We start from the raw sequence: 56,647 nt of genomic DNA on the forward strand, positions 1-56,647 counted from the left end.
AACGGTAGGAGTGCCGACTGTCGCCGATACCGTGCGCCAGGACCACGAGCGGGCCCTGCCCGGACACCTCGTAGGCGAGGGTGTTGCCGGCGATGCTTAAGTATTCGGGCATAACAACCTCCACAGGGTTGGTTAACGGCGCTTGCTTGAGGTTAATAGTGTTAACCTGATGCGTCAAGTGATCTTCCTCGACGGCTCGTGGCGTCGGTACGGATTCCGCGAGCTGAGACCCAGATCCCGCTGGCGAACCTCTGAGGAGGGCTTCCTGAACGGTGACCTCTTCGGTGAACCTGGAGGTGTCAGCCTTGACGTTCCCCGATTGCCAGTCGGGCAGTGTCCGCTCATGCCGATGAGCGCGTATGCGACCTCTGCCCTCGACCGGCCAGAGCACATTCCCCTTCGTGCCCAGCGACACTCGCTTCCGCCGTCGACCGCGTGCTGAGAGCGACGTGATTTCCGCGCAGCCACCGATGGCAGCCCTCCGAACGGGAAAGGCGGAGTGCCGGTCGCCGGGCGGCTGCGAGCACCGCGCCCATGACGACTACGAACGACGCCGAGTTGGCCGCGGCTCCGACCAGCCGGCCGAGCTTGCTCCGTATACGTCGGCGTTTACCACCAAAGAGGGGCTTCGATGGTGGACGTGGACGTGGACGTGGACGTGGACGTGGCGTCAGGCGACGACGATGACTGTTTTGCCGAGCAGTTTGCCGTTGCTTGCATCCTGGTGGATGGTCGGCAGCTCCTCCAGCGGTCGGCGGTCGGCGATGTGCAGCTTGAGTACTCCGTTGTCGATGCGGGAGACGAGGTCGGCTAGGTGGGAGGCGTCGGGGCCGACCCACACGCCGGCGGTGCGTACCGAGCGTGCCTCGTCGGCCGGCACCGGCCCGGCGGAGCTGACGACGATGCCGCCGTCGGCCACGTAGGGGGTCAGCTTCGCGAGGTCCTCGGGAGTCAGGCGTACGTGGTTCACCAGCACGTCGAAGGGGCCGCCGACAGGGGCCGGGCCTGCGTCGAGGTCCAGCGGGGCGACGACCTTCTCCGCACCGTAGCCGTTGAGGCGGTCGGCATGCTGGGGGCCGTCGACGGCGGTCACCTTCGCGCCGGCTTCGACGGCGAGCTGGACCACGATGCTTCCCACCGCACCGCCGGCCCCGTTGACGAGAACGGTCTGGCCGGTCGTGATCCCGGCGAGCTCGACGGCTGCTTGGCGTGCGGCCAGCCCGGTCAGGGGTAGTGCGGCGGCGTCCGTCAGAGGGATGCTGCGGGGCGCGGCGGTCACCAGGTCGGCGGCCACGACCGCGTACTCGGCGGCTCCGCCGTGCTCGTGCAGCGGGAACATGGCGATGATCGGGTCGCCGACCTGCAGTCCGTTGACTTGGTCGCCGAGCTCGGCAACGGTGCCCGCGACGTCGAGGCCGGGGATGATCGGCAGCGGGGTGGGGATCATCTCAGCGAGGACACCCAGCCGGATGTGGTCGTCGACGGGGTTGAACGAGGTGGCCACCACCTTCACCAGCACTTGGCCGGCCCCGGGGACCGGACGCTCCACCTGCTCCTGGCGCAGGACCTCGGTGCTGCCGAACTCGTGGTAGCGAATGGCTTTCACTGCACTCTCCTGATGGTTTCGGGGTGTCGGATCCGTGGCGAACGGGGGAATCTCCGGACGCCGCGACGCCGCCGCACTTGCCTGGGCAACTGTGAACGAGTGTGCTTGACTTGCCTAGGCAAGTCAAGGTGCGCGGCATCACAGAGACCGGCCGGCTCAGTTCCTGCCTCTGAGCAGCGAAAGGCATCTGGGTGCCAGGTTGCCCAGTCAAGTAAGCTGCGCCTATGACCGGCACCCCCCAATGGCTCGACGACGAGCAGCAGAAGCTGTGGCAGGACTTGCGCACCGTGGTCATCGCGCTGCCCACGCTGCTAGACCGCCAGTTGCAGCGGGACGAGGGCATCTCGAATTTCGAGTACAGCGTGATGGCCCGGCTGTCCATGACCGAGGCGCACACGATGCGGCTCAGCGACCTGGCCGCGCAGTGCGACAGCACGCAACCACGGCTGTCCAAGCTGATGGTCCGTTTCGAGCAGCAGGGCTGGGTCACCCGGTGCCCTGACCCAGACAACGGCCGGTACACCCTCGCGACCCTGACTGACGCCGGACTGCATAAAGTCGAGGACAGTGCCCCGGCTCACGTCGAGCGGGTCAGGCAACTGGTGTTCGACCCACTCAGCGCTGCACAGCAACGCCACCTCGGCGCCGCGCTCTCCCGCATCGCCGCTCTGGTACGCGAGCAACTCGACGGCCGGTGAACGACGCCCACCGAACTGACCTCGATACCTCAGCCGGGTCCCCAGGGTTCCGTCTCAGCAACGGCGATATAAGCGGTCGGCATGGCGGAACGGTACGACGACCCTCGGCCATCCTCATCTGTCGCTGACAGGGCGCGGCGACCGTGGGCGTGCTCCCCGCTCGACCGATGCGACTACGGGAGTCAGCGCTGGTGCCAACGAAGGCACCTGCAGGCATGTCCAGGAGGTCGCTGCCATTCGTGGCGACGGCAACGACGCCGAGTGCCCTGGAAGCCTCCCCGGAGTAGATGCAGTGCAGGCAAAGAGTCCCGGGTTGCCTGCCGTAGATCGGTCCGCGGTAGCGAACTTGCCGAAGTTGACCGCAGACAGTGCATTCGTGCTCAATCTGCATCGCCGAGCCCGTGGCTAAAGGGTCAGGGTGGTATCGAAACACCGGCTCGGTCACGAGCCCACCATGCCAACTGTTGGTCACAGCCCCGACGGGGCTGCTGATCCCCACCACCTCGCACACGCCTTCAAGCCCGGTCAGAGGACCGTTGATCTGGCGGGTTCGATGCCCCGTCGCCGCCCTTCTGGGCCGCCGACCGCGCGCGCTCGGCGCCGTCCGGTCGTGCCGATGGGCGGACGCTCGGCTCCCTGGCCGGTGGGCGAAGGTGCCCCTGGCATCATCGGAGCGATGAGCGACTGGGAGCACTTCGTCCACGAGGTTCCGTGGTTCCTCCGTCGCGGCGAGAGTGCCATTGTGGGTGAGGCGCAGCTGTGGACCCGCGGATCAGTCGAAGGCTTGCCTGAACTCTCTGCGCTGCTCGCCTCAACGACCCTCACTGCCGTCTCCGTCGGAGGCGACACCTACGAGTTACTGGCATGGGGATCATCGGACGATCGACGGGGATGGCTCTGCCGCCCGCCCCACGACGTGGGCAGCGACTCCGTCGCCTGGACCCATAAGAATTTCTGGAAGCTCTGCGGCGGGATCGTCGAACGGTTCCGCGAACCCGACACCTGGTGGAACAACCAGAACGAGGTGCTCACGGTTAACGCGACGCACGTCCGAGTCGCCGATGTGCTCACCGACTACGCATGGCTATGGGAAGACGACGACCTCAAACTCTCCATCGACCCCGACGAGTACTACGCCGTCGCTGCGGAGGCCAACGGGAATCTGACGCTGGCGCATCGCGACGACGGCCGGCTCCTTCTCTTCGCACCAGACCACGCTTTCGCGAATGTCGCACCGTTGGCCGGTTCCCCGCCGTACTCGCTGCTCACGATCGATCATGTGCCCAACCTCGCGGCCTGGATAGAGGTATGTGCTTCGGCCTGGCGTTAACAGTTGGCCGCCGCGCACATCCGGATCTGCCGCTGACGAGGCGCGGCGATCGTGGACGTCTTCCCAATCGACCCATGCGGCTGTGGGAGCCAGCGCTGGGGCCAAGCAGGGGTACTGGGCCGGCACTTCAAGGTGGCCCGGCGGTCGGTGGCCCGGCGCGGGCCCGGTCTAGGGGAGCAGGTTGGGAGCATCGGGGGCCCTGAACGGCCTTGAACTGCGCCCAACGGCGTCGAACGGCCTTCAACTGCACCCACCCCTGCCTGCGGCTGCACGTTGCCGCAGCTCAGAGGGGGGCACAGCGTCCTGTTTCACACCGAAGAGGTCGCTGGTTCGATACCAACATCGCCCACTCTCAGTTCCGCAGGTCAGAGGCCGCTTCCCGAGTTCGGGAGGTGGCCCTTCTGCTGTCTTGCCGCAGCTAAGTACTTGACCTGACCGCCTGGACAACCGCGTCGTGCAGGTGGGATGGTCTGGATCATGGATGACAGCAGAAAGGTCCATGGGGCGTAAGCGTCCGGGCGCCATGCGCGCCCTTTGTGGAGCGCCTGAGCAGGACCTCGCCGACCGCATCCGGCTACCAGAGATGCCGGCCAGGGTGGCCACGGAGCTTAGACGTCGCAGGTTGGATCGGTCGTTCGCCTCCGCATATCGATCGTGGCGATCGTTCGTCTACAAGCCCGGCGCATACAGTTCGGACAATCCGTACTATGCCTGCCCTTGTTGTGGGCCCAACGAAGCGCGCGACCAACTGGAGTGGGTCTTGGAGACGATGCCTACCTGGTCCTGCGGTGCGCTAGTCCGGGTCATTGCTCCCCTGGACCGTCAGTATCGAGCGATCACCTGGCCAGACCCGACCGCACCGTCGAACTGGCCGTGGTGGTGGCGACGTGTGCGCTGAAAATCGGCGCTTCAGATGGGGGCGACCAACCGGGTGACGACAGGCAGGGGCAAGGCCAGACTTGAGCCGTGCGGAGGTCTCTGGGCGACGGCTGGTGGATCGACCTGTCGCCTGCGTGGGTGCGGGAGCGCGCCAAGGACGGCGTCCTAACGTGGCGCGTACCTGGTCGCACGTTGCGGGTGGTGTCAGGAAGCCCTTGGCGCTGCGCCGATGGGGCCGACATCATCGCCTCGCTTGATGGCGAGCTACCGCCAGACCCGACAGGCATGGTCGGCGAGGGCGGCCGAGACGGGATCGGTCACCGTGCCGCGTGGCTCTACCGTCATGAGGGCGATGTCAAGTTCAGCCTCTACGGCTACAACTTCGTCGACGCGACGTACCTAGAGACGGTTTTCACCAGCGCCGACACGGCCGACCTCAGTTAGGCCTTCGAAGCGTGGCGCTCGGTGACTCGCTCCATAGTCAACGATCAGACGATGGATCCGGCGGGTGACTATTTTAGTGACGATCGGTGCCGACGTCAGCACACGAGCGCGGACGATGGCGGACCGCGTTCCCAGGGCAGGCACCACGGAACAGCAGGCCGCGTGGCGGTGCTGGTTGCCTGGCGGTCAAGGAGTCGGGGCTCCTCCGCCTGGTCATGTATTGCGCCCCATCCGGCGTACAGCCTTAGGAAGGCGATCGCCTTCCGCTCGCAGGTCCGGCCGCTCGGAGTAGCACGCCTGCCGGGGTGAGCAGCCGTCGTGGATCGTCTCGGACGAATTCTGGATCGAGATGGTGCCGCTGCTGTCGGCCTGGTGGATCCGATTGCATAAAGGATTCATATAAACCTGCTATGCTTCAGGCGTGAGTCGCCGAGATGCCGCGCAGGGCGCTTCCGATGCCATCGGGTCGGCCCTCTACGGCCTGGCCACCAGGGCCGTGCGACGCCTCCCCCGCGACATGAGCCTGACGTCCGCCGCCACCTTGGCCACCCTGGACAAGACCGGCCCGCGACGGATCACCGATCTGGCGGTGGCCGAGGGCGTCACCCAGCCCGCGATGACCGTCCTGGTACGGGTCATGGAGGCGTCCGGGCTGGTCGAGCGGAAGGGCGATCCGTCTGACAAGCGGGTCACGCTGGTGTGCCTGACCGAGGCCGGCGCGTCGTACGTCCGGACGCGACGCCAGGCGGGCGTTGACGCGTACGCGCGGTTGATCGACGAACTCACCGGTGACGAGGTCGAGGCCCTGGCCGCAGCCCTTCCGGCGCTGCTGCATCTGGCGGAGCTCGAAAGCCACCCCCGGAAGGAGTCGGGCCGGTGACCGCGGCCCAGGCTCATGACCAGCCCGGGAGCACTGTCCTGATCCGTTCCGAGGCACGCCTTCTGGTCCCCGCCCTGGTGTTCGTCGCCCTGGTCGTGGCGGCGGTCGCCAGCCTCGGGACGCCGCTCATCACCAGCGTGGCGACCACGTTCCACGTCTCCCTCGACAGCGCCCAGTGGACGCTGACCATCGCGCTGCTCAGCGGTGCCGTCGCCACACCCGTCCTCGGCCGGCTCGGAGCCGGTCCGCGGCGGCGGGCCACGATTCTCGCCACGCTGGCGATCGTTGTCGTCGGCAGCGCGCTCACCGTGCTGCCGCTGCCGTTCGCCTGGCTGCTCGCGGGCAGAGCGGCCCAAGGAGTCGGACTCGGTCTCACGGCGCTGATGATGGGCGTGGCCCGCGACCATCTTCCCGAGCAGCGCAGCGCGGCAACGATCGCTCTGATCTCAGTGGTCTCCGTCATCGGAGCCGGCGTCGGCTACCCGCTGGCCGCCCTGCTCGCCGAGTTCGGCGGTCTGCGAGCCGCGTACGGCTTCGGCCTGCTCGTCACCGCCGTCGCCTTCGTGACCGCGTGGCGCTCCATGCCGGCGGCTCCCGAAGGCCGCTCCGCCCACGTGGACGTGGCCGCCGCGCTCGCCCTGGCGGGTGGGCTGCTCCTCGTCCTGTTCCTGGCCGGGGGGAGGAGCCTGTGGAGCCGACACCTCGCCGTGGCGGTGACGCTCGCCGTCGCCGCCGTACTCCTGCTCTGCGTCTGGACCGTTCGCGAACTGCGCACCAAGACGCCCCTGGTCGACGTCCGGGCGGTGCGGCACCCGGCGGTCGCCGGGGCGAACATCGCCATGTTCGTCGGCGGCAGCGGCATGTACCTCCTGCTCACGCTCATCACCCGCTACGCGCAGACGCCGCACAGCGCCGGCTACGGCTTCGGACTGACCACCTTCGTGGCCGGGCTGGTCCTCATCCCGTTCTCCGTGCTGGGGTTCGTCGCCGGCAAGCTCACGCCGCGGGTCCGCGAGCGGATCGACGGACCCCTGCTCCTGGCGGGCAGCGCCGCGATCGTCGGCGGTGGGTTCGTTCTGTTCGCCACCGCCCGGTCCAACCTGGCCGAATTGCTCGTGGCCATGGGTGTGTTGGGCTTCGGCGTCGGCAGTTTCTCGGCCGCCATGCCCGGCGTCATCCTGGCCGTCACCCCCAAGAGCGAGACGTCGAGCGCCATGAGCCTCAACTACGTCGTCCGCAGCGTCGGGTACTCCCTGGGCAGCGCCATTGGTGGTCTGGTCCTGGCCGCCGGCACCGCCACCGGCCGCCTCTTCCCGAACGACGACGCCTACACGACCGCGGCGCTGGTCGGCGTCGCCGCGATGGCGATCACGACGATGGTGAGCCTCGCCCTCGCCCGCCGACGCCCACCCGCGACCAATCCGATCACCGCCGTGCGTCGACCAGGGATCTGAGCACACTTTCGAGCATGCCGAACACAGGAGACAACGTGGCAAAGGGTTACTGGGTCAGCGCCTATCGCGCCATTTTCGACCCCGAGAGGCTGGCCGCCTACAACATGCTGGCCCCTTCGGCCGTCCGGGCCGGGGGCGGGCGGGTGCTCGCCCGCGACGGTCGGGTCGTCGCACACGACGCCGGAATCGCCGGGCGCACCATCCTGATCGAGTTCGACAGCTTCGAGCAGGCGGTCGCCGCACATGAGAGCGCGGCCTACCAGGAGGCGCTGAACGCGCTTGCTGACGGCGTCGAGCGCGACTTCCGCATCATCGAAGGCCTCGACTGACGACATGACGACCTGGCGGGACCTGCGAAGGGCGCGATGACGGTACGCCCCGCCGAGAAGAAGCAGACCGAATGACCGCGTCGCGGAGTGCGACCCACACACAGGGGACCCCATGACCTTCCAGTTGGGCCTCGATATCACGGCCCCGGCAGCGCAGGTGTTCGACTTCGTCGCCGACTTCACCACAATGCCGAACTGGTATTCCGCTGTGCGCCGCGTGGAGCGCGTCGGGGGCAACGGCGGCCTCGGAACCCGATACCACGTGTACAGAGACCTCCCCGGAGGGCCGGCCCGCAACGACGTGTCGATCACCACGTACTCGCACGGCGAGGAGGTCATCTTCACGTCGTTGAGCGGGCCGACCCCCTTCACCTACCGCTACCTCGTCCGGCCAGAACAGGCCACCACGAAACTCATCCTCGAGGGCACGATCAGCGCCTCCGGGCTCACCGGCCCAGCCGCACTCCTCGGACCGCTCGCCGAGAGACTCTTCAAGAGCGGAATGCGCGACAACCTGGGTACGCTCAAACAGCTACTGGAGAAGCCGACAGCCCCTCGTCACGACTCACCTGAGGGCCGTCGTCGACGTTGAGCGTCCCTCCTTCTGACCGATGCGGTTGATGCGCCGTCAGGCCGGCACGTGACCTGCCGCCCAGCACGCCGAGTGGCTGTGGCAGGCGACGTACGCCGTCAGCGCGTCGTGTAGCGCCGCCAGTCGCGTTGCCGAGAGCCCGGCGGCGATGTTGTTGAGCTGGTGGGGGTCGACCGTCCGGTTGTAGTACTCCCGTTCGCCGTTGGAGTACTCGACGTAGGTGTAGGTCGCTGTCCGTAGGGCCTCGTAGGTGACCGGGCTGCCGTTGCGCCGGTCCTGGGCGTCGGGGTCGTCGGCCGTCTGGTTGGGGCCGTGGTGCTCGATCAGCGCCCCGGTGCGCCAGTTCGGTGCGGGCTCGCCCTGGGCGAGGGGGAGCAGGTTGCGCCCGTCGACGTGGGTGCCGACGTCGGCGGCGCCGATTCGTTGGAAGGTTGGTGCCAGGTCGATGTTCTGCACGATCTCGGCACGCTGCGATCCGGGAACGACGCCGGGCCCGGCGACGACGAGCGGGACCCGTACATCGGTGTCGAAGGCGGTCTGTTTTCCGCCGGTCAGCCGGTACTCGCCCATGTGGAAGCCGTTGTCGGAGCTGAACACCACGTAGGTGTTGTCGGCGACGCCGCTGGTGCTGAGCTGGTGGAGACCTCCAGCAGGAACGGCGTGTTGGCCGCCGCCGAACGTTGGATGAAGTCCTTGCCCTTGCGGGACAGCACGTTGGTCAGATAGTCGGCCGGTTGGCTGCCGTAGTGGACGACGGTGTGGTTCTCATTCAGGTCGTAGTTGTACTCGGAGTACCCGTTGCCGGCCACGTACCACTCCGACCAGCCGGGTGGGACGTAGGGCAGTGACCCTCCCTGCGTGTCCGCCGGCAGGTAGCCGTTGAGGTACTTGCCGAGAAAGCCGGTTCGGTAGCCCCTGCCCTGTAGGGCGGTCGCGAAGGTGCGGTTCTCGTTGCCCCGGTCCTTGAAGACCGCGAACCCACCGTCGGCTCCACCATTGGTGAACACGCCGGTGTCGTGGGGGAACTGACCGGTCAGGATCGACGAGCGGGACGGGCAGCACAGCGAGTCGGTCACCGTGTAGTTGGTGAAGGTGGCCCCCTCGGCCTGCAGTTGCCGCACCTGCGGCAGGTACGGCACGAGGTTCCACGCGAGATCGTCGACGAGCACGAAAATGATGTTCGGGGCGGTGGCGGCGGGCGCCGGAGCCGGCTCCGCGCCGCGCGCCGGCGTCCACGCTGCGAGCAACGCGAGGCCGGCCACGAGGGTGGTGGCGAGAAGGCGTCGATGGGTGACAGTCATGCCGTCGAGTCTCGGCGAAATTTGTCAGCGTCTATTCAACAAGTGGTGATGATCCGATCAACACGCGGCATGCAGGCGGACGGTTGGCAGTATCAACTCGGGCATGGGGTCACGGTATGGAAGGCCGCAGAGGCGCGGGCTGCACGTGCCTGCCGGTCGACCACGACGCGCCGATAGCCTGGCCGGCGGCCATGTGGCGAGGGCGACTGCGTCGGCCGAGGTCATCGGGCACGATCGTCGCATGGTGAGTATCAGTCAGGAGTCCGGTGACGAGACCGCGCAGCGGCTGCGGCGGGTCGTCGCGGCCGCGGAACTGGTCGTGTTCGATGGCGAGTGGTCGTTTCGCGAGGCGCCAATCACTCAGCCACCGGCCTTGACGGCGGACCTGCTGGCCGTGGTGCGGGACGAGGATCGGTGGTCCTGGCTGGCGCCGGGCAGTGCAACCGACGCCGAGCGCTTCGCGGTGTTCTCGATTCACTTCCCGCCCGAGGTGGACAACAGCGGGTTCGTCGGATGGCTGGCCACCGAGTTCAAACGCCGGCTGGGCACCGGGGTGTTCGTCATCTGTGGTTACAACAGCGAGCGCGGTGGCATCTACGACTACTGGGGCTGCCCGGCGCAGGTCCGCGCCGAGGTTGTACAGGTCCTTGATGAGCTGCGCGCTGGTCGGTAGACATCCGCACAAGAACGTGATCAAGGCCATGGCGGTCCGCGCACAGTCGTAAGGCGACATGGTCGACTCATGGTCGAAGACCCCGATGAACGCTCCGTCGGCGGTGAACACGACGGACCACTCGTCACCGCTGCCGTTGCTCATCGGCGCCGCCTCGTCCGACTCCGACGTTGATGTCTGTGAGTCATCGTGATGACTCACAGACATCACGCTCTTTAGTGTGTATAGACGTAGTACGGTGCTTCCCTTCATCGAGGCGGTTCGGGCCGGTCTCCCCACCCCCGGCGTCGCATAATGGCGATCCGGCTTCTGCCGTGCTCGGCTGGCAGATGAGGGTCAGCCGGATGCCGCTCTTGGGAATGAGAGGGCGTCGCGGTAGCGCGGTCTACAGGTTGTTGATTCGGGCCAGCAGGTCTGCCTCGGTCAGGTTCTCCAGGGCCGCGTCCTGCTTGCGACCCAGGGCCGCCAGCAGCCTCTCCTTCTCGAGCTTCTTGGCCGCCGCAGCCTTCGCCGCCTTGTCCTCGGTGAGGCGGATGGCGATGACGTGTTTGACGATTTCCAGCTTGGTCTCCAAGGTTGCCTTGGCCGGATTGGCGTCGGTGGCCACGAACGACTCGGTGTCGACGGCCTTGAGCTCGGCGTTGACCGCCTTCGCCACATCATCGAGGCTGAAGCCGGACTTGGCGGTCAGCGGAAGCTCCCACAGCTGTTCCGTGGTCAGCAGTCCCTTGGCCGACGGATAGCGGAACTTCTCCCGTGTGGCCTTCTCGAATATAGTCACGGTTGCCTTTCTGAAATATCAGAACTGGATGCTGATGAGGCGGCGTCGGCCGCCGGTCATGGCCACCTTGGCGACCACAGAGTTGCGTACCGTAGAGCTGAAGCCGAGGCCGGAGAGCTGTTCCGGAGACGGTTCGCACTTGGTGCGGTCGCCGAGAACCTCGAACACCTTGCGGTGCGCTTGCAGGTCGCTGCGGAGGAACTCGTTGTAGATTCCGCGCGTCGGCTGGTCGTTCACGCACCCATTCAGCATGAAGAAGTAGTGCCGGTTGCCGATCTCGTTGTCGTCAAAGTAGTTCGGCGAGTACATGATGGTGGACACCGGCACGAACTGTTCGGTGGTGATGCCCCACATTTCCTTGCCCGCACTGCCCGACTGCACGTCCTTACCCGGCCGAAAGGCGGTGATCACCCCGCCGGCGACCGTCATCCGGCCCACCTCGACGGTCTCCTTGTGGCCGACCGCGCGCTCATGGCTGTAATGCTCGATCTTCCCGTTGCTCTCGGTCTCGATCACGAAGCCGACCTGGTCGCTGTCCCGCTTGCGGTACTGGTTCACCTCGATCCGGTACTCACCGTCGGGAACACTGTCGGTCCAGGTGACGTTCTCCACCGGCTCGCGGGAGAGTGGCCCGCTGGCGTTCATGTCGACGTCCAGCTTGTTGCGCTTCTCCTGGTACCAGATGTGCTCGCCGTTGGGCTCGTACACATGCAGGTCAAGGTCGTCGTGGTTGAACCAGGACAGGCTCACCCGCAGCTTGCCGCTGACGTTGCCGCCGGCCCGCTTGACCTTCTCCCTGATCGAGTCGGTGACGTTGCCGCCGTACGCCCAACCGAAATCGTTGTTCCACTTGAACAACCGCGGGGCGGCCGGGTGCCGGCCTGTGGTGAGGCTGACGAGGTGCGGCTCGTAGGTGTTGGCGACCCACAGGTCGATGGTGGTGGCGACGGGCAGGATCTCCTTCATGAAGGAGACCACAGGAACCTCTTCCGGCTTGGTGCGGCCAGGGAGCGCACCCGAAGACCGGGTGGTCGCCGCCTGCATGAGCAGCCCCTCGATGCCGTCCTTCATCAGTGGCTGGGTGTCATTGTCGACCCACAGCACGTTGGTGACCGACACGTCGGACAACCGGGCGAACCGTCGCTGCAACGACTCCTCGATGCCCAGCTCGGCAATGGTCTTCATGGCGGCCTTGACCATGCCCGGCGTGATCAACGCCGTGGGGCGTTGGTAGTTCTGCGGTGCAACCTTCGCCTCGAACGAGCGGACCGCCTGCTCCAGATCGACGCCCGCGGAGAGATCCTGGACGAGGGTGCCGATCACCGTGTTGCGAAGACGGGCGGCCGGGTTCATGGCGTTGGCGAAGACGAAGGCACGCCGGTCGGTCGCCTGGGTCCACCGGTTCTGCAGCGAGCGGAAATCGGTCACCGCCTGGCGATGCTCCGCGCCCCGGTAGAGGGCGTTGTTGTCGACGAGGTCGACGACGGTGTCCAGAGCCTGCCGGGTCAGCTCGGCCAGGCCACGCTGGAAGACCTGCACCGCTGCGTCGAAATTGCCCTGTGCCGCGCCGACGTCCTCGGTGCGATGCCGCTCTTCCACGGTGCCGTGCAGGTGCTGCCACACCTCGACCTGGCCGTCGCGCAGCGTTCGGGTGGTCTTCGTTCCGTACTGCGCCTGACCGGACCGGAAGATGGTGGACATCGGCAGCGAGAGAACGAAGTCGTCCAGAGCGGCGGCGACGACGGAAAAGACCGGGTCGGATGCCGACACCCCGGACCAGACGGTACGGACCCGTCCGTCGTGGACCTCGACGACGTTGCCGAAGTGCTTGATGAATCGGCGGCAGGTCGAGCAGTCGTACTCGGATCGCTCACGGAACCGCGGATTGGTGCCGGCGGGGAACGATTCGAGGAAGGTGAGCCAGAGTGAGTCCCGGTCGAGACCGTCGCCGACGACGTACAGCTCACCCTTGGACATCGTCGACAGACGCGAGGTCACATCCGTCACGAACTCATGGAAATCGCTCACCGATTCATCCCCCTTGATCGCCGGAGATCCTACGCAGCGAACGCCGGTCGGAGAAACGCGTTTCCGGCTGGCCGCGGTCGCCACGGTGGCCAGAGATGGTGGTCCTGCCCGCTGGGGCAGTCGAATCCCGACTGGGGGCCGGTAGGGTACCGGCCGTCGCCGACATGTTGTCCGTCCTCGGCATCACCTGAGTGACATCCACCGATCAGAAGGATGCCCGGCATGAGTAGTCCACGCGATACTTTCCTCCGACTGGTGAACGGTGTCTGCGAGGGGCCGTACGAAGACTTGGCCGACCTGTACGGCGAGCAGACCCACGTGACGCATCCGTTCCACCCGCTCAACCCGCCGCCGCTGCTCAGCCGCAGCGAACTGCACGAGCACTTCACCGGTACGCCTCCGGTCGGCCGGACGCTGAATCGTAAGCCGGTCGACGTGCGCATTCACGAGACCGCTGATCCGGAGGTGATTGTCGCCGAGTTTGCCTATCAGGGGCGGGTCGCCGAGACGGGTGAGGAGTTCACGGTGCCGTGTGTCTTCGTGATGCGTATCCGCGATGGGCTCATCATCGAATCCCGGGACTATATTGACCACGTCTCCAGTGCGCGGGCGTGGGGTCAACTCGACAGCCTCTTGAGCGCACTCCGTCCGCAGAGAAGCGCCACCACCGACGGCGAAACCCGACAGTGACTCCCGCCCGATGCGGCTGCACGAGCCAGCACTGGCGCCAACCTCATCCGCGGTCGCGAGCAGGCTGCCACTATCCAGCCCAGACAGGGGGTCACCGGCGCAGCCGGTGACCCCCTGCTTCTGTTCGCGCGCTACCAGGTCAGGTCACCAGTTGCCGAGGACGAGTCGTCCGTTGACGGGGGTGATGTTGTAGGGGCCGGAGGTGTACCAGCGGCCGAGGCTGGTGAGGCCTTGGTTGAAGGTGTAGTAGCCGAAGGTGCTGTTGCCGAGGTCGTAGGCCATGACGATGTCGGCTTTGCCGTCGCCGGTGACGTCGCCGGCGGCGACGCGGTTGCCGACGTTGGCGAGGTCGAAGCTGCCGGTGCCGATGTAGTCGGTGGTGCGGTTGAAGGTGGTGCCGGTGCTGGTCCAGCGGTGGATGGTGGTGGTGCTGTCGCCGTCGTCGTGGATGAGGGCGGGTTCGGCTTTGCCGTCGCCGGTGAAGTCGGCGACGACGAGGCGTCCGGCGATGGGGTCGAGGTTGTATTGGCTGGAGGTGTAGAAGCGGCCGAGGCTGGTGAGGCCTTGGTTGTAGACGTAGTAGCCGAAGGTGCCGTCGGCGAGTTGGTAGGCCATGACGATGTCGGCTTTGCCGTCGCCGGTGACGTCGCCGGCGGCGACGCGGTCGCCGACGTTGGCGAGGTCGAAGCTGCCGGTGCCGATGTAGTCGGTGGTGCGGTTGAAGGTGGTGCCGGTGCTGGTCCAGCGGTGGATGGTGGTGGTGCCGTCGCCGTCGTCGTGGATGAGGGCGGGTTCGGCTTTGCCGTCGCCGGTGAAGTCGGCGACGACGAGGCGTCCGGCGACGGGGTCGAGGTTGTATTGGCTGGAGGTGTAGAAGCGGCCGCGGCTGGTGACGCCGGCGTCGAAGACGTAGAAGCCGAAGGTGCCGTCGCTGATCTGGTAGGCCATGACCACGTCGTCGGTGCCGTCACCGTCGACGTCACCTGAGGCCATCCGATCACCCACGTTCGCGAGATCGAACGAACTCTCACCCTTGTAGTCGGTCGTGTGGTCGAACGCCGAACCGGTCGAGTTCCAGCGGTGGATGGTCAGGGTGCCGTCGCCGTCGTCATGGCCCAGCGCCGGCCCCTTGCGGGCCGTCGCCCCGGCGATCAGGCCGGTGCGCCGGATCGGCTTGTACGTCCTCAGGTCGCTGGCGCTGTTGAACCCACGACTGCCGACGTTGTTGTCCTTGTACGGGTTCTGGACCGTCTGGCCGTTGTCGTTGAAGGAGTAGACGTAGGCGCCCTTGCTGTGGTCACCTCGGTCGGCCCAGTGCGAGAAGAGTTCGATGTGGCCGCTGCGGACCATCGCGTCGCCGGCCTGGTAGCTGTCGATGCTGCCGAGGGTGTCCCAGCGGGAATTGTTCTCCTGGAAGTCGTCGGTGACGTAGCTGGTGTTCAGGTGCCAGGCCATCGACACGAGACCGGAGCAGTCGCGCCGGTAGGTCTTGTCGCCGTCCATGTCGCTCGCCCAGGAGCCGGTCTGGGTGTAGGTGAGATCCCGGTCCACCCAGTTCTGGGCGCGGGACATGATCTCGCTGCGGCTGATCGGGCCCTCGATGGTGGAGGCCTGGGCGGGCGCTGACGACACGCCGACCAGGCCTCCGGCGATCATCGTGATGGTGCCGAGGATCGCGGCCGGTCTGCGGGCGCGGAAGCGACGCATGGGTGTTCCCTTCGTGGTGGGGTTGAACAGGAGTGGTCGCGAACGTTGATCGAGGTGCACGACAGCCATTGGCTGGACCCGATGTGACAGGTACAGTCGCAGCGCACAAACCGCCGTGGGGCCTGCCCCCGATGGCTGGTCCCACGTGGTCCTGCTGTGCGGTTGTGTGTTCGCGACCCTTTCGTCGGAGGTGGGATGGGGGCATGCCGCTCCGGCGAGTGGTCCGCGAGCTGCCGGTGCGGTGGCTGGCAGAACCCTCGCAGCCACATCAGGTAGCGAACCTGGACGGATCCTTGACAACTTCGGACGCCCTGCTCGCGGGCCGTCCAGCGGCGCTACGGACGCGGGGGCGAAGCCGTGGAACTATGCATACTGGGTGATCTTCGTGTGGTCGCGGCCGGCCGGCTGCTCGAGTTGGGGCCACCGAAGCAGCGGCTGGTGTTCGCGGCGCTCGCCGTGGACGTGGGCCGCAGCGTGCCGATCGCGGCACTTGTCGACCGGGTCTGGGACGACGCCCCGCCGGCCGACGCCCGGGGCGTCCTGTACACGTACCTCACCCGAATTCGGCGGATCCTGGTCGCGGCCCAGTCCGCCGGGACGGTCCCGATCACGGTCGCCCGCAGCCAGACCGGCTACCTGCTCGACGTCGACCCGGACCGCGTCGACGTACACCGCCTGCGGCGCCTCGCCGAGCAGGCGCAGGGCCTCGCGGCGGACCACCCGGACCGGGCGGCGCTGTTGCGGGAGGCGGTCGAGCTGTGGCGGGGCGACCCGCTCGACGGGCTGCCCGGCGCCTGGGCGGCCCGGGTTCGGGAGGGTCTGTACCAGCAGCTCGTCCGGATCCTGCTCGACTGGGCCGACAGCGAGATCGGCCAGGGCCGGCCGGGGCAGGTCGTCGACCGACTCACAGTGGCCCTGGAGCGCAGCCCGCTCATCGAGCCACTGGCCGTGAGCCTGATGCGCGCCCTGTACTTCAACGGTCGGCGAGCCGAGGCGCTCGACCTGTTCGCCCGGACCCGCGTCAAGCTCGCCGACGAGCTGGGCATCGACCCGGGCACCGACCTTCAGGATCTGCACCGGGAGGTGCTGCGGGGCACGCTGCGTGCGCCGAGGGTGGCCGCCACCGGGGTCGAGGCGCCCCGAGCGGTGCAGCCCGCGGTCGCCGTGCCGGCGCGGGTCGAGGCCCAACCGGAGCCGGCGCACCAAACTCCGACGGGGCCCGGCTGCCAGCTCCCGGCCGACCTGCCCGACCACGTCGGCTGCGAACCGGAGATCTGCTGCGCGTTGAGTGTGCTGCAACCAGGCGATGGGCGCCTCACCGGCAACGCCGCGCCCGTGGTGATCCTCTCCGGGCCCGGTGGCGTGGGTAAGACGGCGCTCAGCATCCGGCTCGCGTACCTGCTCCGCCAGTCGTACCCCGACGGGCAGATCTTCGTCACCCTCGCCGGTCGGGGCGGCGACTCCGGGGAGGCCCTGGACCGGGTGCTGCGGGCCCTGGGCGCCACCAACATCCAGCAGTTGCCCACGCTGGAGGACAAGCTCGGACAGTACCGCGCCATGCTGAGCGGACGCCGGATCCTCATCGTGCTCGACTCGGCGGTCAGCGCCGAGGAGGTTCGCCCGCTCGCGCCCGGTGGGCCGGGCAGCGCCCTCATCGTGTCCAGCCGGGCGCTGCTGACCACCATCCCGGGCGCCGAGCAGATCGAGGTGCCGCTGCTCGACCGGGCCGACTCGGTCGTCCTGCTGGAGCGCATCGTCGGGCCCGGCCGGGTGGCGGCCGAGCCGGAGGCGACCGCCGCGCTGGTCGAGATGTGCGCGGGGCTGCCGCTCGCCCTGCGGATCGTCGGTGCCCGGATCGCGGCCCGACCGCACCGCCGGATCGCCCGCTTGGCCGAGCGGATGCGCGACGAGCGCGCGAGGCTCGACGAGATGACAGCGGACGGGCTGGCCGTTCGCGTCAGCGTCGCGGTCGGCTACCAGGCGCTCGACCCAGCGGCCCGCCGTGCTTTCCGGTTGCTCGGCTTCCTCGGGGTGTCGAGCTTCGCGGACTGGCTGGTGGCGGCCCTCGTCGGTGGTTCCATGGACGATGCCGAGGAGCTGCTGGAACAGCTCGCCGACGCCCGCCTGGTGACCGCTCTTCCAGACCCGACGCATCGGCTGCTCCGCTACCACATGCACGACCTGGTCCGGCTGTTCGCCCGGGAACGCGCCGTCGAGGAGGACAGCGACGGCGCTCTGCGCGCCGCGGTGGCCAGAGTGCTGGTGACGGCCACCGAGCTGGGTGAGCGGCTCAACCAACCGCAGCCGTACGCCGTCCCGCCGCTCTACCGGCAGGCGCCGCTGCCGGTGGACGTGCCGACCATCCCGCTCCCGGCGGACCACCAGCTACCCGGTTGGCTGGAGGTCGAGGCGCCGGCGCTGATCGTCGCTGTGGAACGGGCGGCGGAACTCGGTATGGACGTTGCGGCGTGCGCGCTGGCGGACGCACTGGTCTACGCGTCCTTCGCGGTCCGCAACGACTTCGTCAGCTGGGGGCGCACCCACGCGGCGGCGTCGGCCGCGGCCCGGGCGGCCGGTAACGCGGTCGGCGAGGCGGTGATCGAGTGCGGCATCGCGCTGCTGCGTTACAAGGAGGACCGGTTCGCCGAGGCCGAACACAACTTCCGGACCGCCATCGACCTGTTCGAAGCCGCCGGCCACGAGCGCGGGTCGGCCGCGGCGCGCAACGGTCTGGGCACCGTACTGCGTGAGGTGGGCCGGCATCGGGAGGCCGTCCCGCTGCTCACCACGGCCGCCGAGGTGCTGGACCGCCTGGGGAGCGAGAACGCCGCCGCGCACGCGACCTACGGCATCGGCTACTGCCTGCGGGAGCTCGGCGACGACGAGGGGGCACTGAGCTGGATCGGTCGTGCCGTGCACACGTACCGGTCGCTGGGTCACGCTCGCGGCGAGGCCATCGCCGCCCGGGGGATCGGCCTGGTGTATCGGGCCCGGGGTGAGCTGGCCGACGCGGAGCGCTGGTGCGCCCGCGGCCACGACCTGATCGTGGCGAGCGGTGACGAGCTGCTCGCCTGCTACACGGAGCAGGCGCTGGCGAAGGTGTGGCTCCGGCAGGGCAAGTTGAGCCGGGCGCAGGAGCCGTTGGAGCGCGCCCTCGCGGCCTGCCGGGGGCTGCACGACCGGTTCGGGGTGGCGCTGGTCCAGCGGACCATCGGCGAACTGCATCTGGCGGCCGGCCGGCCGGACACCGCCCTGGAGAACCTTCGGCTCGCGTACGGCGGCTGGACCGAGCTGCACCACGATCTCGGTGTCGCACGGACGCTGCGCGACCTGGGAGCGGCTCATGCCGCGCTGGGCGACGTCGCGTCCGCCCATCAGGCATGGGAGACCGCCGCGGCGACGTTCCGCCGGCTCGGTACCCGGGAGGCCGACGAGGCACCCGGCTGGCACGAGCGGTGGGGATGCGGATGCGACGCGACCGCACCGGTGGGCGTGGCGGTGTCGCTCGCGCACCCGGGCTGAACGCACCCTGGCCTGCGCTTCCAGGTTTCGTCCAGATCGCCGGCAGACCGCCTACCTAGCGTCTGAGCAGCACCGGGCACCCACCTGGGCAGCAGCTTCGACGAGATGGGGAGACGTTCATGACGATCCGACGCAGCAGCGCGTACCTGGTGGTGGTGGTGGCCCTGGCCCTTCCGACGGCCGGTTGCGCGCACGCCGAGCGGACCGGTGCCACTGCCGGTCGCCCGGCGCCGGCCTCGTCCGGGCCCGCCACCGCGCCGGACCCGGCGGGCATCACCGTCGGACCGCAGGCGACGCCCACCACCTCCGGCGTCCCCGCGCCATCGGCGCCCGCCCCCGAAGCGGCCCCACCCGGTACGGGAGCCGGCCCGGCGGCCGACTCCGCTGCCGCCGCTGGCGGGCCCACCCGGCTCGCCGCGCTGCCAACCACCGACACCGACCCGTCCTGCCGGCCGCCGGTCCTGCTCGAGGCCACCGGCGCCACGCTCGACGGGCAGGCCGTCGAGGACGTGCAGGTGCTCGGCTGCCGCAACGGCTTCGCCCGGCTGATGGCGACCGCCGCCCAGTCGGCCCCGATCCCCGGCGGTGACCAGGTGTTCCTGCGCAAGGACACCAAGGGCTGGCGGGTCGTCGGACGTACCTCGGCGTCCACCGACTGCGGCGACCCGGGCCTGACCACCGCGGTCCGGGCGGTCTGCGCCGGCCTGGCCTGACGGACCGGGCCGGCCGGGTCAGCCGCCGGTGCTGCTTGTTCGGTAGCGGATCGGAAGCGGCGCACTGTTCCCGAGCGTCGATGCTAGGTTCGCCGGCATGACGGTGGAGATCACGGCCGGGCAGTTCCACGCGGCCGACGGAGTGGAGGACTGGCGCTGCCTCTACCACGTGGTCTCGGCGTACTTCCGCACCGGCTCGCTGGCCAGGGGCATAGCTTTCGTCGATGAGGTCGGCCGGCTCGCCGACGGCGTGGAGCAGCACGTCACCATCGATCTGCGTCATGTCGGCGTCACGGTGTCCCTGTCGTCGCGCGACGTCGCGCTGGCCCGGCGGATCTCCGCTGCCGCGAGGGACCTGGACATCCCCGCCGACCCGAGCGCCGTGCAGCTCATCAACGTCACCCTCGACGCCCTCGTCGGCGCGGACGTGCTGCCGTTCTGGCGGGCGCTGCTGAATTACCGCCAGATCGATGACGACTATCTGGCCGACCCGGCGCGCCGAGGCCCGGGTTTCGGGGTGCAGCCAATGGATGCCCCGCGTCCACAACGCAACCGTATGCACCTTGATATCGCCGTTCCGCACGATCAGGCCGAGGCCCGCATCGCCGCCGCATTGGCCGCGGGTGGCCGGTTGGTCGCCGACGCGCACGCACCGAAGTGGTGGGTCCTGGCCGACGCCGAGGGCAACGAGGCGTGCGTCGCCACGTGGGTCGGCCGAGAATAGCGGCCGAGGCCGATATCGTCGCCGGTCGCGTCGACAGCCGTCCCGGCCATCGGACACAAGCGCACGAAATAAGGTCCCATCGGCTTGACTCGATGAACCATCGGGCTTCACTGACCTTGGCGCGACCCCGCATCTATCGAAATCGGTAAAGATGCTTGTCGTCGTCTAGAGAACTGGAGCATGCGTGTCTTCGATGAACAGAAGGAAGCTGATCGCGCTCGGCGCTGGCGCGGTCGCCGCAGTGGCGACCGGCACCGCGGCAGAGGCCACACCGTCCAGCGACGGTGCGCTCGCCGCCGCCCCGTCCGCCGCCGACCTCGCAGCCACCCTTCCTGGGGGGTTCACGAGCAGGTACGCGAACGTCAACGGAATACGGCTGCACTACGTAGCCGGCGGGCGCGGGGAGCCCCTGATCCTGCTGCACGGCTGGCCGCAGACCTGGTGGGAATACCACAAGGTGATGCCCGCGCTGGCCACCCGATACCGCGTGATCGCCGTGGACCTGCGCGGTGCCGGCGGTTCGAGCAAGCCCGCGTCCGGGTACGACAAGAAGACCATGGCGGCGGACATCGCGGCGCTGGCCGGGGCGCTGGGCTACAGCAGAGTGAACGTCGTGGGTCACGACATGGGGTCGATGGTCGCCTACAGCATGGCGGCGAACCACCCCACTGTCGTCAACAAGATCGCCATGCTGGACGTGGAACACCCGAACAGCAACTACTACGAGTTCCGGATGCTTCCGGCGCCGGGTGCTCCGTTCCACCCCTGGTGGTTCGCCTTCAATCAGGTGGCGCAGCTGCCGGAGCAGCTCCTCACCGGCCGGTCCCGCTTCCTCATCGACTGGATGTTCGACAACCTCCTGGTCAACAAGGCAGCCATCAGCGATTTCGACCGGGCCGTCTACGCCCAGGCCTACTCGACCCCGGACGCCATCCGGGGCGGAAACGGCTGGTACAAGGCGCTGGGCCAGGACATCATCGACAACGGGACGTACGCGCCGGTGACCGTGCCGGTCCTGGGCATCGCCCACAACATCTTCTACCCGAGTTTTGCGGCGACGCTCAGCCAGCAGGCCACCAACGTGCAGCTGGTACAGATCGCCAACACCGGGCACTACTTCGTGGACGAGCAGCCCCAGGTGCTCACCCAACACCTGAAGTCGTTCTTCGGCTGAGCGGGCTGAGCTGAGGTTGCGGGCGGGCGGGCGACGGTCGACAGCACCGTCGCCCACCCGACCCGCACGTATCGCCGGCGCGTCCAGGTCAGCGTCACCGCCGATTGCATTGTCGAACTGGTCAGGCGGCCAAGCAGGCGGTGTCCAACTCCTTGAGGGCGGCGTCCAGGGCCTTCTTGCTGGGCTTGGCGTCGGCGGACTTGTTGTACGCGTCACTCAGGCCCATCATCTCGTTCTGGATCTTCTCAGAGGCGGCGGTGACTGCCTCGCCGGCGCCTATCGAGTGCGCCAGGATCGCGACCGAGCCGGCGGCCCACTGGGCACTGACCGCGAAGTGCCCGGCCGGCGGGCCGATCTTCTCGGCTTTGGCGATCTTAGTCGCGTTGTCCTTGATGTCCTTCTTGATATCGGCGCAGGCCTTCACTGTTGCCGCGTCGATGGCCGCGGTGCTGGCCGCGGCGGTGCTCGGACTGCCGGTCGGGGCGGCACTCGAGGCCGCCGGAGACGACGAGGTCGCGGTGCCGTCAGAATCGGGCTGCGGATCGCAGCCGGACATCGCGATCGCGGCCGTAGCGGCCACGCTCATCAGGACGAGTCGAGTTCGGTTCATCGATGTTTCCCCCATGATCTTCATATCCGGCGCACGCTACCAGCCCGGGTCGAAGTGGTGGGATCAGTTATGTGCCGACGAGCGCCGAGCCGTGGGTCTGAGCCGCGCACGCGGTGTGTTGCCACTGTGGACGGCGCTCGATTGGTGCCACCAGTCGGCCCCGCCGTCGGTTCAGCTATGAGTCCGAATCACGACGTCGTAGCGTTCGCGGCATGCACAGCACTCTGACGGAGCGCGCCAGGTGCCTCTATGGCGACGAGTATCGAGCCACCACGCCGCGATGCAGCAATGACAACGACGAGCACTTATTCATCGAGGAACTGACCTTCGCGGACGCGGACTCGATTCTTGCCATGCTGCGCGAGCTGTGCCCACAGGTGGTCGACGGGCTGTTGCCGGTCTGGGTACGGAACCTGGCCTATCGGCTGGTCCTTCTGCAGCGTCCCGATGAGCCGGCGCTGTTGCGAGAAGCTGCGTACAACCTCTTGGCGCACGGCCCCGACTGGGATGACATCGCGGCGGACCTCACCCGCCGCGCGGAACTCCTGGAACCGAGCCCGCAGGCAGAGCATCCATGACAACAGGTGCCTTGGAGCCTACCGTGCACTCGATGATCCGACCTGCCTTCCTCGACACCGCCGAGACCGCCGCAGCCCTGTTGCGCGAACCGCTACTGGCCGAGCGGTGGTCCACACCCAGCGCGTTGGACGACTTCTCGACGGGCGGCCTGGCTCGTCATCTCGCCTATCAGGTGACCCACACGGTGACCTTCCTGGGCGCCGCCCCAGGACAGTGGGCGATCTCGGTGCTGGACCATTTCACGCGCAACACCTGGATGACGTCGGGCGTGGACAGCGCTGACAACGTGGGCATCCGGCGTCGCAGCGAGCAGGCAGCCGCGTCGACGACCGCCGCGGGCCTGGCGGACTCCGTCGATGCCGCGTTGACCGAGCTGCGGGCCGTGGTGCCAGCACAACCCATCGACCGCATCGTGGACCTCGGCGACTGGGGTCTGCGGGTGGATGATTTCCTCCTGACCCGAGTCACGGAGTTGGTCGTGCACGTCGACGACCTGGCCGTCAGTCTCAACGTGCCGACACCGTCGATTCCGGCGGCAGCGGCTGAGGCGACGATCCAACTGCTGAGTGGTCTCGCCGCCTGGCGACACGGATCCCTGGACGTGATACGCGCCCTGGCCCGGCAGGAGCGGGCGCCCACGTCAATCGCCGCTCTCTGAGTGCTTGACGCCCGCAGGCGTTGCCGAGACAGCGCACCGTCCACCGCCGCTGACAGACGCGGCGATCGTGGGCGAAGTCCGGAGGTGGTGAGACGCCCTCGCCCGGCGCTGAGCGAGCGGGGGCGCCACCGTTTGTCGCCGATGAAGGCTACTGCTCGGCGCCGACCAGGCTGGGCGAGTCGCCCTCTCCCGACACCTTCGCGCTCACCAGCGAGGTGAGCACCGAGAGCACCGCGGCACCGGACGCGATGCCACCGGCCGCCGCCCAGTCCGCCTGCCATGCGTTGAACACGACGTCGGCACCCCAGTAGAGCAACAGACCCTGCGCGGCGCTCTTCACCGCCCGCTCGGCGGTGGCCTTCCAGAACTTCGTGGTGAACATCGTGGTACCTCCAGGGGTAGGTTCATCGGACGACCCATACACCAAGAGTGCCTGGTCAGAGGCGGTTTATGCTTGCCGCGCTGTCGGGGATGGTCGGCGGGAACGGAACGCGATTCAGGCTCGCGGCGGACGTCCGGTCAAGGGGCGGCGCATGGAAGGCGCAGCCGAACGTGAAGGTGCACGGCTGCCCAAACGAGGTCCGCCGGTTACCGAGCGCGGCCACCGCCTCTTAACTGCAAAGCCAGGGGTTCAGGGATCGGGGTGTCGGCGTGTATGACGCTTTCTCGGCTGGACCAGAGAGCCGCCAGACCCAGACCGGCGACGTTCCTGGCCGCGTGGTTGCTTGTCCGCGCCGACCTGGCCTGTGGTTTGTCACAAACCAGAAGCGCGGATCGACGATCCTTCCGAAGCCACCTCGGAAGGGAGCACACCGGATGCTTATCGTCGTTCTCGGTGCGAACGGAGGAACGGGCCGTCGCCTTGTTGAGCAGGCCCTCGACGCCGGTCATGACGTACGGGCGGTCACCCGGCGGCCGCAGTCATTCCCGATCAAAGACCCTGGCCTGGAGGTGGTGGCCTCCGATGCCACAGTGGAGGTCCCGCTGGGTGGCGCGGCCGTCGTGCTGTCGACGCTCGGCACGCCGTTCACTCGACGACCGGTGACGCTCTACAGCCACAGCACCGCGACTGTCCTGAAGGCGATGCGCCGCGAGGGTGTGCGGCGGCTCGTCGTCGTCAGTTCCAGCGCCACCGAGCCGCATCACCATGCCGAGGGCGGGCTTCTGCTCAACCGCGTCATCCAGCCGCTCGTCACCGCCACGATCGGCAGGTCCACCTACGAGGACATGCGGCGGATGGAGAAGTTGGTGCGGGACAGCGACCTCGACTGGACGATCGTGCGTCCGTCGGGGCTGTTCGACAGCGACAGCGTCACCCGTTACCGCCTGACCGAGAGTCGCTCCGACGGTATCTTCACCAGCCGTGCGGATCTGGCGGCCTGTCTCCTGGACCAGGCCACCGACACCGCCTGGGTCAGGCGAGCCGTGGCCGTCACCACCAACGAGAACACTCCGACGCTGTGGGCGATGCTGCGGCGGGAAGCGTTCGGGAAGTAGCGACATGGACCACCAGCAGTGGTTCGCCGAGCAGTTGGCGCAGCACCGCCCGCATCTGCGGGCCGTCGCCTATCGACTGCTGGGCTCGCAGGCCGAGGTCGACGACGCGCTGCAGGAGGCATGGCTGCGAACGACGCGCGCGGAATCGACTGCTATCACCAACCCCGCGGCGTGGCTGACCACGCTCGTAGGGCGGGTGTGCATCGACATGCTCCGGGCCCGGCATGCGCGCCGCGAGCAGTTGAGCGCAACCTGGGAGCCGCTGGTCAGTGAGTACGGGGATCCGGAGCAAGCCAGCCTGCACACCGACGCGGTCGGCATCGCGCTGCTCGTGGTGCTCGACAGCCTCGAGCCCGCCGAACGGCTCGCGGTAGTGCTGCACGACATGTTCGGCATGCCGTTCGACGAGGTGGCCGCCGTCGTGGGACGTACACCGGCCGCCACCAGGCAGCTTGCCAGCCGAGCCCGGCGGCGACTGCGCGAGAACGCTCCGCAACCCCGGGCTGGCCTGCCTGCCCAGCGACGAGTCGTCGACGCGTTTCTGGCCGCCGCACGCGCCGGCGACTTCGACGCCCTGCTCACCCTGCTGGACCCCGACGTGGTGTTCCGCGCCGATCACGGACGCCGTGCACGGCTAGCACCGGCCCTGCTCACCGGCGCCCGTGCCGTGGCCGCCCGCGCGGCCGACGCCGGGCCACGGTTCGCGCGTCTCTGCGCCCCCGCGTTGGTACGTGGAGTCGCCGGGGTCGTCGCCCGCGACCGGCGGGGCCGGCCCGTCGCGGTCGTCGGCTTCACCATCTACGACGAACGCATCGTCGCCATCGACATGATCCTCGACCCCGACAAGCTCCGGTGATCGCCGACGGCCCTGGACGGCCATCCATTCGTGGGGCGTCACCGCGACCGGGGGCGTACGCATTGTCGCCGGTCGGGCTTGTGGGCACACCATCGCAGTGTCGTGCACCGATTGAGACTGCCACAATGTGCCGACAGAGCCGATGCGCGGGGAGAATTCATGAGCGACTGGAACGACAAGATCATCGCGGAGTTTCGCGCCAACGGGGGGCAGGTCGGTGGTCAGTTCGCCGGCGCTCCACTGCTGCTGTTGCACACGGTCGGTGCCAAGACCGGCCAGCCTCGCGTGAACCCGATGATGTACCAGTCGGTGGACGGCGGCTATGCCGTGTTCGCCTCCAAGGCTGGTGCGCCGAGCAACCCCGACTGGTACTACAACCTGCTCGCTGACCCGAAGGTCCAGGCCGAGATCGGCACGGAAAAGATCGAGTTGGTCGCTCGGGTTGCCGCAGGTGACGAACGTGAAGAGATCTGGGGCGCGCAGAAGGTCGCGTATCCGGGCTTCGCCGACTACGAGCGGAAGACCTCCCGCCAGATTCCGGTCGTCGTCCTGGAGCCAGCGCCCTAGGCAGAGACGGTACAACCCAGTTCAGATCCCACGCGGGTGTCCGTCGGCGGGGTGTGTCCCCGCCGACGGACCTCGTCGGTAGACGGCGCCTACGGTTTGTGGGCGAGGAGCCCCACGAACGTGTGATAGGTGTCGGTCTGCACCGTGGCCGGCGCGTCCGGCTCTGGGCGCCACTCGGCCAGCGGCACCAGCCCTGGCTCCAGCACCGTCAGCCCGTCGGCGAACGAGAGGATCTCCTCGTCGGTACGCCAGCGGCCGGTGCCCAGCGACTCGTTGAAGATCCGTTCGACCTCGCGGGCCTTGCGGGAGCCTTCCGGGTCCCGCTCGCCGGGGTCACGGAAGTGCGAGATCGCCACGTAGCTGCCGGAGGGCAGCGCGTCGACCAGCGCCGCCGCCACGGCCTTCGGGTCCTCGTCGTCGCCGATGTGGTGCAGGATCGCGAAGAGCAGCAGACCGATCGGCCGGTCGAAGTCGAGGAACCGGCGTACGTCCGGGTGGTTGAGGATGTCCTGCGGTTCCCGGATGTCCGCCTGGATGACCGTCGCGGTGCCCTCCGCGGCGAGCAGCGCCCGCCCGTGCGTCAGCACGATCGGGTCGTTGTCCACATAGACGACCTGAGCTTTCGGATTCTGCTCGGTGGCGACCTCGTGCACGTTGCCCTGGGTGGGTAGCCCTGATCCGATGTCGAGGAACTGGTCGATGCCCGCCTCGCTGACGAGGAAGCGAATCACCCGTCTCAGGAAGGCCCGGTTCGCCTGGCCGGCTGCCGGTCCGTCAGGTGTGATCCGCAGGGCGTGCTCGGCGACCTGTCGGTCCACCTCGAAGTTGTCCTTGCCGCCCAGGAAGAAGTCATAGACCCGGGCCACGCTGGGGACGGTGGGGTCGATGCCGGGGGGTGCCGCCTTGTCGCGGGTCACAGGCGCCTCCTATCGATGGGCATGGGCGCAGGTCGAGGTCTGCGGCCGTGCCGGCGTTTCGGCGAGTGTAACGATCGGAGGAGCTGAATTTTGCCCCGCTGGTATCGCTCCCAGTGAATCGTCGCCGCACCGGCGTATCCGTCGAGCGGCGTGGTGCCATGGGGCGGGCTGTTCACGGCCGAGGCGTGAGACATGTTGGCGATCATCGATGGGTTGCTGCATGGTCGAGGTATGACAGGTGTCCCCTCGTCCTCGCTGCTCCGCCGTCTACGGTCGGGTCTGCTGGCCGCCGTCGCGCTCTGCACGGCGGTGCTCGGCACCGCCCTGAGCGCCGTCCCGGCGGCCGAAGCGAGCACCGCTGCGCCCGGCGTGCGTCCGGGGGTCGCCCCGGCGCCCCGTGCGGCCGCGGTATCCGTGGCAGCGCCGGCGAGAACCGCGCCGCCAACGCCGACCGGGCCGTCCAGTACGCCGAGCACCTCGGCCATCCTGCCGAGTGCGCCCACGAACCTGACCGCCAGCGAGGTCCGCAGCGCGTCGGTCACCCTCACCTGGACGGCCGCCACGCCCGGCTGCTGCGCTATCGCCGGGTACGACATCACGTACTACCAGGAGTTCGGCGACATCGTCTTCAGCGCCAGCGTCGGGGCCGTCACCAGCACCACGATCACCGGCCACCTTGGGTCGGGCCAGCAGTACACGTTCCGATTGATCGCCCGGGACAGCCTCGGGCAACGCTCGAACTGGTCGGACGCGCTGACAGTGGTCACGCCGGTGACGGACACCGGCCCAGACACCACCCCGCCGAGCGCACCGCAGAACCTGACCCTCGGCGAGGTGACCGCCTCGACCGGCACGCTGTCCTGGTCGCCGTCGGCGGACAACATCGGCGTGCTCGGGTACAACGTCTACCAATTCGACGGCTGGTTCACCTCTGTCCTGGTCGCCACCGTGCCGGGAACGACGTACACGACGCCGCTACCCGCGTCGACGCCGCTGCGGAACCTGTACTACGTGCGGGCCCGGGACGCGGTGGGCAACGTGTCGATCGCGTCCAACACGGTCACGCTGCCCACGACGTCCACTCCGACGCCCCCGCCGCCCTCGACCTGCCGGGTGACGTACCGGAACCAGTCCGAGTGGCAGGGCGGGTTCGTGGCCACCGCGACAGTCCTCAACGCCGGGGCGGCGCCTGTCGACGGCTGGGTGGTCACCTTCAGCTTCCCCGGTGACCAGCAGGTCACCTCGGGTTGGAACGCCACGATCGGCCAGACCGGGTCCACCGTGACCGCTCGTAACGTCGACTGGAACCGCGTTCTCGCACCGAACGGCTCCGCGACCTTCGGCGTCCAGGGGCGGTGGGGTGTCAGCGATGCGCCGCCGACCGGCTTCGCGCTGAACGGCGCCCCCTGCACGGTGGGCTGAGGGAGTCTCGTGAGCACAGCTGCGGTCACATCCCGCCGCCGCGCCAGGGCCCTGATCGGGGCTGTCGCGGCCGGCGTCCTCACCGTCGCCACCACGCTGGGCAGCGCGCCAGCGCCGGTCTCCGCCGCGAACACGCTCACCATGCGGGGTGCTGACGTCTCCTCGTTGCAGCGCAGCCTGGATCTGGGCGCCAGGTACTACGACGCCAGCGGGGTGGCCCGCGACCCGCTGGACATCCTGAAGTCCGCCGGGGTCAACTACGTCCGACTGCGGGTCTGGAACAACCCGCTCAGCGGCTACAACAACAAGAGCGCGGTGTTGGCCCAGGCGAGGGTGGCCAGGGCCAAGGGCCTCAAGGTGCTCGTCGACTTCCACTACTCCGACACCTGGGCCGACCCCGGCAAGCAGTACAAGCCGGCCGCCTGGGCGGGCCACAGCCTGAGTCAACTGCGCACCGACGTCTACACCTTCACCTACGACATCTGTTCCAGCCTGCGGGGGCAGGGCACGCCGCCGGACAGTGTGCAGATCGGCAACGAGATCAACGTCGGGATGCTGTGGAACGAGGGAAAGGTCGTCAACAACGACTTCGCCCCGCTGGCCAGCCTGCTGAAGGAGGGCTACAACGCGACGAAGGCGTGCGGCGGCGGCATCCCGGTGATGATCCATACCGCGAACGCCGACAGCAACGCCAACGCCCGATGGTTCTACGACGGCATCCGCGCGCAGGGGGTGCAGTGGGACATCACCGCCCAGTCGTACTACTGCGTGTGGCACGGCAGCCTGGCGAACCTCTACAACACCATCGTCGACCTGCGCGGTCGCTACGGCAAGCCGGTGGTGATCGTGGAGACCGCGTACCCCTTCACCCGGAACAACGCGGACGGCGAGCCGAACGCCATCGGTGACGCGACCTGCGACGGCATCGGCGCGACCTGGTCCGGGCAGGCCCAGGAGTTCGACTGGGTCCAGAACACCGCCCGTAACGCGGGGGCCATCGGTGTCTTCTACTGGGAGCCGACCTGGTACGCCGTGCGCGGCAACGGCTGGGACCCGGCCAACATCAACGGCACCGGAAACCAGTGGGACAACATGGCCGTCTTCGACTGGTCGGGGCGGGTGAACCCGGGCGTACGGTGGATGCCCTGACCCGCGCCGGCCGTGCGGCGACGGGTCCTGGCCTCTGCCTGGACCGCTCGGGCAGCGGCCACGATCCGCCGCCGAACACCACCGGGCGGCGGGCGAGGATCAGCAGGTGCGCGGCTGCCAGCTCACCTTCGTCAGCGGTTGAGGTAGGCCGCCAGGCCACCGAGCTCCTCGCTGGCGATGAACACCGACCGTACGTTGAGGATGGCCTCCTCGACGTGGGCCGGGCAGCCCCACGCCGCGTCGCCCCACGAATCGGCGATCTTGATCTCGGCCCGCGCGGTGCACGCGTCGGCGCCGCCGAGCTGGCAGTGCTCGGGGTGCGGCGTGGCGGCCTGCGCGGTCGCCGCGGCACGCATCTGGGCGGCGAGTTCCGCGGCGACAGCGGCGCGCTGCTCGGCCTCGGCGCGCAGCTCCCGCTCCACGCGCAGCACCTTGGCCAGCTCCTCATTCGCTGACGTGGCGCGCGCCTCGGCGGCGAGTTTCGCCTGCTCGATGTGGTGCCGTTCGATGGCCAGGGCCGCGGTGCCGGCGAAGAGCCGGGTCAGGGCGAGGTCGGTGTCCTGCGGTACGCGCGGGGTGCGGTGGTACATCGCGAAGGTGCCCAACAGGCCGCCGTCACGGGCCAGGATCGGCGTCGACCAGCAGGCCGCCAACCCGGCCTGGTCGGCCAGGCCCCGGAAGTCGTCCCAGAACGGATCGGTGGCGATGTCGGTGACGATGACTGGTTCCCGCCGGTGGGCGGCGGTGCCACACGAACCCACGCCTTCGCCGGTCGCGATGCCGTCGATCGCCCGATTGTAGAAGTCGGGCAGGCTAGGGGCGGCGCCGTGGCGCAGGTGACGGGCGTCGGGATCGGCGAGCAGGACGGAGACGAGCACCTCCTGCGGTGCGAGGTTCTCGATACAGCGGGCCATCCCGTCGAGCACCTCGCTCAGGGGCGCCTGGCGGGCGATCTGCTCCAGCAGGGCTCGATGCTCGGCCATCAGTCGTTGGGCGTGCTTGACCTGCGTGGTCTCCACGCCGAGCACTCGAACCCCGGTCACGTTGCCGTCGGCGTCGCGTCGCGGCTCGACGGTGAAGTCGAAGAACGTCTCCCGTGCCTGCGGGCCGCTGCCCAGCACCACCCGGACGTCCCGGCCGGCGTAGGGCTCACCGCTGCGGAAGACCTGGTCCAGGAGAGCGACGAACCCCTGACCGACCAGGTCGGGCATCAGCTCGGCGAGCGCGACCCCGACCCGGGCCCGTTCTTCGCCGATGGTGGCGAAGAACGCCGGGCTCGTCGCCTCCACCAGGTGCGACGGACCCGCCAGCGACGCGAAGACGGCGATGGACTGCCCGAACAACGCCCGCAGATCCTCCTCGGCTGCCTGCCCTGCAGCCGCCGGACCCGCAGCAGCAGGAGACCGTTGGCCTGGTACTGCTGTCATTGTGTGGTCTCGCCTCTCGTCTGCGGATACGTGGAACGACCGACGGTGCCACCGGTCGGTGCGGGTGGCGCGGTCGGAGCGAGTTGGCCGAGGCCACCGCCGGTGCAGCGTACCCACGTGCCCAACCTTCAGGTCCTACCCACCAACCATGCACCGTAACCCGGCGTCATCCTGGCCGCCGTGTTCGTCAGCGCAGTTGACGGGGGTGCTCCGTCGGGGCGTGCCGTGGTTGCTGTTGCCAGGGATCGCCGGAGGCGCCAGCGGCGAGGTGTTGTTCGTAGCTGGCCACTTTGGCATTGATGAGTTCGAGGCAGTCGTGCAGCTGCGTGAGCTGCTCGGTGATGTAGCGCTGGTGTGCGCGGAGCAACGTGAGCCGCTCGGCCTCGTTGCCGCTGCCCTCGCGGACGAGCTGTGCCAGGCGGCTGATCGTGGTGAGCGGCATCCCGGAGGCGCGGAACTTCACGCAGTTCGCCAGCCACTCGACGTCCCAGGCGCTGTAGACGCGCCTGCCGGACTTGTCGCGCCGCACCTCGCCGGCCACCAAGCCCGCACGCTCGTAGAGCCGCAGGGTGTGCACGCTCAACCCGGTGCGCTGCGCCACCCGCCCGATGCTCAGGCCGCCGTCCGCCATGGCGTCGACCGTAACCGTTGACCTAGACCGAGGTCTAGCACCTAGCGTCCGCAGCATGACCAGCGACACCGCCCACACCGGATTCGGTGCCCACAGCACGACCGCAGACGTCCTCGCCGGAATCGAACTCGCCGGCAAGACCGCCCTCGTCACGGGCGGCTATTCCGGCCTCGGTCTCGCCACGACCCGCGCGCTCACCCGGGCCGGGGCCCGGGTCGTCGTCCCAGCTCTCCGGCCGGACGCCGCGCGGCAGGCACTCGCCGACGTACCCGGGGTCGAGGTCGACCAACTCGATCTCGCCGACCTCGCCTCCGTCCGCGCATTCGCCCTACGGTTTCTCCGCAGCCATCCCGCCCTCGACATCCTGATCGCGAACGCCGGGATCATGGCCTGCCCGGAAACCCGGGTCGGACCCGGCTGGGAAGGGCATCTCGCGATCAACCACCTCGGCCACTACGCGCTGACGAACCTGTTGTGGCCCGCGCTCACCGCCCCCGACACGGCCCGCGTCGTCTCGGTGGCGTCCGGGCGCAACCCGGCGTGGCGTGTCCGGTGGGACGACGTGCAGTTCGAGCGCGGGTACGACAAGTGGGAGGCCTACGCCCAGTCCAAGCTCGCGAACATCCTGTTCGCTCGCCACCTCGACCTGGTCGGCAGGCCGCACCGCGTCCGCGCCTTCTCCGTCAACCCCGGCTGGATACGCACCCCCCTGCAACGGCACCTCGCAGTCGAGGAGATGGTCGCGGCCGGCTGGATCGACGCCGACGGCACGCCTGCGCCGGGCCTGTTCAAGACCGTCGAGCAGGGCGCGGCGACCCAGGTCTGGGCCGCGACGTCACAGCACCTCGACGCGAGCGGCGGCGACTACTGCGCGGACTGCCGCATCACCACCGACGGCAGCCCCACGGACAGCAGCGAGGCAGCCCGCCTCTGGGCGCTGTCGGCGGACCTGACCGGCCTCGATCTCGTTGGGCGAGCCTGAGCGGTGTCGGGGCCGCGGGCTTCGGACGTCAGATCAGGGCCGCGGCGAGGACGCGGAACGCGTCGGCGGGGAACGTCGTGGCGTCACCACCGTTGAGCACCTGGATCGCCACCTCGTCGGCCCCGGCCTGGTAGTGCTCCTCCAGCCCGGCCGTCACCTTCTCGACGCTGCCCCAGGGGATCAGGGCGTCGATGAGGCGGTCGCTGCCGCCGTCGGCGAAGTCCTCGTCGGTCCAGCCGAACCGCCGCAGGTTGTTCGTGTAGTTCGGCAGTGCGAGGTAACCGCTCGCGTACTGCCGGGCGTTGGCCCGTGCGGTGTCGGCGTCCGTGTCGAGGACCACAGCGACCTCGGTGGCGAGCAGCCGGTCGGGCCCGATTGCCGCGCGGGCCTCGGCCGTGTGCTCGGCCGGAACGAAGTACGGGTGTGCCCCGACGGCACGGTCGCGGGAGAGTTCGAGCATCCTCGGGCCGAGGGCGGCCAGGATGCGTCGCTCGGGCGAGAGCCCGGCCGCGTCGAGGCCGTCCAGATACTGCACCATCCTTGAGTACGGCTTGCGATAGTCGGTGCCGCCGCTCTCCACCACGACGGCGTGGCTGGCGCCCAGACCGAGCAGGAACCGGCCGGGATGCACCCGCTCCGCGTCCTCGGCGAACGCCGCCGCCTCGGCCGGCGACGAGTGCCAGATGCTCAGGATCCCGGTAGCGACCCCGATGCGGCTCGTCCCGTCCAGCAGCTCCCGGAAGCGGGGGGCGACGTTCTCGCCGAAACCGCCGGAGAACCAGATCCGTGAATAACCGAGATCCTCCAACTCGAGCGCGGCATCGATGGCCGCACCCTTGCTCTCGCTGGCCAGGAAGAACGGTTGCCACACGCTGACGAGTCGTTGTGCCATGCCACCAGCCTAAGACCCGCCGGCCGCTGACGGCGCGATGTGGTCACCGCAACACTTGAGCACCGCAACCAACCCCTTGCGCGGAGGCTGGACGGCGATGGTCGAGGCTGGGCCGAATCCGCTCACAGGGTGAACCTCCCGGACGCCGCTCCGTAGTAGGGGGCCGAGACGGAAGGATGGCGATGGTGCGAGGGGCGTGGAGGGCAGCGGTGTTGATGCGGCAGGCGCTGGCGATGGTGCTGCTGACGGTCGGGATTGTGCTGTTCGCCCCGGCGGTGCCGGCGGTGGCGGTGCCCGACGAGACAGGCAGGTACTACGTGGTCGGACCGCCGGTCAACGGCCAGCGGGAGTACCTCTACGACATCGCGCTGCGCACCCTTGGCAACGGCAACAGGTTCCGGGAGATCACCCAACTCAACATCGGGAGGAAACAGCCCGACGGCGGCACCTTCACCGACGGCGTCGAGTTGCGACCCGGGTGGCTCCTCGTGCTGCCCCGCGACGCCAAGGGCTCCAGGGTACGAACCGGGGCCCTGCCACCGATCGTCGCCAACTCGGCACCGCCCAGCCGGAGCGCTGCCGCGCCCACGCCCAGTGTCACACCACCCAGGCCCAGTGTCACACCACCCAGCCCCAGCACCACGGCAGCCAGGCCGAGCGCCGCCACGTCGAGCGCTGCCGCCCGGTCACCGACGGCGGCGGCCACTGTGGAGGGTCAACGTCCCTCCGGCTCCAGCGCGTCCGACGCGGGTCGGTACGCGCCCATCCTGATCAGGGGTGGTGCCGGCCTCCTCGCGGCGGTGTTCGCCGTGATCGCCGTGCTGATGCTGCGCCGGGGCGGGTACCGGCTGCGCGCCGTCGCCCTCGACGACACCGGCCCGTGGCCACCGGAGCGGCACCACACCCCGACCCCCGCCGAGATCGCCGCGCACACGGCGGACGCCGCAGCGATGGCCCCGTACCCCTCCCGGCCCGCGCCGCCGACTGGTTTCCCGCCGCCGTCTCCACCAGGAGCGATGCCACGACCCCGCCCGCCGTCGGATCCGCCGCCGCTGGCCCCGCCTCCGTCGGCCCCGCCGCCGCTGCCCCCGCCACCGTCGGGTCCGCCGCCGCAAGCCGTGTCGCCACCGGCTGCGGTGGAGTCGCGGCCCACGTCGCCGCCGCCGGCTCCGGTCGAACCGCCACCGGTGTCGGTGGAGTCGCGACCGGCGGTTCCGGCCCCGGGCGAGGTGCCGTACCTGCGGACCGACCTGCTCAGCGAGGAAGGCCCGGTGCACGTCCGGCTGGTCGGTGTCGCGAGTCGTCGGGAGTCACCCCCCTACGCGTGGCTCGCGCCGACTGAGCCGGCGCCCCCGGCGACAGTGCCATTGGTGCTGGGCACGCGGGGCCCGTGGCGGTTGCATGTGGACCTTGGTCAGGCCCCCGACGTCCTCACTCTCGTCGGCGCGCTCGACGTCTGCCAGCGGCTGGCCGCAGCACTCGCCCGGCGGCTCGACGCCGACGGAGTCGGGGTCGCCGTGGTCGGCGACGCGCTCGGTGCGGTGGACCTGGACGGCTACCAGACGCTCACCGGTCTACCTGCCCCGTCGACCGCCGCCGCGGAGCTGCCGGATCCGTGCGTGATCTTCACGGCCGGGCTGCCGGCCGGCGCGGCGGACACCGTACGCGGACTCGCCGCCGCGACCGGCGGGCGCTGCGTGCCGGTGGTGGTGGGTCCGGTTCCCGGCGGCCGGTGGTCGGTTCAGGTGGGGACCGAGGACTGAACGTGGGTGAGGACGGCGGGAAGTGGCCCGACAGGCGTACCCGGTACCTGTCGCCAGACGTTGTCCTGGGCCAGGTAGGCGCGTCGGACCTGGACACGTTCGTACGAGCGGCTGCCCACGATCAGCTCCACCCCGGCGGCCCGGAGCCGATCCGCCTGGTGGCGCACCCGGGCGAGCGGCGCGAGCATCTCGGCTGTCGACGTGACGTTGATCGTGCGGCCACGCGGCACCCGGACTTCCAGCATGAGCCGGCCGGGTCGGGCCGGCGGAGCCTTCCGGTAGAGCCGCACCCAGCCGCGCGGAAGGCGACGACCGGTTGCCGGTACGAGGGCGTAGGCCCGACGGCTGCCCGTGGTGGGCCAGCGGCGGACGTCGTTGGGCAGGCCGGCGGTCGTCCGGGCCCGCGAGGAACAGTGGATGCGCAGCGACCCGTTCCCGCACTCGGCGGTCGGGAGGAGCCGACCGAAGCGGTACGTGCGGAAACCGCCGAGCGGGGACACCCGGTCCAGTCGGGCCGCCGGCAGCAGATAGGCGTCGTTGACTCCGCGCAGATGCTGGAGACGTGCGGGTATGTGCGAGCGGAGGGTCCCCATCGGAATGGCGCCTCCGGGTGCGACGCGTACCCGCAGCAGGTGGCTGTCGTCCGGCACCGTACCCGGGTCCAGAACGGCGATCAGGAACAGTTCCGCGCTCGGAATCCCGTCGGCGACCGCGCTGGCCGCTTCCACCGGGCAGACGACGAACGCCTCGAACTCCTCGGCGTTGACCTGCTGCCCGGGCGGCAGCCACGCCGGGCCGTACCCCGGTGCCCGGCGACCCTCGGCGGTCACTGTGGGGCGGGGGAGGGCCGTGGCCGGCACCGTGACCGGCTCCTGGTCGGAGTCGCGCCGGCCGGTCGGTGCTGGCACCGGGGACACCGCGAGGTGCGGGGACACCGTGATGCCGGGGCGGTCCAGTGCCGGCACGAGAAGACCGTCCGGTGTCGCGCGCAGCGCCAGCGTGCCGGCGGCGGACCTCGGCCGGTACGCCTGCCACTCGACGGGGCTGCCGGCTGGGTCGCGCGCGCGGAGGTCGCTGTCACCGTCGACCAGTTCGGCGCTGCCACCGGGCGGTGGCGTCCAGACCGTGGCGCCGGTGCGCTCGGCGAACTCCTGCGTCTGCGCGGCGAGCCCGCGCTGCTCCTCCGGATCGGAGGGCCAGGTCAACCAGAGCCGCAGGTCACTGCCGTAGAGCGGCAGGTCGCCGAGGAGAGCGGCGAGTTGTTCGCCTCCGTGCACCTGCTGCGTCCCGCCGTAGTCGCCGACGAGGAAGCCCGCCGCCCGTGCCGTCACCGCGACGGTGACCAGGCCGCCCGAGGTGGCGGTGAGCCGGTGTGCGGTGGCGCGGCGGGTCACGAAGTCGGCCCGGGTGGCGAGGGCCAGCCCGGCGGGCAGCGGGAGGCCGACCACGCCGGTCCGGGGACGCACGACGCCCCGGTCCACGGCGAACCATCCGGGCAGGGGAGTGGCCAGGTCAGGTGGTTGGATCACCATCCAGTCAAGCGGGCGGCGGGTGACCCGGTCCAGCGGGACCGCGTGGAGGGGACCGGTCGCCGCGTCCCCCCGCCCCCGGTGCCGGATCTCGGCCCCGTCCGGGCTGACCAGTACGTCATGGCCGAGCAGCCCGGCGACCTCGCTGAACAGGTCCAGGTTGCGGGCGCCGTCACCGGCCAGGATGCGGACGTCGTCAGCGGGCTCGCCGGAGCGTCGGACCAGGTCGGCGATGCCGCGCGCGGTGAGGGTGATGCTGGGTTCCGCCGGTACCACCAGCCCGCCCCGGGGACCGGACTCCAACCACAGGTCGAACAGGCCGGCGACCCGCAGGTGCCTCCGCAGGTCGAACCGGCTGGTGGTCGGCAGGTCGTCGACGCCCGCCTCGATGGTCCTCGTCGCCGGGTTCATGCGTTCACCTCCGTCCATCCGTTCCGCCTCGGTACGCGTCGGTGCGCGGCTGCCGACCGGTGATCCACCGCTCTGGGCGGTCTCGGTACCCTCGGTCCGTCCACACCAGATCTGCTCACTCCACGCGGGTGATGGAACTCAGGTTCAGATTGATTTGAACGAACTGGGCGCTGATCCGCAATAGATGGTGACCGCCGGGCCGATCGGCCGCGGCGACTGAAGGAGGACACCAGTGCTGGCGAAGCGCCCAACCCTTGTTCGCCTGATCGCGGTCGTGGCGACGGTCTGTTGCGTGATCGTGTCGACGGCGGGGACGTCGGCGGGCCGGGCACCGACGCCGGACCCGCAGGCGTATGTCAAGTACTACGTGGTTGCGGCCGAGCACCAGGGCCAGCCGGAGAACCTGACCGAGATCGCCACTCGATTCCTCGGCAGCGGTGAACGGTCCGCGGAGATCTACAACCTGAACGCGGGACGTGTCCAGGCGGACGGGGCGGGCCTCACCGATCCGGCCCGGCTCAATCGCGGCTGGCGGCTGGTGCTGCCGTGGGACGCGGCCGGGGAGGGAGTGCAGTACGGTCAGCTCCCGCCCGCCCCGAAGCCCACCCGGACGCCGCCGAAACCTCCGTCGACCGCGTCGCCGTCCCCGAAGCCCGACCCCAGCACGTCGCCGGGTGGGCCGTCGGCCGGCGGCGGCACGACTCCCGGCTGTACCGCCACCGCCGCGTCGAGCAGCCGATCCAACTGGGCGCAGCTGCGGATGGCCGCCGACGGCGCCTGGGACCTGAGCCGGGGCAACGGCGTCATGGTCGCGGTGATCGACTCCGGGGTGGACGGCAAGCTGCCGCAGCTCAGTGGCCGGGTTGCCGTTGGTGCGGACGTCACTGTCGGCAACGGGCGCGGTGACACCGACTGCCTGGGTACCGGCACCGCGATGGCCGCCATCATCGCCGCCAGTGCCAGCGACGGCAAGACCCCGGTCGGCATCGCACCCGACGCCACGATCCTTCCCGTCCGGATGGTCACGAACTCGGCGAGCAGCCGGGCCATGGACGCCGCGAACGCCATCGAGGTGGCGGTCAGCGCCGGCGCCTCGGTCGTCGCGTTGGGCTCCCACGTCGACCTGGGTGATCCCACGGTGGCGGCCTCGGTCACCACTGCCTTGAACCACGACGTGGTCGTGGTGGCGGGGGCACCGACGAAACCCGTGGCGGTGCCAGCGGCGGCGGAGCGCTCCGCGACCGGCGCCCTGCTGCTGGCCGGTGGTGTCGGTGCCGACGGCCAGCTCGCCGAGGAGTACCAGCCGAAGACGGTGGAGGTCGTCGCTCCCGGTATCGACGTGGCGAGCCTCGGAACCAGCGGCGACGGTGTGCTGAGCAACACCGGCACGCGGTTCGCTGTGGCGTTCGTGGCCGGTCAGGCGGCGCTCGTCCGGGCGGCCTACCCGGACCTGACCGCCGTGCAGGTCAAGGAGCGTATCCGGAGCACTGCCGACGCGGTGGAGAACGGCAACACCGACGCCCGCTACGGCACCGGAATGATCAATCCAGCGGCCTCCGTGGCCAAGCAACTCGGCGACGAGCGGCCGGTGGCCGGCGCCCAGGGTCGTGAGGGCGGCGGTGGTACCGCGATCGCCGTCCTTCTCGGTCTCGGTCTCGTCGCCGCCGGCGGGCTCGTCTTCGCGATCCGCTTCCGCCGCCGCGCGAACTCGCGGTAGCGGGCGGTCGCTGCCGCCGAGGCGACGACGCGGGTACGCGGACACTCCGCGTACCCGCGTCGGCGCTACCGCCAGGACCAGATCTGCTCGCGGTTCTCCACGAACGTCCAGATGAGCAGTGGCTTGTTCGGCACGTTGACGTTCGCGTCCAGCGCCCTGCGGATGTGGAGGTTGAGAACGCCACCCTTGTCGTTCATCCGCCACACCTGGGTCGGGCTTCCGTTGCAGGTGGCGGCCAGGACGGCTGTCCCGTCCCCGGTGGAGCCCACGGCCGTGTCCATGCACAGGCCGGAGGCGCGGAACGTTCCGTCGGCGAGGACGACCCACCACTGGGTCGGGTCGTCGTTGTCGCAGGTCTGCAGGGTCAGCCGGGTCCCCGGACCGGCCGTGCCGGTGCTGACGCAGAGCTTGGACATCGGGTGGTAGAGCTGCTTGGCGCCGGTGGGGCGGACGGGCGGCTCGGCCGGTGTCGGCGGGGCCGGCGGGTCACCGGCCTCCGGCGTCGGCGTGCCCGGTGCGGCGGGCGTCGGCGTGACCGGCGTGGCTGACGGCGGCACTGCCGGCGGTGGGGGCGTCCTGGTGCCGATCACCAGCCGCCCGTCGAGCGCGTAGAAGTCGGTGAGTGACTTCACCGACTTCAGGAACGCCTTGGTGGTGCCGTCGAGGACGCCGCCGCTCTGCCGTACCGCCGTCGGGCCGTTGCGGTAGGCGGCCAGCGCGAGCAGGTAGGGGTCCCCCTCCAGGGCGGACAGTTCTCCGGACATCGCGCACATCGCGGCCCCGGTGGCAGGGATCGCGACGGCCGGATCCCAGGCGGAGGCGTCGCTCGGCCCGTACGCCTGCCACACCTCGGGAAGGAACTGGGCGATTCCGCGTTGACCGGCGGACCCGAGCAGGTTCGGGTCGAATCCGGAGAGCGCCATCAGCTGCGCCGCGACCGCCGGGGGAGTCACCCCCTGGCAGACGGAACCCGCCTGGACGATCAGGTCGACGTACCCAGCCGGGACACCCTTGCCGTCGGTCGTCGGCCCGGTCGGCGCGGGAGCGCCGGGCCCGCCGAACTGGGACCGCTTTCCGTAGTACGCGGCGTAGCCGCTGACCTCGTCGACGTAGTCGACAGCGTCCGGGGGAACCCCCTTGGCCAAGGTGACCGACTCCAGGCCGCTGTGGAAGGCGGCGACCGACAGCCGCCACGGGTCACCGGTGACGGTGGCGAGCCGCAGCTTGCCGCTGTAGTCGCACACCTGGTGGGCGAGCGCGACGATGTTCGCGGCGGTGTCGGAGCGTTCCGCGTCGGGCCACGGCTTCCACAGCTTCCAGTCCTGGTTGTCGAGCCCGGCGATGCCCGTACCGCCGGAGGCGGTGTCGGTCGCCCTCGTTGCCAGTTCCGACTCGGCCATCAGCTGCCCGGCGAGCCGGGCGGGCGTGAGCATCGGGCAGGAACGGGCCGCGGCCACGATGGCCGCCAGGTGCTCGTCGGAGACCGCTCCGCCGATCAGCTGGTCGCGGGCCGAGGCGACGCCCCAGCCGATCGCGGCGATGGCGGCGAAGACGACGGCCAGGCCAGCGGCGGCGGCCGCCACGACTCGGCGCGGCGCCCGGCTGAACCAGGGCCGGATGGTGCGGGGATCGGTTGTCACGGGCCATCCCTTTCGGCGTGGCGACATCACTCTCGTGACGGATCTGCTGCCGCATATGTTCACCGCACGACCACGAATCCATCAAATTTTGTCTCGCCGGTCATTGAACCGGCGGGTGGTCCGCGCCGTGGACGCGACTGTCTCCGGCGGTGCGGCGCTCCGATGCGCCCTGCCGTTCCATGCCGATCGATGGAGGTGGGTTCTTTGCTGACCAGACGAAAGATACTGGGGATGGGTTTCGCCGGGGCTGCGGTGGTCGGTGTGCCGCTGGTGGCGACACCGTTGCTGGCGCGAGCCAGGGCCGAGGGCGGACTGCCGTTGACAGTGGTGAACAGTACCGGCCGCTATCCGAACTCATCGATCCACATGTACATCACCGGCTACCACCCGGTCACCAGGGAGATGGGCTACGTCACGAGCCCGGGGACGTTCACCCCGGCCTCGTACGCGGACAACGGCGCTGACGGCCTGGACATCGCCATTCCGCTCGCGGGCGAGGGAGCGACCTCGTTCGTCCTCCCGATGCTCGACGGCGGCCGGGTCTACTTCTCCATCGACGGGCGGCTGCGGTTCAGCGTCGTCGACGGCGGCGGGCGGCCGATGTTGCAGGAGCCGGCCGGCGCGGTGGAGAGCGACCCGAACTTCGGGGTGCTCTGGGACTTCTGGGAGTTCACCTACAACCCGAACGGCATGCACTGCAACACCACGATGGTGGACATGTTCAGCATCCCGATCTCGACCCGGCTGGTCGGCGCGGGGGAGCACACCGCCGGAAAGCTCACCGACGGCGGCCGGGACGCGATCTTCGCGGAGGTGGCACGGCAGCCCGGGTACGAGCGCCTGATCATCGGTGACGGGCTGCGCGTCATAGCGCCGGGGCACGGCATCGTAGCCGGTCGCTTCTCACCCACCTACTTCGACGGGTACATCGCCGAGATGTGGAATCGCTACCGCGGGGCCGACCTGCGGGTCTCCAACGAGTTCGGCGGCTTCACCGGTCGGGTGCAGGACGACGGGAGGATGCACTTCGACGGTGGAATCGGGGCGTTCGACCGTCCGTCGACGATGGACGTCTTCATGTGCAACGGCACGTTCAGCAGGCCGAACGACGCGGGTGGGAAGGTGGCAGCCGCGCTGGCGGCCGGGTTCAACAGGTCGGTGCTGGACCGGCCGTACCAGCCCGTCGACGATCGGGCGGCCTTCTACCAGCACCCGGTGACCAACCACTACTCCCGGATCCTGCACAACCACTCCGCGAACGGCCGGGTGTACGGCTTCCCCTACGACGACATCGTCGGCGACGCGTCGTACATCCAGGACCCGGCCCCGCGGGAGGTGACGATCACCCTCACGCCGTTCGCCGGTGGCGAGGCGTCGTACCCGATCGCGCAGCCGCCGCCGGTGGCCCAGGCGACGGTGGCGGCCGGCGCCGTCGTCGGTCAGGTCCGCCTCGCGGACCAGGAGATTCCCGCAGCCGGCTTCGACAGTGGGTACGGCGTGCGCCGTGAGTCGTGCAGTGAGGGTGGCGAGAACGTCTGCGCCGTCGCCAACGGCGACTGGGTCGCCTACCGCGGGGTCGAGTTCGGTGACCAGCCGATGACGCAGTTCATCGTCCGGGTCGCCTGTGGTGCCGAGCTGGGCCTGTCCGGGTTGGTCCAGGTGCGCCTGGACAGCGAGACGAGTCCGCCGATCGGGTCGATCGCGGTGGCCAGCACCGGTGGCTGGCAGCGGTGGTTGACCATTCCGGGGAACATGTCGCCGGTGACCGGCCGGCACGACGTGTTCCTCACCTTCGCCAGCGGGCAGCCGCAGGAGTACCTGAACGTCCGGTGGCTGCGCTTCGCACGATGATCCCGTCAGCCTGCACTGTGGACGCCCACTATCGACCACTCGTCATCAACCGTCCTGTGGCCGAAACATACCGATCGGCCGGTGCGGCTATCCTCCCCGGAGAGCGCCCGGTCGAAGACGGGCGAGGCGTTGGTGCGGTCGTGCGGGTCCATCCCGTACGTCAGGGGAGGCGGTCTGTGTCGGCGGTGCACAACGAAGCGTCCGGTCCGTGGGCTGCGGACTCCGCCGCCAGTGGTCCCTCCGCCGCCGAAGCCCTCATGCGGCAGATCTTCGACGAGCATCGGGCCCCGCTGCTGCGGTTCCTCACCCGGCTCGTCCTCGGCCAGCGGGAGTTGGCCGAGGATCTGGTGCAGGAGACGTTCCTGCGGACCTGGCGGAACCTCGACACGCTCGCCGCCGACCCGCAGAGGATCGCCCCGTGGTTGTACACCGTCGCCCGGCACGTGGCCATCGACGCGATCCGGTCGCGGCAGGCGCGTCCGCAGGAGGTCAACCTGCCCGACCTGAACCGGGTCTCCTCGGCCGAGGACGTGATGGATCGGGTCGTCAGCGCCCACACGGTGCAGGTGGCCTTGAAGCAGATCAGTCCGGAACACCGTCAGGTGCTGATCGAGATGTACTACAAGGGGGCGTCGATCGCCGAGGCGGCGGAGCGGCTGGGGATACCCGAAGGTACGGTAAAATCCCGGACGTACTATGCGGTTCGCGCGCTGCACGCGGCGATCGGCTCGACGGAGTCGTCGTGATCCCGGCCCGGCCGTCCCGAACCCGGCCGGTCGGCAGGCGAGCAGGCCGTGCCGAGGTTCCACCACGGGGCGCGGTGTCGACGCGTTGAGGAGAAGCTTGATGGGTGCAGGCGGTGAGCACGCCACGGAGGAGCAGTCCAGGCTGGCTCTCTACCTGCTCGGTGCCCTCGACGAGGCCGAGCGTGTGTCGTTCGAGAAGCATCTCGCCGGGTGCTGGCAGTGCTTGAGTGAAGCGACCGAGATCGGAGCCTCGACGAGCGGCCTGGTCGGTCTGGCGGACGTCGACTGGGAGCTTCCGCCCGAGGCCACCCCACGGCCGGCCGCTGACCCGGCGGACACCTCCGGGACGCCGACGGCTGCCGAGGCGGTCGTGCCGACGGCTGACGCTGACCGGCAGACGACCACCGTGACGCCGGAGACCGACCTCCCGGCGGGTGGCGGCGTACCGCCGGATCCGGAGCCGAGCCCCGCTGACCGGCCGGGTCGCGGCCCAGCCGGGTCGGTGCGACCGACCGACGCGCGTCCCGGCGGGGACCGGGCGGCCGGTGCCCGCCCGCAGCGCGGCCCGACCACCGATCGCAGTGGCCCACGTCGGCGTCGATGGCGCGTCTGGGGCGGCGCTGCCGCAGTGGTCCTCGGGCTGGCCCTCGCCGGTGGTGCCATCACCGCCAACATCCTGGGCGGCACCGACGAGCCGGTGCTGACCGCCAGCGGCGAAGCGCCCGGCTACGGCGCGAGCCTCTCCGTCTCGATCACCGCCGACGACCGCGGCCGCTCCACCATCCGGATCACCGTCACCGGTCTGCGCCCGGGCATCCACTACCGGCTCTTCGCGGTGACCCGCGACGGGGCCACCCACACGGTACGAGACTGGATGGCGTCGAACGGCCCCCAGGAGGTGACCGGCGAGACGTCGTTGCCCGTCGAGGAACTGGCCTTCGTCACCGTCGGGACCAGCGACGGCACCGGCATCGTCACCGCCCCGATCATCCGGGGCGCCGGCTCTCCTCGCTGACCGAGGCGCACCCCGGCGGCTTCACGAGGTGAACCTTCGCGAGGGGTGAACCGTAGTGCCCCGGACAGCAGGATCCGAGGCGCACCGGAGGTACCACAATGGCCGAGGTGACCGGGACCGAACCGGACCGCGAGCCCACTCGTTCCGCTACGCGATCATTGCCTCCGACGGACGTCGACGTGGAGACGCTCGCGCTGCTGACCATCGGCAACGACCTGGCAGAACTCCTGGCCAGACGAGACCGTGCTGGTCAGACACCTTCGACGGACGAGGTCGAGGCGGCCAAGTTCGTCAGGGACCGCCTGGCACGTCTCCCGCAGGAGACGCCTGCGCGGTCGGCCTCGGATGGTCCATCCAGAACGCCGACGACCTCGGATTCCGCCGCGGCGGCGACCATCCAGTGGCAGGACGAGTTCCTCAACCTGCTCGTCCGCGCCGCCCGGAAGGTGAAGCGCTGGCTGTTCGAGGCCGATAAACCGTCCACACCGGACGTGCCGGACCTGAGCGGGCTGGGCGACCTTCGCGACCGGACGAATCTCCGGTTGCGCGAGTTGCTCAACCAGAGCCCTGCCCTGCTGAGGCTCTCGTCGAACAGGCAGCTCGACGGTGTGGCGCGGCACCTCACGCGGCACGGTGTCGGCGGCACCGACCACTCCCGGGGCGGTCGCCCGACGAATCCCTTCCACGGCGTCAGCAACGAGCACTCCGTTCGGCGCGGGCGCGTGGGTGCACTTCCACCACCGGAGACGAGCGGTTCCGGGCAGGTACATCTCCAGCAGTCGCGGCCAAGGTCGCCGCGACGCTGACCGCGCACCCCTCGACGAGGGTCGGCCAGAGTCAGCTCGGGCTGGCGGACGGGAACGACGGCGGTGGTCCGCCGAGGCCCTGGTACTTGCCGAAGCGGGCCCGGACCTTCGCCACGTACCCCTGGGCCTCGGCGGTGGCGGGAATGCCGCCGGCGTCGCGTACCGCGTCCATGCCCTGGTCGTACGCGACGAGCGCCAGGTCGAGCGGGTTGCCGATCGCCCTGTCACTGTCGACGAGCCCCTGTGCCTCGTCCGCCAGGGCACAGAGATGCCTGGCCTGCGCCATGATCGAGTCTTTCTGGTCGAGGGCTGACGTCTTGTCGTTCTTGTCAGTGTCCTGGCCATGCCTGTCGAAGACGGCGGGTGGCAGTTGCGAGATGCCCAGCTCACCGTCCGCGCCGACCTTGGCGCCGTCCCAGTCCGACTCGACCTCGATCTGCGCCGCGATCACGATCGGGCCGATCGAGGTGCAGACGGCGCCCGCGTCCTCGATCGTGTCGGCCAGCGACGCCGGCACCTGGGTCCGGTCCAGGGTGCCCTTGCCGTCCCCCTCGAAGGCGGCCACCGACTCGTCGGCCCGGTCCCAGGCATCGGAACTGTCGCTGCTGTCGAGGCCGGTGAAGAAGATGATCAACACGATCAGCGGGAACAGCAGGACGCCGAGCCCGCCGATGATGAGCACCGCCCCGGCGACGACGACGGCGGCCACCGGGCTCATCAGACAGGTGGTGGCAGTGGCGATCGCCGCACCGACCAGGACCGCGTAGCTCTTCTGCGAACCGCCGTCCTTCTTGCTCGCGCCGCTCATCTCGTCTCCCTGACGTCGTCTGGTGCATCGGAAAAATGTCGAACCCGCCTTGAACCAGGGGCAGGGGCCCCCCGTAGAGGCGTCCGTCATCGGCCCGGGGTAGCCGGTCCAACGGGACGACGCAGCGTGCGGTTCAACGCCGGCGGCCCAGATTCCCGCCGGACCGGTGACATCGAAAGCGAAAAGCGATGCGGACAGGACGAGGGTGGTGATTCGGATGGGCGTTCCATCGGCGGTCGGTACGGCACCACGCGTACCGCCGGGACCGGCCGGTCCTCCGGCGGCCTACGGCGGTCTCGCGGGCCCCCGGCCGGCTCTCTCCGAGCAGGGCACCGGGTGGATCGCGGCGCACGGCGGTGCCGGGACCACCACCCTCACCCGGATGCTGGGCGGAACCGACCTGGGCTGCCGCTGGCCGGACGCCGCGCTCGGGGAACCGGCGACGGTGATGCTCGTGGCACGCACCAACGCCGAGGGCATGGGTGCCGCCGGACGGGCGCTGAACGCGCTGCGCGAGGGCCGTCACCCGGCCGGTATGCGGCTGGCCGGCCTGGTGCTGGTGGCGGACGCGCCCGGCCGGCTCCCTGTTCCGCTCGCGCGCCGGATCCGGGTGCTGCGGTCGATCGCCCCGGTGCACCGGGTGCCGTGGATGCCCACCTGGCGACTGGGGATCCCGCCCAGGCAGGTGCCGAAGGAACTGTCCGGCCTGGCCGGTGTCGTCGGCGCCGGCCGTGACCGATTCGGAGGCACCAGGTGATGGACGTCGCCGGTCCGTCGTACCCCGTCCGGATCGGACCGGCCTGGTCGCGGGTCGTGCTTGCCCCGCAGCGGGATCCGATGCCGTCGGTGGCGCCGCTGCCGCAGTACGACCCGATGCGCAGCGGCGGCCTGGAACCCCTGATCAATCTGCTCGCCTGGGGCCTGACCGCCACGAGCGTCGCCGGACTGATGATCGTCGGCATCCTGATGGCGCTCCAGCTGAATCGCGGCACTCCGGGCGAGGAGAGCCAACACTTCCGCGGGTTCACGACAGTCATGTTCGCCTGCATCCTCGGCGCCGCTGCCGGGCCGCTGGTGACCTGGTTCGGCGACCTCGGGCTGTGAGCAGAGGACCCCGCCGGTTTTCCCACCCGGTTCGTGTGAACCGGGCCCCCACCCCAGTCAGTCACCCCGGTGGCTACCGCTCCAAGGAGATGATCCCGTGCACCTGATGGACCTTCCGTACGCAGTCGCCGCCTCCGTCCTCCAGCGTGACGACCCGACGCCTTCCCCCGGGGGCGTCTTCAAGCCCAGCCCGAGCGCGCCGGGCGACCTCGAAACTCTGGTGAACAAACTGCTGGGCCTGCTCGCCTGGGGTGGAACCGCCGCCGGGGTCGCCGGAGTGCTGATCACCGGAACGATGATGGCCGTCTCCATGAAACGGGGCGAGAGTTCCGAGCACATGTCCCGGCTCGGGATGGTCCTCGGCGGCTGCATCCTGGTCTCCGCCGCCGGCCCGCTCGCCGACTTCTTCGTCTGACCGCTCAGCGACCGGCAGGTGGGAGGCGCGGCATGTTCGGCAACAGCAGACGGCACGACGGTGAGGATCCGCCGTTCTGGCGGCAGCAGGGGTGGATCCTCTCGGTCGCCTTCATCGTGGGTTCCGCGCTGCTCGCCCTGGCCATCGGGCTGACCGGTGGTGGCGGGGCGTCGCCGCGCGCGACCGTCGGGGGTGCGACGGTGCCGGAGTGCCCCGGCGGGGTGCCGTTGTCGCCGACGTCGACAGTTCCTCCCGACGACCTGACCTGGCTGGTGCTGGAGACCGGGAAGCGCGTTCCGGTCTCCGCGAGCATCGGCCCGAGACACAGCGACGGCCAGGTGCTGCGGTGCTTCGCGCACACCCCGATGGGGGCGGTGCTGGCCGCGCACGTGGTGCCGACGCAGCTCGGCGAGCGCGGCTGGCGCGCCACTGTGGACCAGCAGGTGATCGCCGGGACCGGCCGGGAGGTCCTGGCGGGACGCCTGGACTTCGCCACCCCCGGCGTCGGCGGAAGCCACGGCGCCTATGTCGGCTACACGGTCGTGCGGTACACGCCGGAGGCCGCGCTGGTGCGGTTGCTCGTCAAGACCACAGCCGGGCAGCACGTCGCGACGGTAGTGGACGTGCGCTGGGATGCCGGCGACTGGAAGGTCCAGCCGTCCCGGGTCGGCGAGGTGCGTACGCCTTCCGAATCGGTCCTCGGAAACGCCGGTTTCACCATGTGGACGAAGTGAGGGGGCGACGACATGGACTGTGTTCCCGGAGACGCGCTCGACGGCGGCGGTACGGGCTTCTTCGACTTTCTCGGCGACCCGATCGGGACGCTCATGCGGATCGTGGCGAACATCATCCTCGCGGGTGCGATCGCCATCTTCGGCGAACTCAGCGAGTCGGTGCCGACCCTCGGCCCCGGCTTCAGTGAGACGAGCGCGGGTGTCCCGGGGCAGATCAGCGACCAGGTCGAGTGGATCGTCACCTACCTGGCGATCGGATCGGTGCTCTTCGCCGCCGCCAAGATGGCGCTCGACCGGCGGGGCGAAGCCGGCAAGGTGGCCATCCAGGGCTTCCTCCGGGTGATCCTGGTGGCGGGCGCCGGTACGTACATCGCCGCCAACGCCGTGAAGCTCTCCGACGACTACTCCGACCACCTCTACAAGAGTGCGGCGCTCAATCTCGTCAAGAGCGTCCCGTGCATCGGCCTGGGCACCACCCTGGAGGCTTTCCTCCTGCTGTTCCTCGCCTTCCTGCTGCTGCTGTCGGCGATCGTGCACGTCCTGATGCTCTACATCAGGCTGGGTGTGGTCACCATGCTGCTCGGCACGCTGCCGATGGCGGCCGCCGCGTCCATGACGAACTGGGGCACCGGGTGGTGGCGCAAACACATCGGCTGGTTGATCGCCTGGCTCATCTACAAACCGGCAGTCGGTCTGATCATGTTCTCGGGTTCCGCGATGATCAGCGAAGGCAACCGGACCAGCCTGACCCACATGCGCATCGCCGGCGTCGGCGTGCTGCTGCTGTCCGCCATCGCGATGCCCGCCCTACTCAAGATCATTGTGCCGGCCACGGCGGCACTCGGGACCAGCGACCCGTCCGGCGCCGCTGCGTCCTCCGCTGTGGGCGGGGTCGCGTCCGGGGCGAAGAAGGTCGCCGGTGCCGCGATGTCCTACAACGGTGGCGGCGCTCCGTCCGGCGCGCGCGGCCCCGGGTCCTCCCAGGGCGGAGGCGGAGGACGAGGCCCGTCCGGTGGCCAGGGTGCCGGCGGAGCCACCGGGCCGGCAGGTGGCCAGGGTCAGGCGGGTAGCGGGAGCGCGTCGGGCAGCGGCACGAGCACGGGGACCAGCGCGGTCCGGGCGGCGGGCGTCGTCGCCGGAGCCGCCACCGACGCGGCCGTCCGCGTCGGCCGGCACGGCAGGACCATCCTGACCGGCTCCGTGGACGGCGCCGACGGCAACGCGGGCCACAACAACTGAAGGCCCCGGCGGCGGTCGGGGCACCGCGCACCGGAACCCCCGCTGATCGGGGCAGGACCCGGTGAGAACGAAAGGAGTCAGGTTGATGTCGGTGCAAGCCGCAGTCGAACCCACGTACGGCAACTGGCGGCGACCCCGCCGGGCCGGACTCGGCCCGCTCGGTCTGGTCGGCACGGTAGGCGTCTTCGGTGGCCTGGTCGTGGTGTTGTTCGCCTCGATGATCTCGCTCACCGCGGCGGTGGTGGTGGGTATCCCGTTCCTGGTCCTGGTGGCGCCGCTGGCGGTCCGAACCCAGGACGGGCGCAACGTGTACCAGCTCATGTCGCTGCGGGTCGGCTGGTCGCAGCGCAAGTCCCGGGGTGAGCACCTGTACGTCTCGGGCCCGATGTCGGCCCGCCCGGGTGGCCGGTTCCGCCCACCCGGCCTGCTCACCCGGGTGAGCGCGCTGGAGGGCCGCGACGGCTACGACCGCGCGTTCGGGGTGTTGCACCACAAGGGACGCAACCTCTACACGATAGTGCTGCGGTGCGAGCCGGACGGCGGCTCCCTGGTCGACCCCGACCAGGTCGACACGTGGGTGGCGCTCTGGGGTGAGTGGCTGGCCCGGCTCGCCCACGAACCGGCGTTGCGGGGAGCCTCGGTCGTCGTCGAGACCGCCCCGGATCCGGGGACCCGGCTGGCGAACGAGATCCTGCCCCGCCTCGCCCCGGACGCCCCGCCCGCCGCCCGGGCCGTCATGGAGGAGGTGGTGAACGACTACCCGTCCGCCTCCTCCGAGATGAACTCCTACATCACACTCACCTACGGCACCGCCGGCGGGCCACGGCGCGACCCCGAGGACGTGGTCGCCGACCTGGCGATCCGGGTGCCGAGCCTGCTGACCGGGCTGGTCAGCGCGGGCGGCGGTGTCGCCGAGCCGTTGAGCGCCGAGCAGATCGCCGAGATGGTCCGGGTCGCCTACGACCCGGCCTGCGCCGCCGAGGTGCTCAACGTACGCGCCGAGCACGGCCACACCGGCCTGGAGTGGGAGGACGCCGGCCCGGTCGCCGCGGTGGAGGCGGTCGACGCGTACCACCATGACTCCGGCGTCTCACGGACCTGGCTGCTGACGCTCGCGCCCCGGGGCACGGTGCGCGCCAGCGTGCTGCGCACGATGCTCGACGCCTCTGACGGGACCCGCCGCAAACGGGTCGCCCTGCTCTACCGACCGCTCGATCCGGCAACCTCCGCGCGGATCGTCGAGTCCGACAGGCGTACCGCGCAGTTCATGGCGACGTCCAAGCGCGGCATGGTGCAGGCGCGGGCGAGCGCCGAGGTCCGCGCCGCCGAGCAGGCCGCCGCCGAGGAGGCGACCGGGGCGGGGCTCGTGGAGTTCTCGCTGATGCTCACCGTCACCGTCGACACCCCCGGCCAGCTCGACGACGCCTCGGTGGTCGTCCGCAACATGACCGGTTCCAGCCGGATCGCGATGCGCCCCGCCAACCGTATGCAGGCCGCGGCGTTCAGCTGCACGCTCCCGGTCGGGATTCTGCCCTGGGAGCAGACCCTGCTGCCGCACGAACTCCAGGAGGCGATGTGACAGGCGTCCGAGCCCGCTCCACCGGCACCGCGACGCGGGCTGTCGACCTCGGAGCCGGTTGGCCGACCGGCCACTCCGGCGGGTCGACGGCACTGACCGGGGTCACCGGTGAGCCGAACGGCGGCGCACCGGTGGTCCCGCCCAGGCAGCCCACGAAACGGCGGGCGCCGGCGGAGTCGACGCGCGGTTGGGCGGGCCGGGGTGGCGGCCGGGTCGGCTACCTCGACTCGCCGACGATGTGGCGGGCGACAACCGTGCAGGCGTGCGGGCTGTGGCCGTTCTCGGCCGGCTCCGGGGCGCCGATGTCAGGCGTCCCGCTCGGGCAGCACCTCTTCACAGGTGCCACTGTGTGCGGCGACCCGCTCTCCTGGTTCACCAGGGCCCGCTACATCTCGAATCCGTCGCTGTTCATGCTCGGCATGCCAGGTCTGGGAAAGTCCACGTTGATCAACCGAATGGCGGTCGGGCTGGCCGCCACAGGTGTGGTCCCGTTGGTGCTCGGCGACCTCAAGCCGGACTACGCCGACACGGTCCGCGCCCTCGGCGGGCAGGTGATCCCGATCGGGCGCGGGGTCGGCGGCATCAACGTCCTGGACCCGGGGGCGATGGGCATCGCCGCCGAGCGGATCGGTGGTCAGGCCGGCAAGGCGCTTGCCGCCGAGACCCATGGGCGGGTGCTGAACATGGTGGCCGCCCTGCTGACGATCGTGCGGGGCCGGGCGCTCGACGACCACGAGCAGGCGGTGCTCTCCGCCTGCCTCCGCCACCTGCGGGAACGTACCCCGAGCCACCGCGCCGCCCTGCTGCCCGACCTGTTGCGGGTGCTGGAGGAGGGGCCGGACCGGGTCCGCGCGGTGACCCTGGACCGGGGCCAGGAGACCCGGTACCGGGACGCGGTGGACCCGCTGCACAGGTCGCTGCTGGGCATCCTCGACGGGGCGCTGGGGGACACCTTCGGCTCGGAGACCTCCACCCGCATCGACCCCGACGCCCCGGCCGTGTGCATCGACATCTCCCGCATCGGTGAGGCGGACACCCAACTCACCGCGGCGGCGATGCTCGCGGCCTGGTCCGACGGCCTGGGTACGGTGGCCGCCTCGCACGCCCTGGCCGACGCGGGGTTGGCGCCGCGCCGCTGGTTCTTCACCATCCTCGACGAGCTGTGGCGCCCGCTGCGGGCCGCCTCCGGGATCGTCGACCGGATCGACGCCCTGACCCGGCTCAACCGTTCGCTGGGCCTCGGCGACGCGAAGATCACCCACACCCTGAAGGACGCCGAGGCGCTGGGCAGTGACTCGGACCGGGCGAAGGCCCGCGGCTTCGTGGAGCGGGCCGGCATCGTCGCCTGTGCCGGCCTGCCGATGGCCGAGATGCAGGAGCTGGGCCGGGTGGTGGGCATGTCCCGGCGGGAGATCGAGCTGGTCTCGTCGTGGTCGTCCCCGCCCGGCTGGGCGAGCACCGGGACGAACGAGGAGCCGCCCGGTCGCGGCCGGTTCCTGATCAAGGTTGGCGGCCGACCGGGCATCCCGATCCGGGTCACCATCACCGACACCGAGCGGCGGCTGCACGACACGAACCTGCGCTGGATCCAGAACGGATACGCGCAGGAGCAGGCCGCCGAGCGGGCGGCGGCCCGGATGCTGGCCTTCGAGGCGGAGGCCGAACTGGGCAACCTGGTCACCCGGCCGGAGCTGGTGACCGACAGCGAGGGGTGGTCGTCGTGAGCCGCTCGCCGGGCGGTCGTGCGCAGGGCGCCGACCTGTTCTTCTGGGCCTTCACAGTGGTGGCGTTCGCGAACGCGCTGATCTTCCTGGTGGCCTGGTTCGGTGGCACTCTCGGCGCCGCCGCGACCCTGCACGGTTGGCGCCCGCCACCGTTGACGCTCGACTCGTACGTCCTGTTGGTCGCCGGGCGCATCGGGGTGCTCTGGCCGGGCGTCGCGCCGTTCGCCGTCTACGGCGGCATGGTGGTGCTGACCGTGCTGCTCATGCTGCCGGCCTGGGTCGGCGCCCGAAAGATCATGGAGCTGCGCGCCCGCGGCAAGGGGCTCGCCGGCACGCACGAGCTGGCGTCGCTGGCGCCGGCGGGGATCGCGGCCCGCGCCCGCGAGCTGCGCCCCTCGCTGGCGGGCCTGCGGGACCTGCCGCCGGACGAGCGGGGCAACCTGCTCGGCGACCTGATGCCGAACGGGCCCGAGCTGCGCTCCTCGTACGAGGACGTCGAGCTGGACCTGATGGCGCCGCGCGCCGGAAAGTCGACAGGGATCGCCATTCCGCGGGTGCTCCGGGCCCGCGGCGCGGTGCTGCTCACCTCGAACAAGTCCGACGTGTACGCGGTGACCCGGGCCGAGCGGGAGCGGATCGGCACGGTCTGGACGTTCGACCCGCAGGGCATCGCGCACACCCCGCGCGGGATGTGGTGGGACATGCTCGCCGAGTGCGTGACGATCGAGGGCGCGCGGCGGCTGGCCGGGCACTTCGTCGCGTCGGTCAACGACGACACGACGAAGAAGGACTTCTGGATCTCGGCCGCGCAGAACACCCTCACGGCGCTCTTCCTCGCCGCCGCCCGGGGCGGGGCCACGGTTTCGGAGCTGTTGGGCTGGCTCGCCGACCCGGCCGACCGTACCCCGATCGATCTGCTCCGGGACGCCCGGATGAGCGCGATGGCCGAACAGTTGCAGGGCACCGTGCGCGGCGCGGTGGAGACCCGGGACGGCATCTACGAGACGGCCCGCCAGTGCGTGGCCTGCCTGCTCGATCCGGAGATCCTCGCCTGGGTGTCGTACGACCCGACTCTGCCGCAGTTCCGCCCGGACCTGCACGTACTCGGTCGGGACACGCTCTACCTGCTCTCCAAGGACGGCGGCGGCTCGGCGGCCGGGGTGATCGCCGGCATCGCCGACGCCACGCTGCGGGCCGGGGTGGTCGCGGCCGAGCGGATGGGCGGGCGGCTGGACCCGCCGATGACGGCGGTGCTCGACGAGGCGGCGAACGTCTGCCGGATCTCCGACCTGCCCGACCTCTACTCCCACCTCGGCTCCCGGGGCATCAACGTGGTGACGCTCCTGCAGAGCTACCGGCAGGGGTCCCGGGTCTGGGGCGAAGCCGGGATGGACGCCCTGTGGGGCGCCGCCACGATCAAGCTGCTCGGCGCCGGCCTGGACGACGCCGACTTCGTGGAGAAGGTCTCCAAGCTGGTGGGCCAGCACGACGTGAAGACGCTCAGTGTCTCGCGCAGCCGCGACGGGTCGTCGCGCTCGACCTCGTTCCGGCAGGAGAACATCCTGCCGCCGGACCGGATCCGCGCGTTGCCAAAGGGAACGGCGCTGCTGCTCGCCACCGGTGTCCGGCCGGCGGTGATCCGGCTGCGTCCCTGGTACAAGGAGCCCGACGCCGCCCGCATCTCGGCCGCCGCGAAACAGGAGGTGGCTGCCATCACCGAGCGGGCGGCCCGAAAGGCGTTCGGCGGTCGCCAAGGGACGCCGAGCCCGGTCGAGGCACCCTTCGGCCCGGCCCGCCACTGGTGAGGACCGCCGCAACGGAACACCTGCCGATTCCGGTCACGGCGCGAGGCCGGCCCGGATCGCCAGGATGGCGGCTCGTACGCGATCCCGGCTGCCGGTCTTGGCCAGCACGTTCGTGACGTGGGTCTTGACGGTGCTCATCGAGAGGAACAGGCGTTCGGCGATCTCGTTGTTGTTGAGCCCGGCGCCGATCAGGGCCAGCACGTTGGTCTCCCGCGCGGTCAGCTGATAGGCGGCCAGCTCCACGCGGATGGCCGGCCCGGTCGCGCGCACCCGTTCGAGTACGGCACCGGTGACCTCGGCGGAGAGGACCGCCTCGCCGGCCGCGACGGTGCGCACCGCGGCGATCAGGTCACGGGCGCTGGACCGCTTGAGCAGGAACCCTCGTGCGCCGGCGGCGATGGCGTCCAGGACGTACGCGTCGTCGTCGAAGGTGGTGACGACGAGGACGGCCGGGGCGTGCGGGATCGTGGCCAGTTCGCGGGTGGCCTGCAGACCGTCGAGGACCGGCATGCGGATGTCGACGAGGGCGACGTCGATGCGGGAGTCGCGACGCACGGCGTCGAGGAACTGCCGTCCGTCGGCGGCCTCGGCCGCGACCTGGATGTCGGGCTGGGATCGCAGGATCAGGCTGAAGCCGTCCCGGACCAGCTCCTGGTCGTCGGCGATCGCGACGCGGATCACGGGTTCACCACCGGCAGGTGGATCTGCACCACGGTGCCACCGCCCGGGCGCTGGCTCAGCTCCCACCTTCCACCGCGCGCGTCGACGCGCTCCCCGATGCCGAGCAGGCCCGAGCCGTTCGCGGGTGCGCGGGGTGGCCCGATGCCGTCGTCACTGACCCGTAGGCGGACGTGGTCACCGACGCGGACCAACTCCACCCAGGCTGCCGTGGCTTTCGCGTGGCGGGCGATGTTGGTCAGGGCCTCCTGGGTGATGCGGTAGGCGGTCAGCACGCCGACCTCGTCCAGGCCCGGCTCGGGGTCCACCTGCACCCGCACCGTCACGCCCTGTCGGCGCAGGGGCTGGGCGAGCAGCTCGTCGATGTCGGACAGGCGCGGCGGGGCGCTCACCGCGATCGGCGCGTTCGGGTCGCGCAGGTGCACGACGAGCGTGTCGAGCTCGCTCAGTGCGGTGCGGCCACTGCCCGCGATCGCCCGCAGCGCCGCCCCCGGGTCGTCGCTGAACTGACCCGCCTCGGCCTGCACCACCATCGCTGTGACGTGGTGGCCGACCACGTCATGCAGCTCGCGGGCCAGGTTGGTGCGCTGCTCGAGCCAGGTGGTCTGGCCGCGCAGGTCGTCCGCCTCCCTGGTGAGGGCGTAGCCGCGTGACCACGACCGCAGCAGGATCGCCAGCAGATAGCCGCCCGTCACGAAGAAGAACGGCTGTTCGTACAGCCCGCGTTCGCTGTGCAGCGCGATGGCGAGGGCGCCGGCTGCGCCGACCAGACCGCCCACCCACCCCAGCCACGGGTGTCGGGCCGGGTCCTCGCAGACCGAGAGGAACACCAGGCCGGCGGCCGCGAGGCCCAACTGCACGGACTCCCCGGTGCTCACGATCGCCACGAACCCCGCGCTCACCGCGAAGATGAGGGTTCGGTAGCGGGGGCGCAGCGCCGTGGCTCCGAGACCGACCGGCAGCACCAGCCACGCCCAGCCCGCCGGCACGGACACGCCGTCCTCGACGGTGGTGACCACCGCGGCGATGATCAAACCCACCGCAGCGTACGCGAGCCGGCGCACACGCTCGGGGTCGCGCAACCGTTCGCGGATTCCAGTCAGCACCTGCACAGTCTCCGTGACCAGCCGGAAGACCGGCCAGTACCCAGGTACCGGATCGGCCGGCACCCCGGTACCACCCTCGGGCCCAGGTCGGCACCTCGGCACGTTCCGCGCGAACGCTCATCGGGCGAACCTGCGGGGGTGACTTTCGTTGACTCCCGCGTCACCGTCTCCGTCGGCCCGCTCCGCACGGTTCCCAACTACATCACCGCTATTCGCACTGTCGCCGCGGTCACCGTAGGTATCGTCGCCCTCGTCTCCGGATCGG

General features: G+C 70.0%; 54 protein-coding genes (1 of these 54 cut by a window edge). 36 read left to right on the forward strand and 18 right to left on the reverse strand.

Annotated elements, in window-relative coordinates; genetic code table 11:
• Window positions 1–670 precede the first annotated feature (670 nt).
• Window positions 671–1,606, reverse strand: a complete 936-nt coding sequence (locus ABZ406_RS27590; protein WP_357767565.1) for an NADP-dependent oxidoreductase — start codon at window positions 1,604–1,606, stop codon at window positions 671–673.
• 224 nt (window positions 1,607–1,830) lie between these two features.
• Between ABZ406_RS27590 and ABZ406_RS27595 the strand changes: the two genes are divergently transcribed.
• Complete coding sequence (locus tag ABZ406_RS27595; RefSeq protein WP_357767568.1) at window positions 1,831–2,304, forward strand: MarR family transcriptional regulator; 474 nt, start codon at window positions 1,831–1,833, stop codon at window positions 2,302–2,304.
• Here the strand turns inward: ABZ406_RS27595 and ABZ406_RS27600 are convergent.
• Window positions 2,222–3,007 (reverse strand): CbrC family protein, encoded by a 786-nt coding sequence (locus tag ABZ406_RS27600; protein ID WP_357767571.1) that lies wholly within the window; start codon window positions 3,005–3,007, stop codon window positions 2,222–2,224. The genes ABZ406_RS27595 and ABZ406_RS27600 overlap by 83 nt on opposite strands.
• Between ABZ406_RS27600 and ABZ406_RS27605 the strand changes: the two genes are divergently transcribed.
• The 6 genes from ABZ406_RS27605 (at window position 2,981) to ABZ406_RS27630 (ending at window position 8,212) form a co-directional block, all read left to right on the forward strand.
• Window positions 2,981–3,634 (forward strand): hypothetical protein, encoded by a 654-nt coding sequence (locus ABZ406_RS27605; RefSeq protein WP_357767574.1) that lies wholly within the window; start codon window positions 2,981–2,983, stop codon window positions 3,632–3,634. The two genes, ABZ406_RS27600 and ABZ406_RS27605, sit on opposite strands and share 27 nt — an antisense overlap.
• A gap of 966 nt (window positions 3,635–4,600) precedes the next feature.
• Window positions 4,601–4,957 (forward strand): hypothetical protein, encoded by a 357-nt coding sequence (locus ABZ406_RS27610; RefSeq protein WP_357767577.1) that lies wholly within the window; start codon window positions 4,601–4,603, stop codon window positions 4,955–4,957.
• Between the two features lie 421 nt (window positions 4,958–5,378).
• A complete protein-coding gene (locus ABZ406_RS27615) occupies window positions 5,379–5,837 on the forward strand; it encodes a MarR family transcriptional regulator (RefSeq protein ID WP_357767580.1) in 459 nt (152 codons plus the stop codon).
• On the forward strand, window positions 5,834–7,291 hold the full coding sequence (locus ABZ406_RS27620) for an MFS transporter (RefSeq protein ID WP_357767584.1): 1,458 nt from the start codon (window positions 5,834–5,836) through the stop codon (window positions 7,289–7,291). Before ABZ406_RS27615 ends, ABZ406_RS27620 begins: the two co-directional genes overlap by 4 nt.
• A 35-nt stretch (window positions 7,292–7,326) precedes the next feature.
• Window positions 7,327–7,620, forward strand: a complete 294-nt coding sequence (locus tag ABZ406_RS27625) for a DUF1330 domain-containing protein (protein ID WP_357767782.1) — start codon at window positions 7,327–7,329, stop codon at window positions 7,618–7,620.
• 112 nt (window positions 7,621–7,732) lie between these two features.
• The gene (locus ABZ406_RS27630; protein WP_357767587.1) at window positions 7,733–8,212 is read left to right on the forward strand and encodes an SRPBCC family protein; all 480 of its coding nucleotides are present in this window, start codon (window positions 7,733–7,735) and stop codon (window positions 8,210–8,212) included.
• 36 nt (window positions 8,213–8,248) lie between these two features.
• On the opposite strand, the gene ABZ406_RS27635 is transcribed toward ABZ406_RS27630, so the two are convergent.
• Both ABZ406_RS27635 and ABZ406_RS27640 read right to left on the reverse strand, forming a co-directional pair.
• Window positions 8,249–8,809 carry a sulfatase/phosphatase domain-containing protein gene (locus ABZ406_RS27635; RefSeq protein ID WP_357767589.1) on the reverse strand — a complete coding sequence of 187 codons (561 nt, stop codon included), beginning with the start codon at window positions 8,807–8,809 and terminating at the stop codon, window positions 8,249–8,251.
• Window positions 8,764–9,513 carry a sulfatase-like hydrolase/transferase gene (locus ABZ406_RS27640; RefSeq protein ID WP_357767592.1) on the reverse strand — a complete coding sequence of 250 codons (750 nt, stop codon included), beginning with the start codon at window positions 9,511–9,513 and terminating at the stop codon, window positions 8,764–8,766. The genes ABZ406_RS27635 and ABZ406_RS27640 overlap by 46 nt, the downstream gene beginning before the upstream one ends.
• A 241-nt stretch (window positions 9,514–9,754) precedes the next feature.
• On the opposite strand from ABZ406_RS27640, the gene ABZ406_RS27645 reads away from it, so the two are divergent.
• Window positions 9,755–10,186, forward strand: coding sequence for a DUF6196 family protein (locus ABZ406_RS27645; RefSeq protein ID WP_357767595.1), 432 nt, complete (start codon window positions 9,755–9,757; stop codon window positions 10,184–10,186).
• 385 nt (window positions 10,187–10,571) lie between these two features.
• On the opposite strand, the gene ABZ406_RS27650 is transcribed toward ABZ406_RS27645, so the two are convergent.
• Both ABZ406_RS27650 and ABZ406_RS27655 read right to left on the reverse strand, forming a co-directional pair.
• The gene (locus tag ABZ406_RS27650) at window positions 10,572–10,967 is read right to left on the reverse strand and encodes a hypothetical protein (protein WP_357767598.1); all 396 of its coding nucleotides are present in this window, start codon (window positions 10,965–10,967) and stop codon (window positions 10,572–10,574) included.
• An 18-nt stretch (window positions 10,968–10,985) separates the two neighbouring features.
• Complete coding sequence (locus tag ABZ406_RS27655; RefSeq protein ID WP_357767601.1) at window positions 10,986–12,995, reverse strand: hypothetical protein; 2,010 nt, start codon at window positions 12,993–12,995, stop codon at window positions 10,986–10,988.
• Window positions 12,996–13,217: 222 nt separating this feature from the next.
• Between ABZ406_RS27655 and ABZ406_RS27660 the strand changes: the two genes are divergently transcribed.
• Window positions 13,218–13,685, forward strand: a complete 468-nt coding sequence (locus ABZ406_RS27660; RefSeq protein ID WP_357767604.1) for a nuclear transport factor 2 family protein — start codon at window positions 13,218–13,220, stop codon at window positions 13,683–13,685.
• Between the two features lie 144 nt (window positions 13,686–13,829).
• On the opposite strand, the gene ABZ406_RS27665 is transcribed toward ABZ406_RS27660, so the two are convergent.
• Window positions 13,830–15,392 (reverse strand): VCBS repeat-containing protein, encoded by a 1,563-nt coding sequence (locus ABZ406_RS27665; protein ID WP_357767607.1) that lies wholly within the window; start codon window positions 15,390–15,392, stop codon window positions 13,830–13,832.
• Window positions 15,393–15,749: 357 nt separating this feature from the next.
• Between ABZ406_RS27665 and ABZ406_RS27670 the strand changes: the two genes are divergently transcribed.
• The 4 genes from ABZ406_RS27670 (at window position 15,750) to ABZ406_RS27685 (ending at window position 21,525) form a co-directional block, all read left to right on the forward strand.
• Entirely contained in the window at window positions 15,750–18,914 is a 3,165-nt protein-coding gene (locus ABZ406_RS27670; RefSeq protein WP_357767610.1) for a BTAD domain-containing putative transcriptional regulator, read from the forward strand.
• 119 nt (window positions 18,915–19,033) lie between these two features.
• Window positions 19,034–19,627, forward strand: coding sequence for a hypothetical protein (locus ABZ406_RS27675; RefSeq protein ID WP_357767613.1), 594 nt, complete (start codon window positions 19,034–19,036; stop codon window positions 19,625–19,627).
• A 97-nt stretch (window positions 19,628–19,724) separates the two neighbouring features.
• The gene (locus ABZ406_RS27680; protein WP_357767616.1) at window positions 19,725–20,351 is read left to right on the forward strand and encodes a VOC family protein; all 627 of its coding nucleotides are present in this window, start codon (window positions 19,725–19,727) and stop codon (window positions 20,349–20,351) included.
• Window positions 20,352–20,544: 193 nt separating this feature from the next.
• Window positions 20,545–21,525, forward strand: coding sequence for an alpha/beta hydrolase (locus tag ABZ406_RS27685; protein ID WP_357767618.1), 981 nt, complete (start codon window positions 20,545–20,547; stop codon window positions 21,523–21,525).
• 121 nt (window positions 21,526–21,646) lie between these two features.
• Here the strand turns inward: ABZ406_RS27685 and ABZ406_RS27690 are convergent, their stop codons facing one another.
• Window positions 21,647–22,135 (reverse strand): hypothetical protein, encoded by a 489-nt coding sequence (locus tag ABZ406_RS27690; RefSeq protein WP_357767621.1) that lies wholly within the window; start codon window positions 22,133–22,135, stop codon window positions 21,647–21,649.
• Window positions 22,136–22,347: 212 nt separating this feature from the next.
• On the opposite strand from ABZ406_RS27690, the gene ABZ406_RS27695 reads away from it, so the two are divergent.
• Entirely contained in the window at window positions 22,348–22,713 is a 366-nt protein-coding gene (locus ABZ406_RS27695) for a hypothetical protein (protein WP_357767623.1), read from the forward strand.
• Between the two features lie 32 nt (window positions 22,714–22,745).
• Window positions 22,746–23,372, forward strand: a complete 627-nt coding sequence (locus ABZ406_RS27700; protein ID WP_357767626.1) for a maleylpyruvate isomerase N-terminal domain-containing protein — start codon at window positions 22,746–22,748, stop codon at window positions 23,370–23,372.
• Between the two features lie 148 nt (window positions 23,373–23,520).
• Here the strand turns inward: ABZ406_RS27700 and ABZ406_RS27705 are convergent, their stop codons facing one another.
• Window positions 23,521–23,754, reverse strand: a complete 234-nt coding sequence (locus ABZ406_RS27705; RefSeq protein ID WP_088990712.1) for a holin — start codon at window positions 23,752–23,754, stop codon at window positions 23,521–23,523.
• 269 nt (window positions 23,755–24,023) lie between these two features.
• Here ABZ406_RS27705 and ABZ406_RS27710 point away from each other — a divergent pair, with 269 nt between their 5' ends.
• From ABZ406_RS27710 to ABZ406_RS27720, 3 genes are all read left to right on the forward strand, one after another.
• A complete protein-coding gene (locus ABZ406_RS27710) occupies window positions 24,024–24,869 on the forward strand; it encodes an NAD(P)H-binding protein (protein ID WP_357767630.1) in 846 nt (281 codons plus the stop codon).
• Window positions 24,870–24,873: 4 nt separating this feature from the next.
• A complete protein-coding gene (locus ABZ406_RS27715) occupies window positions 24,874–25,725 on the forward strand; it encodes a sigma-70 family RNA polymerase sigma factor (RefSeq protein ID WP_357767633.1) in 852 nt (283 codons plus the stop codon).
• 159 nt (window positions 25,726–25,884) lie between these two features.
• Window positions 25,885–26,292, forward strand: a complete 408-nt coding sequence (locus tag ABZ406_RS27720; protein WP_357767636.1) for a nitroreductase family deazaflavin-dependent oxidoreductase — start codon at window positions 25,885–25,887, stop codon at window positions 26,290–26,292.
• 89 nt (window positions 26,293–26,381) lie between these two features.
• Here the strand turns inward: ABZ406_RS27720 and ABZ406_RS27725 are convergent, their stop codons facing one another.
• Window positions 26,382–27,209, reverse strand: coding sequence for an SAM-dependent methyltransferase (locus ABZ406_RS27725; protein WP_357767639.1), 828 nt, complete (start codon window positions 27,207–27,209; stop codon window positions 26,382–26,384).
• A gap of 231 nt (window positions 27,210–27,440) precedes the next feature.
• Here ABZ406_RS27725 and ABZ406_RS27730 point away from each other — a divergent pair, with 231 nt between their 5' ends.
• Both ABZ406_RS27730 and ABZ406_RS27735 read left to right on the forward strand, forming a co-directional pair.
• Window positions 27,441–28,631: a cellulose binding domain-containing protein gene (locus ABZ406_RS27730; protein WP_357767642.1), complete on the forward strand. Its 1,191-nt coding sequence runs from the start codon at window positions 27,441–27,443 to the stop codon at window positions 28,629–28,631.
• A gap of 54 nt (window positions 28,632–28,685) precedes the next feature.
• Complete coding sequence (locus ABZ406_RS27735) at window positions 28,686–29,780, forward strand: glycosyl hydrolase 53 family protein (protein WP_357767784.1); 1,095 nt, start codon at window positions 28,686–28,688, stop codon at window positions 29,778–29,780.
• A gap of 131 nt (window positions 29,781–29,911) precedes the next feature.
• Here ABZ406_RS27735 and ABZ406_RS27740 read toward each other — a convergent pair whose 3' ends face one another.
• Both ABZ406_RS27740 and ABZ406_RS27745 read right to left on the reverse strand, forming a co-directional pair.
• Entirely contained in the window at window positions 29,912–31,207 is a 1,296-nt protein-coding gene (locus tag ABZ406_RS27740; RefSeq protein ID WP_357767645.1) for a GAF domain-containing protein, read from the reverse strand.
• 187 nt (window positions 31,208–31,394) lie between these two features.
• Window positions 31,395–31,838 carry a MerR family transcriptional regulator gene (locus tag ABZ406_RS27745; RefSeq protein WP_357767647.1) on the reverse strand — a complete coding sequence of 148 codons (444 nt, stop codon included), beginning with the start codon at window positions 31,836–31,838 and terminating at the stop codon, window positions 31,395–31,397.
• A gap of 55 nt (window positions 31,839–31,893) precedes the next feature.
• Here ABZ406_RS27745 and ABZ406_RS27750 point away from each other — a divergent pair, with 55 nt between their 5' ends.
• The gene (locus tag ABZ406_RS27750; RefSeq protein WP_357767650.1) at window positions 31,894–32,820 is read left to right on the forward strand and encodes an SDR family NAD(P)-dependent oxidoreductase; all 927 of its coding nucleotides are present in this window, start codon (window positions 31,894–31,896) and stop codon (window positions 32,818–32,820) included.
• Window positions 32,821–32,848: 28 nt separating this feature from the next.
• On the opposite strand, the gene ABZ406_RS27755 is transcribed toward ABZ406_RS27750, so the two are convergent.
• Window positions 32,849–33,712 carry a TIGR03620 family F420-dependent LLM class oxidoreductase gene (locus tag ABZ406_RS27755; protein WP_357767652.1) on the reverse strand — a complete coding sequence of 288 codons (864 nt, stop codon included), beginning with the start codon at window positions 33,710–33,712 and terminating at the stop codon, window positions 32,849–32,851.
• A gap of 209 nt (window positions 33,713–33,921) precedes the next feature.
• On the opposite strand from ABZ406_RS27755, the gene ABZ406_RS27760 reads away from it, so the two are divergent.
• Entirely contained in the window at window positions 33,922–35,475 is a 1,554-nt protein-coding gene (locus ABZ406_RS27760; protein ID WP_357767655.1) for a hypothetical protein, read from the forward strand.
• On the opposite strand, the gene ABZ406_RS27765 is transcribed toward ABZ406_RS27760, so the two are convergent.
• Window positions 35,454–37,415: a hypothetical protein gene (locus tag ABZ406_RS27765; protein WP_357767658.1), complete on the reverse strand. Its 1,962-nt coding sequence runs from the start codon at window positions 37,413–37,415 to the stop codon at window positions 35,454–35,456. The two genes, ABZ406_RS27760 and ABZ406_RS27765, sit on opposite strands and share 22 nt — an antisense overlap.
• 232 nt (window positions 37,416–37,647) lie before the next feature.
• On the opposite strand from ABZ406_RS27765, the gene ABZ406_RS27770 reads away from it, so the two are divergent.
• Window positions 37,648–39,132 carry a S8 family serine peptidase gene (locus tag ABZ406_RS27770; protein WP_357767661.1) on the forward strand — a complete coding sequence of 495 codons (1,485 nt, stop codon included), beginning with the start codon at window positions 37,648–37,650 and terminating at the stop codon, window positions 39,130–39,132.
• Between the two features lie 65 nt (window positions 39,133–39,197).
• Here the strand turns inward: ABZ406_RS27770 and ABZ406_RS27775 are convergent, their stop codons facing one another.
• Window positions 39,198–40,772, reverse strand: a complete 1,575-nt coding sequence (locus ABZ406_RS27775) for a ricin-type beta-trefoil lectin domain protein (protein WP_357767664.1) — start codon at window positions 40,770–40,772, stop codon at window positions 39,198–39,200.
• Between the two features lie 231 nt (window positions 40,773–41,003).
• Here ABZ406_RS27775 and ABZ406_RS27780 point away from each other — a divergent pair, with 231 nt between their 5' ends.
• The 4 genes from ABZ406_RS27780 to ABZ406_RS27795 all read left to right on the forward strand — a co-directional run bounded on the left by ABZ406_RS27780 (window position 41,004) and on the right by ABZ406_RS27795 (window position 45,190).
• Window positions 41,004–42,623, forward strand: a complete 1,620-nt coding sequence (locus tag ABZ406_RS27780) for a beta-1,3-glucanase family protein (protein ID WP_357767666.1) — start codon at window positions 41,004–41,006, stop codon at window positions 42,621–42,623.
• A gap of 176 nt (window positions 42,624–42,799) precedes the next feature.
• Window positions 42,800–43,369, forward strand: a complete 570-nt coding sequence (locus ABZ406_RS27785; protein WP_357767669.1) for a sigma-70 family RNA polymerase sigma factor — start codon at window positions 42,800–42,802, stop codon at window positions 43,367–43,369.
• Window positions 43,370–43,469: 100 nt separating this feature from the next.
• Entirely contained in the window at window positions 43,470–44,384 is a 915-nt protein-coding gene (locus tag ABZ406_RS27790) for a zf-HC2 domain-containing protein (RefSeq protein ID WP_357767672.1), read from the forward strand.
• 179 nt (window positions 44,385–44,563) lie between these two features.
• The gene (locus tag ABZ406_RS27795; protein ID WP_357767674.1) at window positions 44,564–45,190 is read left to right on the forward strand and encodes a hypothetical protein; all 627 of its coding nucleotides are present in this window, start codon (window positions 44,564–44,566) and stop codon (window positions 45,188–45,190) included.
• A 31-nt stretch (window positions 45,191–45,221) separates the two neighbouring features.
• Here the strand turns inward: ABZ406_RS27795 and ABZ406_RS27800 are convergent, their stop codons facing one another.
• Window positions 45,222–45,998: a lytic transglycosylase domain-containing protein gene (locus ABZ406_RS27800; RefSeq protein ID WP_357767677.1), complete on the reverse strand. Its 777-nt coding sequence runs from the start codon at window positions 45,996–45,998 to the stop codon at window positions 45,222–45,224.
• Between the two features lie 217 nt (window positions 45,999–46,215).
• Between ABZ406_RS27800 and ABZ406_RS27805 the strand changes: the two genes are divergently transcribed.
• From ABZ406_RS27805 to ABZ406_RS27840, 8 genes are all read left to right on the forward strand, one after another.
• Window positions 46,216–46,755, forward strand: coding sequence for a hypothetical protein (locus ABZ406_RS27805; RefSeq protein ID WP_357767679.1), 540 nt, complete (start codon window positions 46,216–46,218; stop codon window positions 46,753–46,755).
• Window positions 46,755–47,102 carry a hypothetical protein gene (locus tag ABZ406_RS27810; RefSeq protein ID WP_357767682.1) on the forward strand — a complete coding sequence of 116 codons (348 nt, stop codon included), beginning with the start codon at window positions 46,755–46,757 and terminating at the stop codon, window positions 47,100–47,102. Before ABZ406_RS27805 ends, ABZ406_RS27810 begins: the two co-directional genes overlap by 1 nt.
• Before the next feature lie 106 nt (window positions 47,103–47,208).
• Window positions 47,209–47,517, forward strand: a complete 309-nt coding sequence (locus ABZ406_RS27815) for a hypothetical protein (protein ID WP_357767685.1) — start codon at window positions 47,209–47,211, stop codon at window positions 47,515–47,517.
• A gap of 32 nt (window positions 47,518–47,549) precedes the next feature.
• On the forward strand, window positions 47,550–48,251 hold the full coding sequence (locus ABZ406_RS27820; protein WP_357767687.1) for a hypothetical protein: 702 nt from the start codon (window positions 47,550–47,552) through the stop codon (window positions 48,249–48,251).
• A gap of 12 nt (window positions 48,252–48,263) precedes the next feature.
• Window positions 48,264–49,490, forward strand: coding sequence for a hypothetical protein (locus tag ABZ406_RS27825; protein ID WP_357767690.1), 1,227 nt, complete (start codon window positions 48,264–48,266; stop codon window positions 49,488–49,490).
• Between the two features lie 85 nt (window positions 49,491–49,575).
• Window positions 49,576–51,069, forward strand: coding sequence for an SCO6880 family protein (locus ABZ406_RS27830; RefSeq protein ID WP_357767692.1), 1,494 nt, complete (start codon window positions 49,576–49,578; stop codon window positions 51,067–51,069).
• A complete protein-coding gene (locus ABZ406_RS27835; protein WP_357767695.1) occupies window positions 51,066–52,793 on the forward strand; it encodes an ATP/GTP-binding protein in 1,728 nt (575 codons plus the stop codon). Before ABZ406_RS27830 ends, ABZ406_RS27835 begins: the two co-directional genes overlap by 4 nt.
• Entirely contained in the window at window positions 52,790–54,598 is a 1,809-nt protein-coding gene (locus tag ABZ406_RS27840; protein ID WP_357767698.1) for a TraM recognition domain-containing protein, read from the forward strand. Before ABZ406_RS27835 ends, ABZ406_RS27840 begins: the two co-directional genes overlap by 4 nt.
• A 33-nt stretch (window positions 54,599–54,631) precedes the next feature.
• On the opposite strand, the gene ABZ406_RS27845 is transcribed toward ABZ406_RS27840, so the two are convergent.
• Together ABZ406_RS27845 and ABZ406_RS27850 are read right to left on the reverse strand one after the other, a co-directional pair.
• A complete protein-coding gene (locus ABZ406_RS27845) occupies window positions 54,632–55,279 on the reverse strand; it encodes a response regulator transcription factor (protein ID WP_357767701.1) in 648 nt (215 codons plus the stop codon).
• Window positions 55,276–56,382 carry an ATP-binding protein gene (locus ABZ406_RS27850; RefSeq protein WP_357767704.1) on the reverse strand — a complete coding sequence of 369 codons (1,107 nt, stop codon included), beginning with the start codon at window positions 56,380–56,382 and terminating at the stop codon, window positions 55,276–55,278. Before ABZ406_RS27850 ends, ABZ406_RS27845 begins: the two co-directional genes overlap by 4 nt.
• A 138-nt stretch (window positions 56,383–56,520) precedes the next feature.
• Between ABZ406_RS27850 and ABZ406_RS27855 the strand changes: the two genes are divergently transcribed.
• A protein-coding gene (locus tag ABZ406_RS27855) for a CDP-alcohol phosphatidyltransferase family protein (RefSeq protein ID WP_357767707.1) crosses the window boundary here: on the forward strand, window positions 56,521–56,647 show its 5' portion. The gene runs 467 nt beyond the window's last position; only the first 127 of its 594 coding nucleotides appear in the window; it begins with the start codon at window positions 56,521–56,523; its stop codon lies off the right edge, out of view.

The sequence above is a fragment of the Micromonospora sp. NPDC005710 genome (assembly GCF_040630995.1).
In the GTDB taxonomy this organism is placed as follows: domain Bacteria; phylum Actinomycetota; class Actinomycetes; order Mycobacteriales; family Micromonosporaceae; genus Micromonospora.

Coding starts and splice junctions, on each gene's coding strand:
- ABZ406_RS27595 (WP_357767568.1), top strand. CDS start 1,831: ATGACCGGCACCCCCCAATGGCTCGACGACGAGCAGCAGAAGCTGTGG.
- ABZ406_RS27605 (WP_357767574.1), top strand. CDS start 2,981: ATGAGCGACTGGGAGCACTTCGTCCACGAGGTTCCGTGGTTCCTCCGT.
- ABZ406_RS27630 (WP_357767587.1), top strand. CDS start 7,733: ATGACCTTCCAGTTGGGCCTCGATATCACGGCCCCGGCAGCGCAGGTG.
- ABZ406_RS27640 (WP_357767592.1), bottom strand. CDS start 9,513: ATGACTGTCACCCATCGACGCCTTCTCGCCACCACCCTCGTGGCCGGC.
- ABZ406_RS27645 (WP_357767595.1), top strand. CDS start 9,755: ATGGTGAGTATCAGTCAGGAGTCCGGTGACGAGACCGCGCAGCGGCTG.
- ABZ406_RS27660 (WP_357767604.1), top strand. CDS start 13,218: ATGAGTAGTCCACGCGATACTTTCCTCCGACTGGTGAACGGTGTCTGC.
- ABZ406_RS27665 (WP_357767607.1), bottom strand. CDS start 15,392: ATGCGTCGCTTCCGCGCCCGCAGACCGGCCGCGATCCTCGGCACCATC.
- ABZ406_RS27675 (WP_357767613.1), top strand. CDS start 19,034: ATGACGATCCGACGCAGCAGCGCGTACCTGGTGGTGGTGGTGGCCCTG.
- ABZ406_RS27680 (WP_357767616.1), top strand. CDS start 19,725: ATGACGGTGGAGATCACGGCCGGGCAGTTCCACGCGGCCGACGGAGTG.
- ABZ406_RS27685 (WP_357767618.1), top strand. CDS start 20,545: ATGAACAGAAGGAAGCTGATCGCGCTCGGCGCTGGCGCGGTCGCCGCA.
- ABZ406_RS27690 (WP_357767621.1), bottom strand. CDS start 22,135: ATGAACCGAACTCGACTCGTCCTGATGAGCGTGGCCGCTACGGCCGCG.
- ABZ406_RS27695 (WP_357767623.1), top strand. CDS start 22,348: ATGCACAGCACTCTGACGGAGCGCGCCAGGTGCCTCTATGGCGACGAG.
- ABZ406_RS27700 (WP_357767626.1), top strand. CDS start 22,746: ATGATCCGACCTGCCTTCCTCGACACCGCCGAGACCGCCGCAGCCCTG.
- ABZ406_RS27705 (WP_088990712.1), bottom strand. CDS start 23,754: ATGTTCACCACGAAGTTCTGGAAGGCCACCGCCGAGCGGGCGGTGAAG.
- ABZ406_RS27715 (WP_357767633.1), top strand. CDS start 24,874: ATGGACCACCAGCAGTGGTTCGCCGAGCAGTTGGCGCAGCACCGCCCG.
- ABZ406_RS27720 (WP_357767636.1), top strand. CDS start 25,885: ATGAGCGACTGGAACGACAAGATCATCGCGGAGTTTCGCGCCAACGGG.
- ABZ406_RS27730 (WP_357767642.1), top strand. CDS start 27,441: ATGACAGGTGTCCCCTCGTCCTCGCTGCTCCGCCGTCTACGGTCGGGT.
- ABZ406_RS27740 (WP_357767645.1), bottom strand. CDS start 31,207: ATGACAGCAGTACCAGGCCAACGGTCTCCTGCTGCTGCGGGTCCGGCG.
- ABZ406_RS27745 (WP_357767647.1), bottom strand. CDS start 31,838: ATGGCGGACGGCGGCCTGAGCATCGGGCGGGTGGCGCAGCGCACCGGG.
- ABZ406_RS27750 (WP_357767650.1), top strand. CDS start 31,894: ATGACCAGCGACACCGCCCACACCGGATTCGGTGCCCACAGCACGACC.
- ABZ406_RS27755 (WP_357767652.1), bottom strand. CDS start 33,712: ATGGCACAACGACTCGTCAGCGTGTGGCAACCGTTCTTCCTGGCCAGC.
- ABZ406_RS27765 (WP_357767658.1), bottom strand. CDS start 37,415: ATGAACCCGGCGACGAGGACCATCGAGGCGGGCGTCGACGACCTGCCG.
- ABZ406_RS27780 (WP_357767666.1), top strand. CDS start 41,004: ATGGGTTTCGCCGGGGCTGCGGTGGTCGGTGTGCCGCTGGTGGCGACA.
- ABZ406_RS27790 (WP_357767672.1), top strand. CDS start 43,470: ATGGGTGCAGGCGGTGAGCACGCCACGGAGGAGCAGTCCAGGCTGGCT.
- ABZ406_RS27800 (WP_357767677.1), bottom strand. CDS start 45,998: ATGAGCGGCGCGAGCAAGAAGGACGGCGGTTCGCAGAAGAGCTACGCG.
- ABZ406_RS27805 (WP_357767679.1), top strand. CDS start 46,216: ATGGGCGTTCCATCGGCGGTCGGTACGGCACCACGCGTACCGCCGGGA.
- ABZ406_RS27810 (WP_357767682.1), top strand. CDS start 46,755: ATGGACGTCGCCGGTCCGTCGTACCCCGTCCGGATCGGACCGGCCTGG.
- ABZ406_RS27815 (WP_357767685.1), top strand. CDS start 47,209: ATGGACCTTCCGTACGCAGTCGCCGCCTCCGTCCTCCAGCGTGACGAC.
- ABZ406_RS27820 (WP_357767687.1), top strand. CDS start 47,550: ATGTTCGGCAACAGCAGACGGCACGACGGTGAGGATCCGCCGTTCTGG.
- ABZ406_RS27825 (WP_357767690.1), top strand. CDS start 48,264: ATGGACTGTGTTCCCGGAGACGCGCTCGACGGCGGCGGTACGGGCTTC.
- ABZ406_RS27830 (WP_357767692.1), top strand. CDS start 49,576: ATGTCGGTGCAAGCCGCAGTCGAACCCACGTACGGCAACTGGCGGCGA.